This window comes from Trinickia terrae, assembly GCF_005144415.1.
GTDB lineage: Bacteria > Pseudomonadota > Gammaproteobacteria > Burkholderiales > Burkholderiaceae > Trinickia_A > Trinickia_A terrae.
In genome coordinates, this window is the sequence record NZ_SWJE01000008.1 from 398,935 (window position 1) to 456,086 (window position 57,152).

The 57,152-nt window shown below is 65.7% G+C and carries 52 protein-coding genes and 1 pseudogene (2 of these 53 only partly in view); 30 read left to right on the forward strand and 23 right to left on the reverse strand.

Features of this window, described 5'->3' with window-relative positions; all coding sequences use genetic code 11:
• Positions 1-187, forward strand: the 3' portion of a protein-coding gene (locus FAZ69_RS16890) for a DUF3138 family protein (protein ID WP_136896198.1). It extends 1,316 nt beyond the left edge of the window; 187 of the gene's 1,503 nt are visible here — the last part of the coding sequence; its start codon lies beyond the left edge, outside the window; it ends in the stop codon at positions 185-187.
• Positions 188-252: 65 nt separating this feature from the next.
• Entirely contained in the window at positions 253-1,902 is a 1,650-nt protein-coding gene (locus FAZ69_RS16895; protein WP_136896199.1) for an amidohydrolase, read from the forward strand.
• Between the two features lie 39 nt (positions 1,903-1,941).
• Here the strand turns inward: FAZ69_RS16895 and FAZ69_RS16900 are convergent, their stop codons facing one another.
• Positions 1,942-2,763, reverse strand: coding sequence for a helix-turn-helix transcriptional regulator (locus FAZ69_RS16900; RefSeq protein ID WP_169708674.1), 822 nt, complete (start codon positions 2,761-2,763; stop codon positions 1,942-1,944).
• Positions 2,764-3,106: 343 nt separating this feature from the next.
• Here FAZ69_RS16900 and FAZ69_RS16905 point away from each other — a divergent pair, with 343 nt between their 5' ends.
• Complete coding sequence (locus FAZ69_RS16905; protein WP_136896201.1) at positions 3,107-3,775, forward strand: RraA family protein; 669 nt, start codon at positions 3,107-3,109, stop codon at positions 3,773-3,775.
• Between the two features lie 114 nt (positions 3,776-3,889).
• Here FAZ69_RS16905 and FAZ69_RS16910 read toward each other — a convergent pair whose 3' ends face one another.
• The 3 genes from FAZ69_RS16910 to FAZ69_RS16920 form a co-directional block, all read right to left on the reverse strand.
• The gene (locus FAZ69_RS16910; RefSeq protein ID WP_136896202.1) at positions 3,890-4,924 is read right to left on the reverse strand and encodes an L-idonate 5-dehydrogenase; all 1,035 of its coding nucleotides are present in this window, start codon (positions 4,922-4,924) and stop codon (positions 3,890-3,892) included.
• A gap of 283 nt (positions 4,925-5,207) precedes the next feature.
• Positions 5,208-6,278, reverse strand: a complete 1,071-nt coding sequence (locus tag FAZ69_RS16915) for a porin (protein ID WP_136896203.1) — start codon at positions 6,276-6,278, stop codon at positions 5,208-5,210.
• Positions 6,279-6,437: 159 nt separating this feature from the next.
• Positions 6,438-7,646 (reverse strand): aspartate transaminase, encoded by a 1,209-nt coding sequence (locus FAZ69_RS16920; RefSeq protein WP_136896204.1) that lies wholly within the window; start codon positions 7,644-7,646, stop codon positions 6,438-6,440.
• A 268-nt stretch (positions 7,647-7,914) separates the two neighbouring features.
• Here FAZ69_RS16920 and nac point away from each other — a divergent pair, with 268 nt between their 5' ends.
• The 16 genes from nac (at position 7,915) to FAZ69_RS16995 (ending at position 22,350) form a co-directional block, all read left to right on the forward strand.
• Positions 7,915-8,841, forward strand: coding sequence for a nitrogen assimilation transcriptional regulator NAC (nac, locus tag FAZ69_RS16925; protein WP_136896205.1), 927 nt, complete (start codon positions 7,915-7,917; stop codon positions 8,839-8,841).
• Between the two features lie 219 nt (positions 8,842-9,060).
• Positions 9,061-9,561, forward strand: coding sequence for an acetyl-CoA carboxylase biotin carboxyl carrier protein (gene accB, locus FAZ69_RS16930; protein WP_136896206.1), 501 nt, complete (start codon positions 9,061-9,063; stop codon positions 9,559-9,561).
• A 6-nt stretch (positions 9,562-9,567) separates the two neighbouring features.
• Positions 9,568-10,920: an acetyl-CoA carboxylase biotin carboxylase subunit gene (gene accC, locus FAZ69_RS16935; protein ID WP_136896207.1), complete on the forward strand. Its 1,353-nt coding sequence runs from the start codon at positions 9,568-9,570 to the stop codon at positions 10,918-10,920.
• 83 nt (positions 10,921-11,003) lie between these two features.
• Entirely contained in the window at positions 11,004-11,675 is a 672-nt protein-coding gene (gene pxpB, locus FAZ69_RS16940; RefSeq protein WP_240702300.1) for a 5-oxoprolinase subunit PxpB, read from the forward strand.
• A complete protein-coding gene (locus FAZ69_RS16945; protein ID WP_136896209.1) occupies positions 11,672-12,685 on the forward strand; it encodes a 5-oxoprolinase subunit C family protein in 1,014 nt (337 codons plus the stop codon). The genes pxpB and FAZ69_RS16945 overlap by 4 nt, the downstream gene beginning before the upstream one ends.
• Before the next feature lie 3 nt (positions 12,686-12,688).
• On the forward strand, positions 12,689-13,150 hold the full coding sequence (locus FAZ69_RS16950) for an acetyl-CoA carboxylase biotin carboxyl carrier protein (RefSeq protein WP_136896210.1): 462 nt from the start codon (positions 12,689-12,691) through the stop codon (positions 13,148-13,150).
• Positions 13,151-13,234: 84 nt separating this feature from the next.
• Positions 13,235-14,002 carry a LamB/YcsF family protein gene (locus FAZ69_RS16955; RefSeq protein WP_136896211.1) on the forward strand — a complete coding sequence of 256 codons (768 nt, stop codon included), beginning with the start codon at positions 13,235-13,237 and terminating at the stop codon, positions 14,000-14,002.
• 142 nt (positions 14,003-14,144) lie between these two features.
• Positions 14,145-14,903, forward strand: a complete 759-nt coding sequence (locus FAZ69_RS16960) for an SDR family oxidoreductase (protein ID WP_136896212.1) — start codon at positions 14,145-14,147, stop codon at positions 14,901-14,903.
• Between the two features lie 9 nt (positions 14,904-14,912).
• Positions 14,913-16,841, forward strand: coding sequence for a hypothetical protein (locus tag FAZ69_RS16965; RefSeq protein ID WP_136896213.1), 1,929 nt, complete (start codon positions 14,913-14,915; stop codon positions 16,839-16,841).
• 53 nt (positions 16,842-16,894) lie between these two features.
• Complete coding sequence (locus tag FAZ69_RS16970) at positions 16,895-17,923, forward strand: 2-hydroxyacid dehydrogenase (protein WP_136896214.1); 1,029 nt, start codon at positions 16,895-16,897, stop codon at positions 17,921-17,923.
• Between the two features lie 339 nt (positions 17,924-18,262).
• On the forward strand, positions 18,263-18,964 hold the full coding sequence (locus FAZ69_RS16975) for an amino acid ABC transporter permease (protein WP_136896215.1): 702 nt from the start codon (positions 18,263-18,265) through the stop codon (positions 18,962-18,964).
• A 2-nt stretch (positions 18,965-18,966) separates the two neighbouring features.
• The gene (locus FAZ69_RS16980) at positions 18,967-19,716 is read left to right on the forward strand and encodes an amino acid ABC transporter permease (RefSeq protein WP_136896216.1); all 750 of its coding nucleotides are present in this window, start codon (positions 18,967-18,969) and stop codon (positions 19,714-19,716) included.
• A gap of 27 nt (positions 19,717-19,743) precedes the next feature.
• Positions 19,744-20,472: an amino acid ABC transporter ATP-binding protein gene (locus FAZ69_RS16985; RefSeq protein WP_136896217.1), complete on the forward strand. Its 729-nt coding sequence runs from the start codon at positions 19,744-19,746 to the stop codon at positions 20,470-20,472.
• Positions 20,473-20,565: 93 nt separating this feature from the next.
• Positions 20,566-21,414, forward strand: a complete 849-nt coding sequence (locus tag FAZ69_RS16990) for a transporter substrate-binding domain-containing protein (protein WP_136896218.1) — start codon at positions 20,566-20,568, stop codon at positions 21,412-21,414.
• A 23-nt stretch (positions 21,415-21,437) separates the two neighbouring features.
• A complete protein-coding gene (locus tag FAZ69_RS34235; RefSeq protein WP_255451538.1) occupies positions 21,438-21,563 on the forward strand; it encodes a hypothetical protein in 126 nt (41 codons plus the stop codon).
• A gap of 31 nt (positions 21,564-21,594) precedes the next feature.
• Entirely contained in the window at positions 21,595-22,350 is a 756-nt protein-coding gene (locus FAZ69_RS16995) for a glucose 1-dehydrogenase (RefSeq protein ID WP_136896349.1), read from the forward strand.
• 33 nt (positions 22,351-22,383) lie between these two features.
• Here the strand turns inward: FAZ69_RS16995 and FAZ69_RS17000 are convergent, their stop codons facing one another.
• Complete coding sequence (locus FAZ69_RS17000; RefSeq protein ID WP_136896219.1) at positions 22,384-22,728, reverse strand: zinc ribbon domain-containing protein YjdM; 345 nt, start codon at positions 22,726-22,728, stop codon at positions 22,384-22,386.
• A 264-nt stretch (positions 22,729-22,992) separates the two neighbouring features.
• Here FAZ69_RS17000 and FAZ69_RS17005 point away from each other — a divergent pair, with 264 nt between their 5' ends.
• The gene (locus FAZ69_RS17005) at positions 22,993-24,357 is read left to right on the forward strand and encodes a phosphatidylserine decarboxylase family protein (RefSeq protein ID WP_136896220.1); all 1,365 of its coding nucleotides are present in this window, start codon (positions 22,993-22,995) and stop codon (positions 24,355-24,357) included.
• A gap of 72 nt (positions 24,358-24,429) precedes the next feature.
• Here FAZ69_RS17005 and ctlX read toward each other — a convergent pair whose 3' ends face one another.
• Complete coding sequence (gene ctlX, locus FAZ69_RS17010) at positions 24,430-25,371, reverse strand: citrulline utilization hydrolase CtlX (protein WP_136896221.1); 942 nt, start codon at positions 25,369-25,371, stop codon at positions 24,430-24,432.
• 49 nt (positions 25,372-25,420) lie between these two features.
• Positions 25,421-26,506, reverse strand: a complete 1,086-nt coding sequence (ocd, locus tag FAZ69_RS17015; RefSeq protein ID WP_136896222.1) for an ornithine cyclodeaminase — start codon at positions 26,504-26,506, stop codon at positions 25,421-25,423.
• A gap of 226 nt (positions 26,507-26,732) precedes the next feature.
• On the opposite strand from ocd, the gene FAZ69_RS17020 reads away from it, so the two are divergent.
• A complete protein-coding gene (locus tag FAZ69_RS17020; protein ID WP_136896350.1) occupies positions 26,733-27,164 on the forward strand; it encodes an Lrp/AsnC family transcriptional regulator in 432 nt (143 codons plus the stop codon).
• Positions 27,165-27,190: 26 nt separating this feature from the next.
• Here the strand turns inward: FAZ69_RS17020 and FAZ69_RS17025 are convergent, their stop codons facing one another.
• Together FAZ69_RS17025 and FAZ69_RS17030 are read right to left on the reverse strand one after the other, a co-directional pair.
• Positions 27,191-28,495, reverse strand: coding sequence for an MFS transporter (locus FAZ69_RS17025; RefSeq protein WP_136896223.1), 1,305 nt, complete (start codon positions 28,493-28,495; stop codon positions 27,191-27,193).
• A 157-nt stretch (positions 28,496-28,652) separates the two neighbouring features.
• Positions 28,653-29,423, reverse strand: a complete 771-nt coding sequence (locus FAZ69_RS17030) for a putative hydro-lyase (protein ID WP_136896224.1) — start codon at positions 29,421-29,423, stop codon at positions 28,653-28,655.
• 250 nt (positions 29,424-29,673) lie between these two features.
• Between FAZ69_RS17030 and FAZ69_RS17035 the strand changes: the two genes are divergently transcribed.
• From FAZ69_RS17035 to FAZ69_RS17050, 4 genes are all read left to right on the forward strand, one after another.
• Positions 29,674-30,606, forward strand: a complete 933-nt coding sequence (locus FAZ69_RS17035; protein WP_136896225.1) for a LysR family transcriptional regulator — start codon at positions 29,674-29,676, stop codon at positions 30,604-30,606.
• Between the two features lie 258 nt (positions 30,607-30,864).
• Positions 30,865-32,943, forward strand: coding sequence for a tetratricopeptide repeat protein (locus FAZ69_RS17040; protein ID WP_136896226.1), 2,079 nt, complete (start codon positions 30,865-30,867; stop codon positions 32,941-32,943).
• 134 nt (positions 32,944-33,077) lie between these two features.
• Complete coding sequence (locus FAZ69_RS17045; RefSeq protein WP_136896227.1) at positions 33,078-33,872, forward strand: substrate-binding periplasmic protein; 795 nt, start codon at positions 33,078-33,080, stop codon at positions 33,870-33,872.
• A complete protein-coding gene (locus tag FAZ69_RS17050; RefSeq protein ID WP_136896228.1) occupies positions 33,869-36,607 on the forward strand; it encodes a bifunctional diguanylate cyclase/phosphodiesterase in 2,739 nt (912 codons plus the stop codon). Before FAZ69_RS17045 ends, FAZ69_RS17050 begins: the two co-directional genes overlap by 4 nt.
• 169 nt (positions 36,608-36,776) lie before the next feature.
• Here the strand turns inward: FAZ69_RS17050 and FAZ69_RS17055 are convergent, their stop codons facing one another.
• Together FAZ69_RS17055 and FAZ69_RS17060 are read right to left on the reverse strand one after the other, a co-directional pair.
• Entirely contained in the window at positions 36,777-38,156 is a 1,380-nt protein-coding gene (locus FAZ69_RS17055) for a TAXI family TRAP transporter solute-binding subunit (protein ID WP_136896229.1), read from the reverse strand.
• 21 nt (positions 38,157-38,177) lie between these two features.
• On the reverse strand, positions 38,178-38,567 hold the full coding sequence (locus tag FAZ69_RS17060) for a VOC family protein (RefSeq protein ID WP_136896230.1): 390 nt from the start codon (positions 38,565-38,567) through the stop codon (positions 38,178-38,180).
• Between the two features lie 151 nt (positions 38,568-38,718).
• Here FAZ69_RS17060 and FAZ69_RS17065 point away from each other — a divergent pair, with 151 nt between their 5' ends.
• Complete coding sequence (locus FAZ69_RS17065; RefSeq protein ID WP_136896231.1) at positions 38,719-39,777, forward strand: phytoene/squalene synthase family protein; 1,059 nt, start codon at positions 38,719-38,721, stop codon at positions 39,775-39,777.
• Between the two features lie 32 nt (positions 39,778-39,809).
• The gene (locus FAZ69_RS17070; RefSeq protein ID WP_136896232.1) at positions 39,810-40,142 is read left to right on the forward strand and encodes a hypothetical protein; all 333 of its coding nucleotides are present in this window, start codon (positions 39,810-39,812) and stop codon (positions 40,140-40,142) included.
• A 7-nt stretch (positions 40,143-40,149) separates the two neighbouring features.
• On the opposite strand, the gene FAZ69_RS17075 is transcribed toward FAZ69_RS17070, so the two are convergent.
• Entirely contained in the window at positions 40,150-40,893 is a 744-nt protein-coding gene (locus tag FAZ69_RS17075; RefSeq protein ID WP_240702278.1) for an isochorismatase family protein, read from the reverse strand.
• A 40-nt stretch (positions 40,894-40,933) separates the two neighbouring features.
• Between FAZ69_RS17075 and FAZ69_RS17080 the strand changes: the two genes are divergently transcribed.
• The gene (locus FAZ69_RS17080; protein ID WP_136896233.1) at positions 40,934-41,845 is read left to right on the forward strand and encodes a LysR substrate-binding domain-containing protein; all 912 of its coding nucleotides are present in this window, start codon (positions 40,934-40,936) and stop codon (positions 41,843-41,845) included.
• Between the two features lie 27 nt (positions 41,846-41,872).
• Here the strand turns inward: FAZ69_RS17080 and FAZ69_RS17085 are convergent, their stop codons facing one another.
• The 4 genes from FAZ69_RS17085 to FAZ69_RS17100 all read right to left on the reverse strand — a co-directional run bounded on the left by FAZ69_RS17085 (position 41,873) and on the right by FAZ69_RS17100 (position 45,910).
• Positions 41,873-42,643 carry an ATP-binding cassette domain-containing protein gene (locus FAZ69_RS17085; RefSeq protein WP_136896234.1) on the reverse strand — a complete coding sequence of 257 codons (771 nt, stop codon included), beginning with the start codon at positions 42,641-42,643 and terminating at the stop codon, positions 41,873-41,875.
• Complete coding sequence (locus FAZ69_RS17090; protein WP_136896235.1) at positions 42,643-43,647, reverse strand: ABC transporter permease; 1,005 nt, start codon at positions 43,645-43,647, stop codon at positions 42,643-42,645. Before FAZ69_RS17090 ends, FAZ69_RS17085 begins: the two co-directional genes overlap by 1 nt.
• The gene (locus tag FAZ69_RS17095; RefSeq protein WP_136896236.1) at positions 43,648-44,730 is read right to left on the reverse strand and encodes a sugar ABC transporter substrate-binding protein; all 1,083 of its coding nucleotides are present in this window, start codon (positions 44,728-44,730) and stop codon (positions 43,648-43,650) included.
• 451 nt (positions 44,731-45,181) lie between these two features.
• Positions 45,182-45,910 carry a FadR/GntR family transcriptional regulator gene (locus FAZ69_RS17100; RefSeq protein WP_136896237.1) on the reverse strand — a complete coding sequence of 243 codons (729 nt, stop codon included), beginning with the start codon at positions 45,908-45,910 and terminating at the stop codon, positions 45,182-45,184.
• A 448-nt stretch (positions 45,911-46,358) separates the two neighbouring features.
• Between FAZ69_RS17100 and FAZ69_RS17105 the strand changes: the two genes are divergently transcribed.
• Together FAZ69_RS17105 and FAZ69_RS33970 are read left to right on the forward strand one after the other, a co-directional pair.
• The gene (locus FAZ69_RS17105) at positions 46,359-46,949 is read left to right on the forward strand and encodes a BPSL1445 family SYLF domain-containing lipoprotein (RefSeq protein ID WP_136896238.1); all 591 of its coding nucleotides are present in this window, start codon (positions 46,359-46,361) and stop codon (positions 46,947-46,949) included.
• Positions 46,950-47,075: 126 nt separating this feature from the next.
• Positions 47,076-47,234: pseudogene (locus FAZ69_RS33970) on the forward strand (amidase family protein); the annotation flags it as partial.
• A gap of 59 nt (positions 47,235-47,293) precedes the next feature.
• Here FAZ69_RS33970 and FAZ69_RS17115 read toward each other — a convergent pair.
• The 7 genes from FAZ69_RS17115 to FAZ69_RS17145 all read right to left on the reverse strand — a co-directional run.
• A complete protein-coding gene (locus FAZ69_RS17115; RefSeq protein ID WP_136896240.1) occupies positions 47,294-50,350 on the reverse strand; it encodes an efflux RND transporter permease subunit in 3,057 nt (1,018 codons plus the stop codon).
• A 12-nt stretch (positions 50,351-50,362) separates the two neighbouring features.
• On the reverse strand, positions 50,363-51,514 hold the full coding sequence (locus FAZ69_RS17120; RefSeq protein ID WP_136896241.1) for an efflux RND transporter periplasmic adaptor subunit: 1,152 nt from the start codon (positions 51,512-51,514) through the stop codon (positions 50,363-50,365).
• Positions 51,515-51,618: 104 nt separating this feature from the next.
• Positions 51,619-53,121 carry an efflux transporter outer membrane subunit gene (locus tag FAZ69_RS17125; protein ID WP_136896242.1) on the reverse strand — a complete coding sequence of 501 codons (1,503 nt, stop codon included), beginning with the start codon at positions 53,119-53,121 and terminating at the stop codon, positions 51,619-51,621.
• 84 nt (positions 53,122-53,205) lie between these two features.
• A complete protein-coding gene (locus FAZ69_RS33305; RefSeq protein ID WP_169708675.1) occupies positions 53,206-53,445 on the reverse strand; it encodes a hypothetical protein in 240 nt (79 codons plus the stop codon).
• 25 nt (positions 53,446-53,470) lie between these two features.
• Positions 53,471-55,147 carry a YadA family autotransporter adhesin gene (locus FAZ69_RS17135; RefSeq protein ID WP_136896243.1) on the reverse strand — a complete coding sequence of 559 codons (1,677 nt, stop codon included), beginning with the start codon at positions 55,145-55,147 and terminating at the stop codon, positions 53,471-53,473.
• A gap of 67 nt (positions 55,148-55,214) precedes the next feature.
• Positions 55,215-56,894 carry a YadA family autotransporter adhesin gene (locus FAZ69_RS17140; protein WP_136896244.1) on the reverse strand — a complete coding sequence of 560 codons (1,680 nt, stop codon included), beginning with the start codon at positions 56,892-56,894 and terminating at the stop codon, positions 55,215-55,217.
• A gap of 250 nt (positions 56,895-57,144) precedes the next feature.
• A protein-coding gene (locus FAZ69_RS17145; protein WP_136896245.1) for an HAD hydrolase-like protein crosses the window boundary here: on the reverse strand, positions 57,145-57,152 show its final stretch. Its footprint extends 631 nt past the window's final position; only the last 8 of its 639 coding nucleotides appear in the window; its start codon lies beyond the right edge, outside the window; its stop codon occupies positions 57,145-57,147.

The following is a 57,152-nucleotide window of genomic DNA, read 5'->3' on the forward strand; positions in this document are numbered from 1 at the left end:
ACGCGAATGCAAGGGCGCGCGCCGCGCGGACCTGACCGCCGACCTGCTGTTCTACCCGGCGACCAACACCATCGTGAAGTTCGAGTACCGGCACGACTGGGCCAGCAACCACGTGTTCCAGACGAGCGGCGGGACTTACTCGAAGAACAACGACATCTTCGCGACGACGCTCGTCTATTCGTTCTGACGCGCTCTCCCGGCCCGCCGAGGCCGGGCCGCTTTTCTCCGAATTCTCCCGAACCTCCGAGGCCTATGACGACACTCCCTTGCGTGGACGATTGCGTGCTGGTCAACGCATCGCTCTACACCGCCGACGCTCCCGCGCTCAGGCAGACCGCCCTCGTGCTGCGCGAAGGCCGCATCGCTTACGTCGGCGACGACGCGACCGCGCGGGCCGGGTCGCGCCCCGGATCGCGCGTGATCGACCTGGGCGGGCGCACCGTGACTCCCGGTTTCATCGACAGCCATGTCCATCCGATCGACGGGTTCCTGCTGTCAGGCGATTGCGATCTGGCAGGGGTCGATACGCCGGAGGCGATCTTCGCGGGCTTGCGCGCCGCGGCGGCAAACAGCGTGGACGGCGCGAAAGGCGCGGCCAGCGGCTGGCTGCTGGCCGGCAACGCGAACCTGCAGCTGTTCGGCGCTTATCCGACGCGCGAGATGCTCGACGCCGTCGTCCCGCATCGTCCGCTGCTCGTGATTGGCCACGACGTTCATAGCGGCTGGCTGAACACGCTCGGCATGAAAGTCGCGGGGATCACCGCCGCGACGCCCGACCCGGCCGGCGGCAAATACGAACGCGACGGCCTGACCGGCGAGGCGACCGGCATCGTCCACGAGGCGGCGCTCTACAAGCTGTTTTCGCTGCTGCCGCAGCTCGCTTCGGACAACGTGCCGCAAGCGCTCGCAAAGGCCCAGGCGCTCGCGCACGGCTTCGGCATCACGGGCTGGTTCGATGCGCTGGTCGGCGAGCGCCTGCTGCACGGCTACGTGATGGCGCGCGAAGAAGGCGCGCTCGCCGTGCAGGCGAGCCTCGGCCTGCTGGCCTCGCCGCATGCGCCGCTCGGGCCGCAGATCGAGCGCTTTCGCCGCTGGCGCGCCAGCTACGACGGCGGCAACCTGCGGCTGCACACGGTCAAGATCTTCATCGACGGCGTGCTCGAAAGCCGCACCGCGGCGCTGCTCGAACCCTACGCGGACGCGGGCGGCCTCGGCATGCATCACTGGGAGCCCGGCCAATTGAACGAGGTTGCCGAGCTCGCGGACCGCGCCGGCTTCGATCTGCATTTCCACACGCTTGGCGACCGCGCAGTCCGCATGGCGCTCGATGCGATCGAGCACGTCGTCCGCGCGAACGGCGCGCGCGACCGGCGGCCTCAGCTCGCGCACGTGCAACTGATCCACCCGGACGACGTCATCCGCTTCAGGCGGCTCGGCGCGATCGCGAATATTCAGGCGGCCTGGGGCGGCGCGCCGCCTTACCTGCTCGACCTGTACCGGCAGATGCTCGGCGACGCCCGCATGGCGCGCAACTACGTGTTCCGAAGCCTGCGCAATGCGGGCGCGCTGTTGAGCGGCGGATCGGATTGGTCGGTATCGACGATGAATCCGCTCGTCGCGATCCAGACGGCGATGACGCGCATGCCGCCCGGCCAGCCCGGCTGCGCAGCGTGGCTGCCGCACGAAAGCGTGGAGCTGCCGACGATGCTCGAGGCCTACACGCGCAACGCGGCCTGGGGCTTGCGCTTCGATGCGCGCGCCGGTGTGCTGGCCGCCGGCCGCGACGCATCGCTCGCGATCCTGGACCGGGATTTGTTCGCGACGCCGGTTGCGGAAATCGCCTCGGCGCGCGTGCAGACGACGCTGTTTTGCGGGCGCGTCGTGCATGGGGCGCTCGAGTGAGCGGTTCGGCTTGGGGCCTGCTGCCGGCGCGAACAGGCCCTAACGCGGCTCATGCAGCCACGACAGCAGATCGCGCCGCGATGCGATGCCCAGCTTCGCGAAGGCGCGCTTCGTATAGGTCTTGACCGTCGACTCCTTGATCCGCATGGCCGCCGCGATCGACGCCATGGTCTGGCCTTTCACCATCGCCGAGCAGATATCGGTCTCGCGCTCGGAGAGATGCACGCCGCGCCGCGCGGCGGTCGCGGAGAACAGGTCTGCACTCGGGCCGGCCTCTGCCTGCGCGGCGGCATCGACGACCCGCAGCGCGTGCAGGTAGACCACCGGCAACAACACCTCGCCGAGCGCCTTCAGCAGGCTCAGCTCCGTCACGGAGAACGGCGGCAGGCGCTTCGAGCGGCACAGCGAGATCGAGTAGCGCACCTCGCCAATATCGCGCACGACCACGCATTCGTCGTGGATCGCGGCGACGTCGAAGATCAGGCGCCGGCATTCCTCGTCGGAGACCGCGGCGGCGGAGCGCTGCACCAGCTCGATCCCGCGCTCGGGCGGGGCATGCCGCACGATGGCGTCGCGCATCGCGAAGCGGCGAAAGTACAGTGCCATCACGGCCTGCAAATCCTCTTCCGCATGCTGGCTGTAGCTGCCGATCCACTCGACCCGGCATCCCTCGGGCGCGCCGGCGTCGTCCTGCGTGCGCTGCAGGTGCAGCGCGTCGCAATCGGCGAAACCGGTGACGAAGGCATTGAGCGCGCGAAGAAAGCGCGGCGTTCCGACGGTCTCGACGACCGGTCCCAACGCGGACGAGAAGGTATCGACGAAACGCAGCGGAAGGGATGGGGAGATGCCGGGATGGCTCATGGTGACGATCGGGCGTCCTGATTGGCACATCCTAGGTTTGCAAAACTGTCCATGCAGTCGGATCGAGCGGAAAAACCATTAGGGATCGGTCGCCGATTCTATAGGCGAATCCTGACGGCGGCGAGGCCGTTCATGGAGTCATGCTCGCCAACAGAGATCGACCGTGGATTTTCATAAGACTTCCCTATCGCGCCAGAGCAATCGCCTCTTGGCGCTGGTTCAGCGGGGAACGTACTGTTATGCCTGTAATAGCGAATGGCCAGACGCATGACGGAAGCGTTATCCATCGGCGATTGGCAGATCCACGGTATCCCGTCTCTGCGCTGCGAGATTGCAACTCACCATGTACAAAGCCATCAGAAAGAATCCGCCCGCCGCTCAAGCTGCCGAAACACTGCTCGATGCATTGCGCAACCTTCCAGTGTCCGCGCTCAGCGACAGCATGCACCGGAACATCGGCACGGTCGGACTGCAACCCTATCAGCGGCCCGGCAAAAGGACGATGGCGGGTACCGCTGTCACGATGCGCTCGCGCGGCGGCGACAACCTGACCTATCTGCGCGCACTCGATTTTTGCCGCCCCGGAGACGTGCTGGTGGTCGACGCCGGAGGCGATCTCAACAACGCGGTGGTGGGCGGCATCCTGTCGTTCTATGCGGCGAGCGTGGGCGTGGCAGGTCTCGTGATCGACGGCGCCATTCGCGACGTGGCGGAAATTCGCGACCGCGATTTCCCGGTCTACGCACGCGGCGTCACGCATCGCGGGCCGTACAAGGATGGCCCCGGCGAAATCAACGTGCCGGTGTCGGTAGGCGGAATGGTGGTGAATCCCGGCGATATCGTCGTCGGCGATCAGGATGGACTGCTCGCCATTCCTCAGGTCGATGCGGAGGAGGTCATCCAGAAGGCGCGCGCCGTGCTCGAGGCAGAGGCCGAGACCATTCGCGCGATGAAGGAAGGGCGCTGGAGCCGCGCCTTCGTCGACGCGCTCGAAGCGCGCTGCAATAACTGAGCAAGCGGGGCTTCAAAGCAAAAGCCGGCGTCTGGTTCCCAGCGTCGGCTTTTTTTGCACCAGTGTGGCCAGCCGCGCATGGCCGTTGCGCGACTGGTTGCCACGTACGCGATATCAATCGAACGTCATCAACACCTTCATCGACTTCGATCGATCACCCGCGCTCTGAAACGCCTTGACGGACTCCTGATACGGAAACACTCCGGAGATCAGAGGCTTGACGTCGATCAGCCCCTTGTTCAACAGCTCGACCGCCACCGCGAATTCCTCGTGGAAGCGGAACGCGCCGCGCAAGTCGAACTCCTTGGCGACCAGCACGTTCATCGGCAACGCAATGTCGCCGCCCAGTCCGACCTGAACGATGACGCCGCGCGGTTCGAGCACGTCGAAGGCTCCGCGCAGCGCTGCCGCATTGCCGCTTGCCTCGAACAGCACGTCGAAGCTGCCCTTGCCGGCGGCGAACGGCTGCAGCGCATCAGGTGTTTCCGCGACGTTGAACGCGAGGTCGGCGCCGACTTTCCGCGCGCTTTCCAGCGGCAGCGTATTCACGTCCGTCACCGCGATCGTGGCCGCGCCCGCCCGGCGCGCGGCAGCAACGATCAGCGCGCCGATCGGCCCGCAGCCTGTCACGAGCACGCGCTTGCCGAGCATCGGACCGGCACGCCGAACCGCATGCAATGCCACCGAGAGGGGTTCGGCCATCGCCGCTTCGGCGTCGCTCAACGAGTCGGCTACGACATGGGCCTGCGAGCGGTCGATCACGATCTCCTGGCGAAACGCGCCTTGCACATGCGGCATGCGCATCGCGCTGCCGTAGTAGCGCATGTCGAGGCAGTGATTCTGCAGACCTTGCTGGCAATACTGGCACAGCCCGCAAGGCCGGCTCGGGCTGATGGCGATGCGCGTGCCGGCGGGCATGTCGTTCACGGCCGAGCCGATGCGCGACACGACGCCAGAGACTTCATGCCCGAGCACCATCGGCTCGCGAATACGGACGGTGCCGAATCCGCCGTGGTTGAAATAATGAAGGTCGGAGCCGCAGATGCCGCCGGCCCGGACCCGCACGAGCAGCTGACCGGCTTCGGGTTCCGGGGTGGGAACGTCCTCGATGCGCAGATCCAGCGGCGCGTGGATAACAAGTGCGTGCATGGTGATTGCCTGTATGGGTTGAGACGTGAACCGTCCTTCTATACGGTAGCGGCGAATGCGGCCGGCGACAAAGATCGAAGTCGTATGAGCCGATAGCTGCCGCTTATAGGTGACTACTCGAGCGCCTTGCTCATGTTCTCGATGACCCTCTTCGCGTCGGCAAACACCATCATCGTCTTGTCCATGTCAGCACCGTATGGCCTTGCGCGACTAGTTTCTTGACGGTCTCCGGGGTGCCGGCGCCGCGCGCGCGGGGAACGCGCGGCGCCGGCGATGCGGAAGCTTAGAACTTGTGGCGCAGGCCGATGGCGGCCTCGAACAGCGAGTTGAAACCGTAGAACGGCTGGTTCGAGCCCGAAGCGGCCGCGAGCTTCGTCCACGCGCCGGTCAGATGGTTGTAGTCGACGCCGACATAGACGTCGGTACGCTTGCTCAGCAGGTAGTCGAAGGTCGGGCCGCCGGTGATGCGCGTGCCGCTCTGGCCGGCGTGATGCACGAAGTCGACGTAGATCGGCAGGTCGAGGACGAACGCCGGCGTGATGTAGTACTGAACCGCGGTCGAGAACGAGTCGTTGCGGTAGTCCGCCGGATAGACGTGGCTGTAGATGTAGGAGCCGTACACCTTGGCCGCACCGAACTTGTATGTCGCGCCCGCCGTGAAGACCTTTTGCGCGCTGTCGGGGATCGTCACGCCGAAGTACGTGCTGCCATAGACCGAGGAGGACGGAGTCAGGCCGCCGATATCGTTGATGACCTGATAGGCGGCACCGACGTTCAGCGAGCCGTTGTCGTACGAAATGCTCACTGCCGGCGACGAGTTCGCATGGAAGTTGCCCGCCTGCTGTCCGAACGTATATGCGCTCTTCACGGTGAAGCCGGCCAGCGTCGGCGACGTGTAGCGGACCGTATTGTCCAGGCGGCCGCCGCCTGTTTCGCCCGCGCCCTGGAAGCCGACAGTGCCGGTGTAGTTCGCGAACGCGTAGATGTCGTGGGTCCAGCCGGTTTCGTGCACCAGCGTGTACTGGCGGCCGAGCGTGACGGTGCCGTACGGGCTGCTCAAGCCGACGAGGGCGGTGCGGCCGAACAGGCGTGCGGTGCCCGATGGCGTCGACTGTTGCGTTACGCCCGTGTTCGGCGTGAAGCCGCCCTCCAGCTGGAACAGCGCCCCGTAGCCGCCGCCCAGATCCTCGTTGCCCTGCATGCCCCAGCGGCTGCCCGAAAGCTGCCCGCCGCTGCCCATCGTGAAGAGCTTGCCGCCGGACGCGTTCTGATGCGTATCGAAGCGCACGGCTTCATCGATGATGCCGTAGAGCGTGACGCTCGATTGCGCGTGGGCGAAACCGGAAGCCGCCATAGCCGATGCAGTTAGTATGCCTAATGTTGATTTCTTCACGAATAGATCCCCTTGTCGGTTTACTGGAAACGGGTGAGCCAAGCCGACTGCCGCGTCCCGACGGCGCGGCATGTCTTTTTACGACGCGGCGGCCTCGCAGGCGGGGCCGCCGTTCTACTCTCAGTCGAGTGCGGCGACGGCTGCGGCGATCTTGCGGCAGCCGTCATCGATGATGTCGATGCTCGTCGCAATCGACATGCGGAAGAATGGCGAAACGCCGTACGCGGATCCGGCAACCAGGGCGACGCCGGCTTGCTCGAGCAGATACAGCACGACATCGTTGTCGCCTTCGAGACGCTTGCCTTGCGGCGTCACGCGTCCGATCAGCCCGCTGCAGTTGACGTACAGATAGAAAGCGCCGCCAGGCGTCTTGCAGCTGATGCCGGGAATGGCGTTGAGCGCTTCGAGCGCGTGATCGCGCCGCGTCTTGTAGGTGCGCACCGACTCCTGCACGAAGCTCTGGTCGCCGGTCAACGCGGCGAGCGCCGCGGCCTGGCTGATCGTGCATGCATTGCTGGTGGATTGGGACTGAAGCGTGTCGAGCGCGGCGATCAGGTCGGCGGGACCGGCCACGTAGCCGATGCGCCAGCCCGTCATCGCATAGGTCTTGGATACGCCGTTCACCACGAGGGTGCGCGGCGCGAGCTGCGGTTCGATCACGAGCAGATGCTCTGCTGCATCGGCCTCGAAGCGGATGTGCTCGTAGATGTCGTCCATCATCACGAGCACCTGCGGATGACGCAGCAGGACGTCGGCGAGCGCGCGCAGTTCACGCGCCGTGTAGGTGGCGCCCGTCGGATTGGTCGGCGAATTGATGATCAGCCAGCGCGTGCGCGGCGTGATCGCGGCCTCGAGGGCGGCGGGCGTGAGCTTGAAGCCGTCCGCTTCGCTGCACGGCACGACGACGGGCACGCCGTCGCACGCGAGCGTCATGTCGGGATAGGACACCCAGTACGGCGCGGGAATCAACACCTCGTCACCGGCTTCGACCGTGACGGCGAGCGCATTGAAGATCGCGTGCTTGGCGCCGCACGTCACGATGATGTGCTTGGGGTCGTAGGTGAGCCCGTTCTCGCGTTGCAGTTTCGCCGCGATCGCCGCGCGCAGCGCGGGCGTGCCGGCCGTCGCCGTGTAGCGTGTTTCGCCGCGCTCCATTGCCTCGAACGCGGCCCGGCGGATGTGGGCGGGCGTGTCGAAGTCCGGCTCGCCCACGACGAGATTGACGATCTGCTTGCCCTGCCGCCGCAGTTCCGCGGCCCGCTCGGCCGCTGCGCTGCTCGGTGATGGTTTGATTCGCTGGACACGGGCGGCGATGCGCGCTGCACTCACACTTGGCTCCTCGACGGCATTTGACGAGGCTTCACATTAAGCGCGCGAAAAAGTTCAAGCCAAGATGACTTTCCGCTGATGCAATAACATCCGCTTATGACGCGGCGATGTGCGTGGTCCTGCGCACCGGCGGCTCAAGGTCCTCGCGGGTCCGGCAAGCACGGCGGGCGCTGTTGCGCGAGGGCGGGGTATGGATTTTGCCGACTGTGCGCCGGCGGGCGCTTGACCTATCATAGGCGTTACTCGTCAGCCCTTAGGTGTGGATATCGTGAATCTTCGGCGTCTGAAGTATTTCGTGAAGATCGTCGACATCGGCAGTCTGACCCAGGCCGCCGAAGTGCTTCATATTGCGCAACCGGCATTGAGTCAGCAACTGATCACGCTCGAGGACGAGTTCCAGCAGCAGTTGCTCGTGCGCACGAAGCGAGGCGTGACGGCCACGGAGGCTGGCGCGACCTTGTACCGCCACGCGCAGCTGATTCTGCGCCAGTACGAGCAGGCGCAGGCGGACGTCAAGAGCGCCGGGCAGACCCTGTCGGGGCAGGTTTCGGTGGGGCTCGCGCCGGGCACCGGCGCATCGGCGCTGTCGTTGCCGCTGCTGCGCACGGTCCGCGCCCGGCACCCGAACATCCTGCTCTATATCAACGAGAACTTCGGCACGACGTTAAGCGAGCTGATCATGAACGGCCGCATGGACATGGCCGTGCTGTACGGCGACAAGTCGGTTCACGGTCTCTCGTTCCAGTTGCTGATGAACGAGGAGATGTTTCTCGTCGCGCCGCGCAGCATGGGCATCACGCAGGACCAGATCCCCGTCTCGGGCCTGCGCGACGTGCCGCTGCTGCTGCCGCGCCCGTACAACTATCTGCGCAAGTATGTCGACGAAGGATTCGCGCGGGTGCAGATGATCCCGAACGTGGTGGCCGAAATCGAGTCGGCGTCCACGTTGTCGGCCGCCGTCGGCGCCGGGATCGGCGCGACCATTCTTCCCGAGTCCACCGCGCGGGTGGTGGCCGCGGCCGGCGACATCGTGCAGTCGCGGATCGTGTCGCCGGTCATCAAGATCCCGCTATCGGTCTGTCTGTCGGACCATCTGCCGCTTTCCGAGCCGGCCGCGGCCGTCAAGGACATCCTGCTGGAGCTGGCGGGCGACCTCGCGCTGGGCGTGCGCGTCGAGCCCGGCGGCGATGCATAAGCGCACCTTATCGCGACAAAGCCAAACCGTCTTGGCGCAATTTTTCTGTGCCGGATACATTGAGTCCATCGCCAATCGCCCGGCGCGCTGAGCCTGGGCGACGAGGCTTGCCATCGAGCTGGCGAGACGGACCGGGCCTCGGCCGCGGTCGTCGCGCAGCCGCGGTGCTTCGCGCGTGCCGGCGTGACGGCGCGTGCCCAACCGGCTACGGACTCAAGGATGGATCTTCAGAAGATAAAGGCGCTGATCGACCTGCTGGCGGAATCGCCGCTGGCGAGTCTGGAAGTGATCGAGGGCGACGAGCGGGTCAAGCTCGTGAAGTCGAAGCGGCGCGGCGGGCGCAGCGAGGCTCGGCAGGCGGGTGATGACGCCGCTACGCCGCTTGCGGCGGCAAGGCAGACGCTGGAGCAGCCACAGCCGGCCGGCGACGCGGCGCCGGTTGCCGGATCGACACGCGCCGCAGCCGCAAACGGCGCGGGCGGGACGTCCCGGCTCATCTGCGCGCCGATGTTCGGCATCGTCCATCTCACGCCGTCTCCCGGCGAAGCGCCGTTCGTTCGTGCGGGCGACACTGTCGGCGAAGGGCAGGTGCTGTGCACGATCGAAGCGATGAAGATGTTCAACGCGATCGAGTGCGAACGCGGCGGCACGGTCCTCGAGATTCTCGTCGAGTCCGGCAGCGAAGTGGAATCCGGGCAACCGCTCTTTCGCATCGGCTGATCGACCATGTTCAACAAGGTACTGATTGCCAATCGCGGCGAGATTGCGCTTCGCGTGCTGCGGGCGTGCCGCGAGCTGGGTCTGCGGACGGTCGCGATCCATTCCGAGGCGGACGCGAATGCGCGCTACGTGCGCCTCGCCGACGAAGCACTGTGCATCGGTCCCGCTGCGCCAGGGCGCAGCTATCTGAATCAGGCGGCGATCCTGTTTGCCGCGCACGTGAGCGGCGCCGAAGCGATTCATCCGGGTTACGGCTTCCTGTCCGAGAACGCCGAGTTTGCCGAGGCAGTCGAGCGTGCCGGGCTGACCTTCATCGGTCCGGCGCCGCATTCGATCCGCACGATGGGCGACAAGGTCGCGGCCAAGCGCGCGATGCGCGCGGCGGGCGTGCCGTGCGTGCCGGGCCCCGACGGCGGCCTGCCCGACGATCCCGATGCGATCCTGCGGATCGCCGCGGAGATTGGCTTTCCGGTGATCGTGAAGGCCGCGGGCGGCGGCGGCGGACGCGGCATGCGCGTCGTGCATGCCGCCGGTCAGCTGCTCGAAGCGGTCAGCGTGACGCGTGAAGAAGCGCGCCGGGCGTTCGGCAAGCCTGAGCTTTACGTCGAGAAGTTTCTCGAGCATCCGCGTCATGTCGAGATTCAAGTGCTGTGCGACACGCACGGCAACGCCCTGTGGCTCGGTTCGCGCGACTGCTCGCTGCAGCGGCGGCATCAGAAGGTGCTCGAGGAAGCGCCCGCGCCGGGCATCGATCCGGAACTGATCCGCCACGTCGGCGAGCGCTGCGTCGAAGCGTGCCGGCAGATCGGCTATCGGGGCGCAGGCACCTTCGAATTCCTCTTCGAGGACGGCCGCTTCTACTTCATCGAAATGAATACGCGGCTGCAGGTCGAGCATCCGGTGACCGAGATGACGTCCGGCATCGACATCGTGCGGGAGCAGATCCGCATCGCGCAGGGACACGCGCTGAGCGTGACGCAACGCGAGATCCACACGCTCGGCCATGCGCTCGAATGCCGGATCAACGCGGAAGACCCGTTTTCCTTCCTGCCTTGCCCCGGAACGATCGCCGTGTGGGAATTGCCCGGCGGCAATGGCGTGAGAGTGGATTCGCACGTGAGCAGCGGGTCGGTCGTGCCGCCTTATTACGACTCGCTGATCGCCAAGGTGATCACCCACGGCGCCACGCGCGGCGAGGCGCTGACGCGCATGCGCGTCGCGCTTGCCGAGCTGCGCGTCGAAGGCATTCGCACCAACGTGCCGCTGCACCTGTCGATGCTCGACGAGGAAGGCTTTCGGGCGGGCGGGGTGGACATTCATCATCTGGAGCGTTGGCTCGCAGAAAGGGAACAAGCATGACGCTGACCATCGAGCATGCGTCGATCAGCGACGCGGCCGTCCTGGGCGGCCGGCGACAGAACTACGGGCAGGCCGCGACCGCGATGAACCACGACGAGGCGGAACAACCGCTGAGCATCAGCATGCTGGGCACGACGGCGATGCTGTTCGAAGCGCCGGGCGCGCTCGATCTGCCTGCGCAACAGCGCATCTGGTCGCTCGCGCGCGAGGTCGCTTCATGGCCGGGCGTGCGCGAAGCGGTGCCCGGCGTCACCAACCTGATGCTGACGTTCGTCCGTCCGCCCGCCGACCCGGACGCGCTCGCCGACGCGTTGCGCGACGCGTGGGCGGCGGCCGGCGAGCTGCGGATCGAAGGGAAGGTGATCGAGCTGCCGGTCGTGTATGGCGGCGAGTTCGGGCCGCATCTGCAGGACGTCGTCGATCACACGGGGCTGTCCGTCGACGAGGTCGTAGAGCGGCACTGCGCGCCGCTCTACACCGTGTATGCGCTCGGCAGCCACCCGGGGTACTGCTATCTGGGCGGGATGGATTTGCGCATCGCCACGCCGCGCCGCAAGGTGCCGGTGCTCGGCCTGCCGGGCGGAGCGGTGTCGATCGGCGGCGTGCAGACGGGCGTGTCGGCTTCCGCGGGCCCGAGCGGCTGGAACACGATCGGCCATACGTCGATGGTGTTCTTCGATCCGTCGCGCGACGAGCCCGCAACGCTCGCGCCGGGCGACATGATCCGCTTCTGCGTCGAGAGGGTGATGCGATGATCGAAGTGCTGTCCTCGGCTGCGCTGGCCACGGTGCAGGATCACGGCCGCGAAGGGTATCTGCGCTATGGCGTGGGTACGGCGGGCGCGATGGACCGGCTTGCGCTCGCGGTCGGCAACCTGCTGCTCGGCAATCCCGACGACGCCGCCGGCATCGAGATCCCGATGTTCCCGTTCCGCATCCGCTTTCTCGAGGATCTCGACTTCGCGCTCACGGGCGCCGACTGCGCCGCGCGGCTCGGCGACAAGCCCGTGCTGCCGTGGTGGACGACGCGCGCGAAGAAGGGCGACGTGCTGACCGTCGGCGTGCCGGCCAACGGCATGCGCTGCTATCTGTCGCTCGCGGGGGGCGTGGACGTGCCCGTCGTGCTCGGCTCGCGCAGCACGCAGTTGCGCGGTCAGTTCGGCGGTTTCGAAGGGCGTCAGCTGCAGAAGGGCGATGTAGTGAAGGCGGCCGGTCTTGCCGGCCGGCATGGGCACGATGCGGCGGAGCAAGGGCAGGGCGCCGGTTTCGGCGCGGTGCCGCCCGAGCATGCGCTGCCGGCTCCGCAGTGCACGCCGTCCGCGCAACCGGGCGATACCGTGGTGCGTGTGCTGCCCGCCGCTGAATACGACTGCTATCGGGCGGAATCGATCGACGCGTTCTGGCGCGAAGGATGGAAGGTCACGCCGCAAAGCGACCGGTATGGCTACCGTCTCGCCGGTCCCGCGCTGGAACCCGTGCGCCCCATCGAAAAGCGCTCGCACGGCATCGTGCCCGGCGTGATCCAGGTGCCGCACAGCGGCCAGCCGATCATCCAGTTGCGCGACGCGCAGCCGTCCGGCGGCTATCCGAAGATCGGCACGGTAATCGAGGCGGACCTCTGGCGGCTCGCGCAGGCCCGCATCGGGACGAGGATCCGCTTCGTGCAGACGACGTATCGGGAAGCGGTCGCGGCGCTCGAAGAGCTCGATGCGTATCTGCTGCGGGTGCGCAATCTGATTGGGCTGGTTCGTTCCTCTAGACACTGACACATGACACAAAAACCGGAAGTGGACCTCGGGGAGCTTCGGCAGATCACATCCTGGCTGGCGGCCGGGGAAATCGGCTTCATCGAGATCAGCAAACCGGGCGCGACCGTGCGTCTGAAGGTCGACGCCGGTCGAGGCAGCGACGACGACGCGCCGCTCCCGCCGCCAACGCCGCGGACACCCGGGCGCCGACCGGGCAGTGCGCAATCCGCACATACGGCCGTCGTCAACGTGGTGGCCGGCACCGTGGGGAGGTTCCTCGCGGCGCATCCGGCGCGCGAGGCGCCGCTCGTCGAAATCGGCGCACACGTCGCGCGGGGCGAGGTGATCGGGCTGCTGCAGATTGCGCAGCTTTGCCTGCCGGTGGCCGCGTCGACGGCGGGCGTGGTGAGACAGCGGCTCGTCGCGCATGGCGCGACCGTCGGCTACGGCACGCCGCTGTTCGAGATTGCGCCGGCGCCCTGAGCATGTCGATCAATTGCATCCTGACGGCAAAGGCCCGCGTCTCGTTGCGCGGCGCCGGACGGATCGAAGAACGGAGAATGGACTGTGGAAATCGATCTCAACGCTGACCTGGGCGAAGGCTTCGGACCGTACCGGATGGGCGAGGACGAAGCGATGCTCGATGTCGTGTCGTCCGCGAACGTCGCGTGCGGCTTTCATGCTGGCGATCCGGTCATCATGAACAAGACGGTGCGTCTCGCGCTCGCGCGCGGGATCGACGTGGGCGCGCATGTCGGCTTCCCCGATCTGCTCGGCTTCGGGCGGCGGCCGATCGAGGCCGATCCGCTCGAGCTGGCGAACTACGTGGTGTATCAGATGGGTGCGCTCGCGGGCATCGCGAAGGCAGCGGGGCATCGCGTCACGCACATGAGCTTTCACGGCGCGCTCGGCAACATGGCGGCGGCTTCGTACGCGCTGGCCGAGCCGCTGGTGCGAGCCGTGGCGGAATTCGACCGCGATCTGATCATCAGCGTGTCCACCAACACCGAGATCGAACGCGCGGCGGAGCGCATCGGCATACGCACGGCCAACACGTTCCTCGCCGACCGCGCCTACGACGATCGGGGCGCGCTCGTGTCGCGCAAGCTTGAGGGTGCGGTGATCAAGGACCGCGCGGGCGTGCTGGCGCGTGTCCAGGCGCTGCTCCAGGACGGCACGATCACGACCATCACCGGCAACCGGCTCAAGGTGCAGGTGCAGTCGATTCTGCTGCACGGCGACACGCCCGGCGCCGTCGAACTCGCGCGCGCGGTGCGCGGCGCGATCGAAGCGGCGGGCGGCCGCGTGGTGCCGGTCTCGAAGCTCGCGCGCTAGCGGACGTCGACCAGCCAGAAGCGATCCTTATCGCGACAAAGCCATTCCGTCTTTGCCGAGGGTTTTCACGTCGTCTACATTTCCAACAGGCGTATCGCAGTGGTCGTCACGCGATACGCAGCGTTCCAGACAGAGGTCATCGATGCCGTTTTCAGACTACAAGACCGCGCTCGTGACGGGCGCTTCCACCGGGATGGGTGCCGCGATCGTCGAGCGGTTCTGCCGCGAAGGGCTCGAGGTGCATGCGCTCGCGCGCAACGCGGAGCGCCTGAATGAACTGGCCAAGCGCACCGGTTGCACCCCGCACGCGATCGACGTGAGCGACCTGCCGGCCGTGACGAAGCTCACCGAGGCCGTGCCGTTCGACATCGTCGTCAACAATGCCGGCGTATCGCGCAAGGGCTCCATCCTCGACGCGGGCGTCGAGGACATCGACGTGCAGGTGGAAGTGAACCTGCAGGCGGTCCTGCATATCGTCCGGCTCACGATGCCGGGCATGGTCGCGCGCGATCGCGGCCACATCGTCAACATCAGCTCGATTGCCGCGATCTACAACTTCAACGGCAATTCGATCTATCACGCCACCAAGGCCGCGATTCATGCGTTGTCGCGCCAGCTGCGCGTCGATGCGACCGGCAGGCGCGTGCGGGTGACGGAGATCTGCCCGGGCCGCGTAGCGACAGACATTTTCGGCCACGTGCACGGCAATATCGAAGAGGCGCGCAAAAAGTTCATCGATGGCTTCGAGCTGCCCACGCCCGAGGACATCGCGGACGCGATCGCGTTTGCCATCGCCGCGCCGCTCGCGGTGAACATCAGCAACATGGAAATCCTGCCCACGCTGCAGGTGCCGGGCGGCCTGACGACGATCAAACGCGAGCCGGACGATCACGAAGCGTAGGCGCAAAGCATGCGTGCGAATCCTGCCATGCTCGCGGACCGGCTCTTGACCCTGGTGGATCGTACCCGCGCGAAAGCGCACGGCGATCCGTTCGGCAATCCGGTCCTCTCGATCGCCTTCGACCTGATGCGGCAGATGGAAACAGGCGAGCTGGACGATGACGGCACGCTCGCGTTGATTCGCCATCTGCGTGATCAGGCGTTCTCGGATCGCGCGGCGCGGCTCGCCCGTTATGTCGGCGGTGTCGATATGGAGGCGAACGGCCTGGCGTTCACCGAGGTTGCACGGAATGTGCTGTTCGCGGCCGGTGCGCAGCAGGAGCCTCGCTGGGACGATTTCCGTGCGCTGGTGGAACGGACCCGCTACGCCGCGGTGTTCACGGGGCATCCGACCTTCGCGTTGTCGCGCGAGGCCGGGCTGCATCTGGCGGAGCACGCGTGCGGCGCCGAGCGCGCGGCGTTCGCATCGCATCGGCCCGGGCCGGTCACGCTCGCCGATGAGTTCGAGCAGGCCGCGGCCGCAATCGGCCATGGCCGCGACGCGCTCGATCGCTTCAACGCCGCGCTGCTTTCGATCGCGCGCGACACGTGGCCCGAGCGCTGGACGGCGCTCGTACCCAAGCCGCTGGTGCTGTCGACATGGGTCGGCTACGACACCGACGGGCGCACCGATATCGGCTGGTGGGATACATTGCGGCTGCGTCTGCGCATGAAGCGCCTGCAACTGGCGCGGATTCGCGGCCAGGTCGAAGGAATCGCTTGCGCGCGGCCGCTGGCGGAACGCGTTGAGACCGCGCTCGCGGCGGTCGACGAGCAGATCGGCGTCTGTCCCGCCGACGCGGACCCGCTCGCCGTATCCCGTTTCGCGCAGGCGCTCGTCGGCGGGCGCGCAGCGGCCTGCGTGTCTTCGGCGCCGCTGCTGACGCTCTTCGGCGACGCCATCGCGCACGCGGCCGGAAGCGATCGGCTCGCCCTTTGCGTTGCCCGTGCGGGTCTCGCCGCGCACGGTCTTTCGCTCGCCCATACCCACGTGCGCCTCAATGCGAGCCAGTTGCACAACGCGGCGCGTCACCGCCTGAACATCGTCGATCCAGTCGATGCGCCTGCTCGCCGCCGCGCGATGCTCGCCGCGATCAACGCAGCGCTCGCCGAGGTTGCCGCCGTCCCCGTGGACTTCGGCGCGCTGCTGGCCGAGCAGGCCACGGCGGCGCGCATGATGATGACCGTCGCGCAGCTCGTCAAGCATATCGACAGCTCGACGCCGGTGCGCTTCCTCATCGCCGAAACGGAAAGCGGCTACACGCTGCTTGCTGCGTTATGGCTTGCGCGGTTGTTCGGCGTCGAGCGGCACATCGAAATCAGCCCGCTGTTCGAAACGGAGGCCGCGCTCGAACACGGCGCGCACGTCCCGGGCATGTGGCTCGATCGCGCACTGCACACCGGCGATGAAACAGTCCGCGACGCGCTGCTCGCGGTGTCGGCGACGCTCGATCGTCTCGGCGCGTCGGCCGCCTTGCAGGCGATGTTCCGCCGCGCGCTGGCGGACGATCTCGCGCTGCGCTCGGCATGGCCCGGCCGCGCGCGGATGCGTGCCCGCGAGACCTTGCTGCACGCGTTGCGGCTCGCGCTGATCCAGCGCATCTGGCTTCGCGCGACGCGGATTCCGGCGTTCGCGCCGCGTCCCGGCGTCACGGCCGATGGCCTGCAGAGCGCGATCGTCGCGCTCGATCTGCCCGCTGTGATGCAGTGGCTGGGCGAGATCTTTCCGGAGCATGCGGACGAGTCGGCGTCGCTCGACTACGCGGAGCCGGCCGGCCCACGCATGCCGCAGGCGTATGCACGCGAGCACGCCGGAATCTTCGCGCCGATGGCGCGCATGTACGACTGTGTGCGCGAGATTTCGACCGCGATCACACACGAGGCGGGCGCATTCGGCTAGCCCGTGCGCAGCCGCATTTCGATCCACACCCGAGCTTGACAAGGAGATTTTTCATGCGTGTACCGGTACTGGTTACCCGGGCGTCGTTTCCGGACATCGTCGATCGTCTGCGTGCGGACTTCGACGTCACCGGCAATCCGGACGACACGATCTGGACGCAGCCCGAGCTGATCGCCCGGTTGCAAGGCAAGACCGGCGCGATGACGACGGGCAGCGAACGGATCGATGCGACGCTGCTCGATGCCTGTCCGCAGCTGAAGGCCGTATGCAACATCGGCGTGGGTTACAACAACATCGACGTGGACGCATGCACGGCGCGCGGCGTCATCGTGACCAATACGCCGGACGTGCTCACCGACACCACCGCCGATTTCGGCTTCGCGCTGATGATGGCGGCGGCGCGGCGGATCAGCGAGTCCGAGCACTATCTGCGCGGCGGCTCGTGGACGAAGACGGGGCGCTACGACATGTTCGTCGGCGGCGACGTGCATGGCTCGACGCTCGGCATTCTCGGCATGGGACGCATCGGGCGCGCGATCGCGCGGCGCGGCGCATTCGGCTTCGACATGCGCGTGATCTATCACAACCGGTCGCAACTGGCGCCGGATCTCGAGGAGAGCTGCGGCGCGCGGTACGTCGACAAGGAGACGCTGCTGCGCGAGTCCGACCATCTGATCGTGGTGGTGCCGTATTCGGCCAGCTCGCATCATGCGATCGGCGCAACCGAGCTCAAGCAGATGAAGTCGTCGGCCACGCTCACGAATATCGCGCGCGGCGGCGTGGTGGACGATGCGGCGCTGGCGGTCGCGCTCGGCGAAGGCAGCATCGCGGCGGCCGGCCTCGACGTGTTCGAGGGCGAGCCGCAGGTATGTCCGGCGTTGCTTGCGCAGAAGAACGTGGTGCTGACGCCGCATATCGGCAGCGCGTCGGTGGCGACGCGGCGCGCGATGGCCTCGCTCTGCGCGGAGAACCTGATTGCCGCCCTCGGCTGCGGCCCGACGCCAGGCCAGCCGCCCACGCCTGTGAATCCTCAAGTGCTGGGATTGCACGCCACGGCGGCAAGCGCGACCGGCGCTGCGTGACGCAACCACATCGAACGACGAACCGCGCTTCGCAAGGGGCGCGTGCATCGAGGCGCCCGTAGAGGCGCCATGGGACCGGAGTCAGCGCTAAAGCGCCAACTCCGGCCGACATAGGAGACGACATCATGCGCGAGCGCGCCAAAGCCCCTGCGGCAAACCGCTTTCCCCATCATTCTCGAAACTTATTGCACCAGACAAAAGGCGTCTGCAACGGCGTTTTTTCGCGGGCTAGTATCAATTCAACCCTGTAGCCGATACGGGCGCAGGATGAAGCGAGGCGTTACCACACGCCGACCGGACCAAGGCATCGTCTGGGCCTGAATCACTGGGACATGCAACATGAAACTTCACTTCGACCTGGCCACCGTGCTGCAAGGCGACAATGGAGCGCTGTTCCTCCATGGCGTGGAGCTCACGCTCGCGATGGCCGCGTCAGCCTGGGTGCTTTCGCTGGTGGTGGGCATTCTTCTGACCTTGATCCGCATGACCAACGCGCGCCCGGCGACGGCCTTCGTCGCGACGTTCGTCGCGTATCACCGCAACGTGCCGATGCTGGTGCAAATCCTGTTCTGGTACTTCGGCATCTCGAACATCCTGCCCGAAGAGATGCAGGCGATCCTGAACCACTACAACGGCCAGTTCATCTTCGCGGTGATCGCGATCGCTCTGTGTAGCGGCGCGTATCTGTCCGAAGATATCCGCAGCGGCCTGCGGGCCATCCCGTACGGCCAGTACGAAGCGTCGCGCGCGCTGGGCCTGAATTTTCTGAGCGGCATGCGTCATGTGGTGTTGCCGCAGGCGCTGCGCAACGCGATTCCGCCGATGGTCAACCATGCCGTGCTGCTCTTCAAGAACACCAGTCTCGCGATGGCGATCGGCGCGGCGGAACTGACCTACGTCACGCGGCAGATCGAGAACGAGACCTTCCTGTCGTTCGAATCGTATTTCGTCGCGACGGCCGTGTACCTCGGCCTTTCGCTCGTCATCATGTTCTGCGGGGCGAGGATCGCAGCGCACTTCCGGATTCCAGGAGCCAGGTGACCATGTTCGAAATCCTGCGAGACAACTGGACGCTGCTGCTGATCGGGCAGTACCCGCACGGGCCGCTGGGCGGCATCGTGCTGACGATCCTGCTGTCGCTGTCCGCGCTCGTGATCGCGTTTCCTCTGGGCATCCTGGTGGCGCTCGCCCGGATCAGTCCGTTCAAGGCGCTGCGCGCGCCTGCCACGGGACTCGTCTATCTGGTGCGCGGGGTGCCGCTTTTGATGGTGATCTTCTGGGTGTACTTTCTCGTGCCCGTGCTGACCGGCTACCCCGTCACGGGCTTCGTGACGATGCTGTGCGCGCTGGTGGTGTACGACTCCGCGTACCTCGGCGAAATCATCCGTGCCGGGATCGAAGGACTGCCGCGCGGCCAGACGGAAGCATCGCGCGCGCTCGGCCTGAGCTACATGAAAACGATGCGCGCCGTGATCTTGCCGCAGGCGCTCTACAACGTGGTGCCGAGCATGGTCACGCAGTTCGTCTCGACGATCAAGGAGACCTCGCTCGGCTACATCATCAACGTTCAGGAGATCTCGTTCGCGGCGGATCAAATCAACAACCGCCTGCTGACGAAGCCGTTCCCCGTCTACCTGATCCTTGCACTGAGCTATTTCGCGCTGTGCTATGCGTTGACGCAGTTCGCACGGCATCTGGAGCGGCGTGTGACCCGAAAGCGGGCCGGCGCGTCCGTCGCGAACGCGAAGGCGAGCGCCGTCGCGCTGGCCGAACCGCTGCCTGGCAAGAACTAGGCGCTCACTCATGTCGAGGTATGCCGCATGATCGAATTTTCCAGCGTCAACAAATGGTATGGCGAGTATCACGCTCTCGTGGACGTGAATGCCGAAGTGCGCAAAGGCGAAGTCGTCGTCGTATGCGGTCCTTCCGGGTCCGGCAAGTCGACATTGATCCGCACGGTCAACCGGCTCGAGGAAATCAACCGTGGCCGGATCTTTTTCGACGGGCAGGACATTCACGACAGAAAACTGTGTCTGAACGTGTATCGCAGCCGCATCGGCTTCGTTTTCCAGCAGTTCAACCTGTTTCCGCATCTGTCGGTGCTCGACAACATCACGCTCTCGCCGATGCGCGTGAACGGTCTCAAGCGTGCCGAAGCGGAGCGCAAGGCGCTGGAGCTGCTGTCTCGTGTCGGCCTTGCGAGCAAAGCGAAGTCGTATCCCGCCCAACTGTCGGGCGGCCAGCAGCAGCGTGTCGCGATCGCACGGGCGCTGGCGATGGATCCGCCCGCGATGCTGTTCGACGAGCCTACCAGCGCGCTCGACCCCGAAATGGTCGGGGAAGTGCTGAACGTGATGAAAAGCCTCGCGCAGGAAGGGATGACGATGATGTGCGTCACGCACGAAATGGGTTTTGCGCGCGAGGTGGCCGACCGCGTGTGGTTCATGGATGCGGGCCAGATTCTCGAAGTCGCGGAGCCTGGCGAGTTTTTCTCGCGTCCGAAGCATGCGCGGGCGCAACGCTTCTTGTCGGATCTTCGCACGCATTAGGCGCGGTTGACGCCGCTCCGATGAAGAAAGCCGGCACCGTTCTGTCAGGATCAGCAGGTTGAATTGCTCTACATAAACATGAGGAGTTTGGCAATGCAGGTAACGAAGATTTGCGCCGTGATGTCGTTAATGTGCGGGGCTGCCGCGGCGATCGCTCCCGCCTACGCCGATCAGTTGGCCGACGTCAAGAGCCACGGGGAACTGACCTGCGGCGTGTACTCGAACGTCGAACCGTTTTCATATCCGAATGCGCAGACACGGCAACTGGAAGGCATGGATGTGGATCTTTGCAATGCGATTGCGAAACAGCTCGGCGCCAAGGCGAAGCTCGAGCCGCTCGCCGTCGAAGCGCGGATTCCGCAGCTGAAGCTGGGGCGCGTCGATATCGTGGTGGCGAACCTCGCGTACACGAAAACGCGGGCGACGCAGATCGATTTCAGCGACGCTTACTACACGACAAAGGAAGTGCTGGTGGTGAAGAAAGCCGACGCGACCAAGAAGCTGGCTGATTTCACGGGACAGAAGATCAGCGCCGCGGACGGTTCGACCTCCGCGCAGTCCATCCCGATTTCGATCAAGGACGGCCAGGCGGTCACGTTCCATGACACGAGCTCGGCGTTCCTCGCGCTGGAGCAGAACAAGGTGAAGGGCTTCGTCACGAACCAGATGACGGCCACGAAGATTGCCAAGCAGGTCGAGGGCACCGACGGCGCCGTCGCGATCGCGTCCGAGCCGATGCTGATCGAACCCATCGCGGTCGGCCTGCGGCAGAACGAGCCCGCCATGCTCGGCGCGGTCAACAAGGCGCTTGCGGCGATGGAGCAGAGCGGCGAGATGGGCGGCATCTTCGACAAGTGGCTCGGACCGAAGACGCCTTACGGCCTCACGCGGACCGACAAGGTCATGCCGATCAACCAGCTCAAGTTCACGCCGGTGTCCTGATCGGGTGAAGGATAGCGTGGCAGATGCGTCAAGGCATCGGGTTGAGCCACGACGGCCGCGAACCCTGGCTGGACCGGTTGTCCGCGCTGATGGACGAGCGCGGCGGCGCGTCCGCTGGCGATGAATGGGTGTCGAAGGTCGAAAAATGAACAAGGAGTCGAGGTGAAAAGCAATCTGCAGATGTTCAGTCTCGCCGGCCGCCGCGCGCTCGTCACCGGGTCGAGCACGGGAATCGGCTTTGCGCTCGCGCGAGGCCTGGCAGGGGCGGGGGCCGAAGTCGTCTTGAACGGACGCGACGGGGGGCGGCTCGCCGCCGCCGTCGAGCGTTTGCGCAGCGAAGGCGCGACGGTGCACGCGGCAAGTTTCGATGTGACATCGCCGGATGAAGTCGATGCCGCTATCGAGGGCATGGAACGGGACATCGGCCCCATCGACATTCTCGTCAACAATGCCGGCATGCAGCGCCGTGCGCCGCTGGAACAGTTTTCCCACGGTCAATGGGACGAACTGATGAAGACCAACGTCGATAGCGTGTTCCTCGTTGGTCGGGCAGTCGCGCGGCACATGATCGAGCGCAAGCGCGGCAAGATCATCAATATCTGCTCGGTACAGAGTGAGCTGGGCCGTCCCAGCATAGCTGCCTATACCGCAAGCAAAGGGGCAGTGAAGATGTTGACCAAAGGCATGGCGATCGACTGGGGGCAGTACGGCATCCAGGTGAACGGACTGGGCCCGGGCTACTTCAAGACCGAATTGACGGAAGCGCTGGTGAAGGACGAGAACTTCAGCAACTGGTTGATCGGCCGGACGCCCTCGCGCCGTTGGGGGGATGTCGAGGATCTGGCCGGTGCTGCGGTATTCCTCGCGAGTGATGCGTCGAGCTTCGTGAACGGCCACATTCTGTATGTGGATGGAGGCGTTACCGCGACGCTCTAGGTGCGATTGCATGCCGGCGATTGAAGCCCCCGCTCAAACCTTCTTGACGAACTCCGATTTCAAGCTCATCGCACCAAACCCATCGATCTTGCAATCGATATCGTGATCGCTGTCCACCAGCCGGATACTCTTGACCTTGGTTCCCATCTTGATCACGCCGCTCGAGCCCTTCAGCTTCAAGTCCTTGATGACCGTGACGGTATCCCCATCCTGCAGGACGTTGCCGGCCGAATCGCGATAAACGCGGCCAACGGTTTCGGCCGAAACGGCCGCTTGCGCCGCCGACCATTCGTGCGCGCACTCCGGACAGACGTAAACGTTCCCATCTTCGTAAGTGAATTCCGAATTGCATTTCGGGCAAGGGGGCATTGCGCTCATTTGTACTCCTTTTCTGCCTGACGAAGGCGATAAAAACGCGGAAGTATAACGCTACCGGCAAGCGCTTCATGTCACCGAGATCAAGGCATCGCCAAGTCGAGCGAAACAGCGCCCCGGCCACGTATGCCGCACTGTCAAACCTGACAGCTTTGCAACGCGTACACCCGGGGCCGAGTATGTATCGCTCGGGGTTTTTCGCCCGCGCTCGTTCGCGCAGTTCGTGGCACTCGTCGTTATCACCAACACGATCGCAAGGAGAACACCATGACGCACCCGAAATTGCCGCAAGGCGGCATGCTGACGCTTGGTAACGCGGGTCCCATCCAGATGGGTTTCTGGGTTCCGAACCGGGTCTGGGCGACCGCGAAATTCCTCGCGCCGCTGCGCGAGGAGATCGCGAGAAAGAAAAAAGCCAACCAGTTGACGCCGATGCATGCGGCAGTGCTGGAGCTGAAGGACTGGGTGACGCACACCAGCGTGTACCGGATGTGGGTCAACTCGATGATCGAGCAGGCGAACGCGTTCGTGGCGGGCCTCGACGGGCAAACCCGCAAGGAAATCAGCGCGGACGGCGACGCGCTCTGGATCGAAGGCTACGACAGCCTGTTCGAAATCCTGAACGAGATCATTTCGACGTCGCCGTCTTTCAACACGACGGTCATGGTCGGCACGCCGATGAACGGCCTGCTTGCCGTTTCGATGGCGACCGAGGCCGGGCTCGCCCTGTTCCATGACGCCACGTTCAACGCGCATTTCCGCAACGTGCTCAATGCGTGGAATGCGTTCCTCAAGAGCCCCGCGTCGCTCGACAAGCTCGACATCAACGACCCGGAAAAGCCGGGCTCGTGGATCTCCAAAGCGGCATGGGAAGCCGGCGTCTGGACTCAGATGGAGTGCGATCCGAAAGCCCCGGGCTACGGGTTCGATTCCTGGAATGCGTTCTTCATCCGCAAGTTCGTCCCTGGCGCACGGCCGTTCCATGGCGATCCGCTGACGACGGTCTGCATCGGCTGCGAGACCACGCCGTGGGAGTACGAGAACAACCTCGCACGCGAAGCGGACTTCTGGATCAAGGACGTCAATTACTCGCTTCTCGACATCTTCGGCGGCCAGGACAAGTGGGCGAAGCTCTTCGAGGGCGGCCAGGCGTATCAGGGCTTTCTATCCGCGACGCACTATCACCGCTGGAACGCGCCCCTGACGGGCGAGCTGGTCCGCTCGTGGGTGCAGCCCGGCACCTACTTCGCTCAGCGGCCGGCGCAAGGCGAAGACCAGGGAACCTGGGAGGGTACAGAATCGCAACCCTATCTCGGCCAGGTCGCGGCGCGGGCGATCTTCATCTTCAAGCATGAAACGTGCGGCTATGTGGCCTTGGTGTGCATCGGCATGGTGGAAGTCTCGACCTGCGTGATCAACCCCGATGCTCTCGTCAACGAGGGCCAGCCGCCGATCGCCATCGAGCGCGGCACCGAGATCGGCCATTTCGAGTTCGGCGGCTCGACGCACATGATGATTTTCCAGAAGGACAAGGTGCGCCTTGCCGAGTGGGCAGTGGAGGCGGTCGAGCATCAGAACGATCCGAATCCGACGCCGATGGGCAGCGTGATCGCCTGGGCGTTGCACAGGTGATGAGCCGATAGCGCGAAGCAAAACCCCGCTGCGGCGGGGTTTTGCTTTTGTGCCGCGCCGCGCCGCGCCGGCTCAGTGGCCGCGCCGCGCGAGATGGATACCCGCCAGCATGCAGCGCACCGAGCCGCCCGCCTGCTCGATGGTCGGCACGTCGAGCGGCAGCAGTCGAGCCGAGCGCTCGATCAGCTCGCGCTGACGCTGCGTGAGGCAATCGAAGGCGCGCCGCGAGAGCGCGAGCACGCGCCCGTCGCGGCCTGAAAGCTCCAGCGCGTTGGCCGCAAAGTTAGCGACCTGCGCATTCGCGAGCGCGATTACGCTGCGCCTAGTCTCCGCAAGACGCCGGCGAATCTCGTCGCGCCGCGTGGCGTCCTTGATCAGCTCGAAGCCGACCAGGGCGAACTCGGTCGCGACGCTCATCATCACGTTGGTGTGATAGATCGGGAGGCCGTCGGCGTCGGCGGTGTCGAAGCAGATCGGCTCGAAATTGAAATGCGTGCAAAAGCGCTCGAGCGCCAACGGGTCGGCGCGGCGCGAGCGCGCCGTATAGGCGATCCGCGCAAGGTGATCGAGCACCATCGCGCCCGTGCCTTCGAGAAAGACGTCGTCGTATTCCAGGCCCGAGTAGTCGATGACGTCCTGCACGCGGTATTCGGCCTTCAGCATCTCGACGATATCGGCGCGGCGTTCGCGGCGGCGATTGGGGCTGTGCATCGGATACAGCGCGACATGGCCGCCGGGGTGCGTCGAGAACCAGTTGTTCGGGAACACGGAGTCCGGCGTGTCGTTCTCGCCGGGATCGTCGAACACGTGGACGCGCACGCCTGCCGCCGACAGCGCCTGCGCAGCCGCGCTGACTTCGTCGCGCGCGGCGGCGGCGAGCGATGCGGCGTCGATGCCTGTCGCCGGGGACGTGCGTTGAAACGCGTTGTCGGAGGCCGTTTCGGGGTTGGGGAGGAAACGGTGTGGCCGGATCATCACGACGGCGGCAGGCGCTTGAATCGAAAGCAGGCTCATGTGCGGCAAGGGGTAAGAGGCAGAGGTTGCGGAGCGCGCCCTGAGGCGTTCAGCGGTCGAATGCGAAGGCTTCGGCGGGCTCGCTCGCAGGCGTTGCGGCCGGCGCCGCGTGGCTGCCCGATGCGCCGATGAGCGCAAACAGGTTCTTCGGCTCTGCGGCGGGCGGGATCAGCGCGATCTCGATGCCGGCCTCGTGTTCGAGCGCGAGCGCATAGAGGTAGCGCAGCGCCGAGTAATCCTCGAGCGCGAAGCCGACCGAATCGAAGGTGGTGACTTGCGCAGCGTGCTCGCGGCCGGCGGCTTCGCCCTGCAGCACACGCCACAGCTCGACGACCGGAAAATCCGCCGGCAATTGCTGGATGTCGCCTTCGATGCGCGTTTGCGGCTCGTACTCGACGAACACGCGGCTCATGCGCAGCACGTCCGCGTGCAGCTCGGTCTTGCCCGGACAATCGCCGCCGACGGCGTTCAAGTGCATGCCGGGCTCGATCATGTCCGGCGTGAGGATCGTGGCGTAGGCCTTGTCGGCGGTGACGGTGGTGACGATGTCGGCGTCGCGCACGGCGTCGGCGGTCGAGGCGGCGCGGACCACCTCGAGCGCCGGATACGCCGACAGGTTGCGCACGAGCTTGCCGGTTGCGCGCGCATCGACGTCGAACACGCGGATCTCGTCGATGCCGAGCAGCGTGTGAAATGCGATCGCCTGGAACTCGCTTTGCGCGCCGTTGCCGATCAGCGCCATTTTGCGCGAGCCGGGGCGGGCCAGCGCCTTCGCCGCGAGCACCGACGTGGCGGCGGTGCGCAGCGCGGTGGTCAGCGTGAGCTCGGCGAGCAGCAGCGGGTAGCCCGTGCCGACTTCGGCGAGCGCGCCGAACGCCATCACGGTATGGATGCCGCGCTCGGCGTTGACCGGGTGCCCGTTGACGTACTTGAAGGCGAACAATTGCGCGTCGGCGACCGGCATCAGCTCGATGACGCCGTCGCGCGAATGGCAGGCGACGCGCGGGGATTTGTCGAAATCGCCCCATCGAAGATAGTCGGCGCGCAGGGTGTCGACGAGTTCGCCGAGAAAGCGCGCAACGCCGATGCGGGCGACGAGGCGGCTGGTGGCCGGGACGTCTAGGAAGCGGGTCATGGGATGTCTCCTGGAAGTGAGCGGCTTCGAACGCCGCGTGATGGAGGCATTATTCCCAGAGGCTCGGCCAACAAAAAGCCAGCAAAGCCGGCAATTTCATCGATAAACTAGGCAAACTGCCACACTAAAATGGCAATTTGCCTGATCAGCCCTGGCTTTGCTGACCCATCGCCTTCAAGCTCCGGGCTTTCGTGAATTCCGCCGAAGATCAAAGATGGCTTCGCACATGATCAGTCTCGACGACGTCGACCGTCAGCTCATCGCCTTGCTGCGCGACAACGCACGCATGTCCGTCGTGGAACTCGCCCGGCGCCTGAAGGTTGCGCGCGCAACGGTGCAGAACCGGCTGACGCGCCTGGAAACGGGCGGCGTGATCGTCGGCTATACGGTGCGCTTGAAGCCGGCGGCGGAAGCGCATCGTATTCGCGCGCTGATGTCGATCGCGGTGCAGGGCAACCGCGGGCCCGAAGTCGTCAAGGTGCTGCGCGGCCATCCGAACGTCACGACGATTCACAGCACCAACGGGCGATGGGATCTCATTGCGGAGTTGCAGTCGGATTCGCTCGAGAGCTTCGATCGCGTGCTTGGTGCGATTCGCCTGATCGACGGCATCGCCAATACCGAAACCAGCATCCTGCTTTCGACGCACAAGGCGTGAGCCTGCCGCGCGGCCTGCGCGAAAGCCTACGTTTCGAGCTCCGCCCCGCGCGTCTCGGGCAACGTCAGCGCTGCAAGAATCACAATGCCGTATGCCGCCGCCGCAAACGTGCCGATCGCGATGCCGAGCGACATTTTCTGCGCGACAAAGCCGATCAGGAACGGAAAAGTCGCCCCTGCCGCGCGCCCGAAGTTGTAGCAGAAGCCTTGCCCTGAGCCGCGGATGCGTGTCGGGAACAGCTCGGTCATGAACGCGCCCATGCCGGCGAAGATCCCCGAGGCGAAGAACCCGAGCGGAAAGCCGAGCACGAGCAGCATGCCGTTGCTCATCGGCATGCGGGTGTAGACGAGCGCGATCACCGTCGAGCCGAGCGAGTACGCGATGAAGTTGAACTTGCGGCCGATGCGGTCGCTCAGATACGCCCCGCATAGATAGCCCGCGTAGGAGCCCGCGATGACGACGGCAAGATAGCCGCCGGTGCCGACCACACTCAGGTGACGCTCGGTCTTCAGATAGGTCGGCAGCCACGTCGTGATCGCGTAGTAGCCGCCTTGCGCGCCGATGGCGAGGATGGCGGTGCGCAGCGTCGTGAACCAGACGCCGGGGCCGAAGATCTCGAGGAACGAGCCCGATGCGCCGGCTTCGGTTTCGCGCGCTTTTTGCTGACGGTGAACCTCCGGTTCCTCGACGAAGCGCCGGATGAAGATCACGAACGGCGCGGGCAGCACGCCGAGCGCGAAGAGCGCGCGCCAGGCGGTCTCGGGCGGCAGCAGCGAGAACACCAGCGTATAGAGTCCGGCCGATACGGCCCAGCCGATCGCCCAGCCCGCCTGCACCATGCCTACCGCCTTGCCGCGGTCGCGCGGCCGGATCACCTCGCCGATCAGCACCGCGCCCGCCGTCCACTCGCCGCCGAAGCCGAAGCCCATCAGGCCGCGCGCGATCAGCAACTGGCCGTAGTTCTGCGCGAACGCGCAGGCGAGCGTGAAGAACGCGAACCACAGGATCGTGATCTGCAGCGTCTTCACGCGGCCGATGCGGTCCGACAGGATGCCGGCAAGCCAGCCGCCCACTGCCGAGGTCAGCAGCGTGACCGTGCCGATCAGGCCGGCTTCTCCTTTGGTCAGGCTCCAGGCGGCCATCAGCGCGGGGATCGTGAAGCTCAGGAACTGCGTGTCCATGGCGTCGAGCGCGTAGCCGATCTTGCAGCTCCAGAAGGCGCGCCGCTCGCTGGCATTGGTGTGCCGGTACCAGTCGAACATGCCGCCGCGCGCCGTGCCGGCGCTGCCGTCGTCGAGCGTCTTGTCTGCGAATTGCGTTTCCGTGTTCATGATGCCTCCCGCTGGGCCGCCCCGAGGGAGGCATCGGCCCCCTTGGGGGGCGCTTTGCATGGGACCGGAGTAACCGCTAAAGCGGTAACTCCGGTCGACAGCGAACAAGAGTGAGCGTGGGGGTGGTTCATTTGTTTCTCCGGGAAGTGATGGCCGTTCACAGCACGGCGAGCGTGGCGTTGGGGATGTCGGTGACGAGCATGTGGCCGGGCCGGTGCGCGATCGCGAACGGCAGCCGCGCACTCTCGATCGCGCTCTGGGGCGTCACGCCGCAGGCCCAAAACACCGGCAGCTCGTGCTCGTGGATCGATACCGCGTCGCCGTAGTCGGGGCTCGACAGGTCCTCGATGCCGATCGCCGCCGGACTGCCGAGATGCACGGGCGCGCCGTGCACCGACGGAAACCGGCTCGTGACCTGCACGGCGCGAATCGCATGGGCGCCGCTCATTGGCCGCATCGACACGACCAGCTGCCCGCCGAACGGCCCTGCCGCGTGATTGGGAATCGCGGTGCGGTACATCGGCACGGTGACGCCTTCGTCGACGTGGCGCAGCGGAACGCGTTCGCGCGCGAGCATCTGCTCGAACGAGAACGAGCAGCCGATCGCGAACACGACGAGATCGTCGCGCCACAGCTCGCGGATGTCATCGGGCTGGTCGCTCAGCTCGCCGTCGCGATAGACGTTGTAGCCGGGCACATCGGTGCGGATGTCGAGGTCGCGGCCGAGCTGGGGAATCTCGAACTGCCCCGGCTCGCCGACGGCTAGCAGCGGGCACGCCTTCGGGTTGCGCACGCAAAAGCGCAGGAAGTCTTCGGCGTAGGCGCTTGGCAGGATCGCGAGATTGGCCTGCGCGTACTCGCCGCATTGGCCCGCGGTCGAGCCGGTGAAGCGCTTGCTGCGGACCTGCTCGCGAAAGGTGCTTGGCATGGCTGGGGTTCCCGTCGTGATGTCGATGGAGGGCAGGTTAGGATCGACAAAATTGCGGCGCCAGCGAGTAATTCATGCTGCCGGTGTCAAGGTTTTCTTAACGCTCGGATCAGGGTTATCACGTAACGCAAGGGGGATTTTTCGGCGCGCGGATACGCGTTGCGCCATGCGTCGTTCATGCACCCGCAGGTTTTTTTAACGCTCATAATCGCGGCATGCGCGGTAGCCGCCGCACGCCTCAGACGCCCGCATGAACACACGCTTCCTCGAAACCTTCATCACGCTCGCCCAGCTCGAAAGTTTCCGGGCGACCGCGCGCGTCCTGCACGCCACGCCCGCGGCGGTGTCGCTGCGTATCCGCTCGCTCGAAGATGAACTGAAGACCGAGCTCGTCGACCGCTCTTCGGCGAAGTTCAGGCTGACGCCGTCGGGGCAGAGCCTGCTCGGGCTCGCGAAGAACGTCGTCGATGCGGCGCGGGCGCTGCGCGAAGCGGCAGGGCGGGAGGTCGTGGTGGGCGGCAAGCTCCGGCTGGGCGTCATCGAGACGGTCGTGCACAGCTGGCTTGCGCACTACATCACCGAGCTCAATGCGAGCTTTCCGAAACTCGAGGTGGACCTGACGGTCGATTCGAGCGCGGTGCTGCAACGCAGGCTGCTCGCCGGCGAACTGGATCTCGCGATACGGGTCGAGGGGATCGACAGCACGAAGATCGTATCGAGCGCCGTCGCGAGCTATCCGGTCCGCTGGATCGCGAAGCGCGGCCTGCTCGCGAAGCGCGCGCAAGGGCTCGCCCAGCGCGTGCTGGCGCGCCCGGTGCTGACCTTCGGACGCGGCACCGCGCCGCAAGTCGCGCTCGACAGCCTCGTCCAGACGCTCGCGCGGCAGGCGGGCGTGCCCATCGAGCAGACGCGCATCACGTGCTCGCCGTCGGTGGCCGCGATCGTGCAGCTGGTGCGCGACGGCTACGGCGTGGCGGCCATTCCGGGCCTGTTCGTCGCCGATGCGCTCGCGAGCGGCGAGTTCGTCGCGCTGCCGCTCAAGCCGTTGCCGCCGCCGATCGTCGTGTCGCTGTGCATGCCGATCGACGCGAACCCGACGATCCACGCCGCCGCCAATGCCGCAAAGGTGGCCTGCTCGGCGTATTGCCAGGCGTGGCGCAAGGACATGGTCGAGGCGCTGTGAGCCGCCCGCCGTCAACCCCCGTCAGCCACCCGTCGCCGATCCGCGGAACAGCAGGGCGCATGGGGCTCATTTCCGGCCGCTGGCGCGCTGCGGGCTGTCGTAAGCTGGGTGTCCGCTCATGCCGTCCGTCCACCAACCAGTCGATCCCCGCCCAGCCAATCCGTGACCTCTTTATCGACAGAAGCCTCTTCCAGCCAACACCGGCTCCAATCGGCGGCCACCCTCTGCTCGACCGGCGGGTTCGCGGACGCCTTGGCGATGCTGCAGCCCTTGCTGGGGTCGCCCGCTCAGAACGCGGCGGACGACTTCGCCGAGGCGTCCAACATCGCCGCCGTCTGCGCGCTCGGACTGGATCGCGTGGCAGATGCGGAACACCATTGGCGCGGCGCTATCGCGGCCAGGCCCGATTTCGTCGAAGCCTTCAACAACCTTGGCATCCTGCTCATGCGCCTCGGGCGCTTGTCCGAAGCCGAGGCGATCTATCGCCGGTTGCTGGCCATCCGCCCCGATCAGGCTGAGGCTCACAACAACCTCGGCGCGGTGCTCGCCGGCCTGCGTCGCCTTGACGAGGCGTTGACCGCCTACCGGCAGGCGATCGCCCTCAATCCCGGTTACGCCCAAGCCCACTACAACCTTGGCCTCGCCCTCTACGGCGCCCGGCGCCTGGCCAAAGCCGAAGAGGCGTTTCGGCAAGCGCTGGCGGCGCAGCCCGATTGCGCCGAGGCCTGCAACAATCTCGGCAACGTGCTCGAGGCGCAAGGCCGCCTGCCCGAAGCGGAGGCCGCATACAGTCAGGCGATCGAGATTCGCCCGCGCTATCCCGAGGCTCTCAACAATCTCGGCAACCTGCTCGTCGCGCTCGACCGTCATGCCGAGGCGGAGCTGGCCTGCCGCCTCGCGATCGCGGTGCGAGCCGACTGCGCGGAAGCGCACAACAGCCTCGGCGTCGTTCTCGCCAAGCTCAAGCGCTTGCCCGAAGCCGAAGCGGCCTATCGCCAGGCGCTCGCGATCCGTCCGGACTACGCCGAGGCGCACTACAACCTCGGCATTGCGCTGCGCACGCTCGACCGGCTATCCGAGGCCGAGGCGGCCTACCGCCAGGCGCTCGCGATTCGCCCTGACAGCGTCGAAGCGCTCAACAACCTCGGCAGCGTGCTGCAGGCGTTCGATCGCCTGCCCGAAGCCGCCGACGTGTATCGCCAGGCGATCGCCATCCGCGAGGATCTGGCCGAGGCTCATCAGAATCTCGGCAACGTGCTCAAGGAGCTCGGTCAACATTCCGGCGCAGAGGCCGCGTACCGGCGCGCCATCGCCATCCGCGCCAATTATGGCGACGCCAACTTCGGCCTCGCGACGCTGCTGCTCGGCACGGGGCGCTTCGAGGAAGGCTGGCGGCTCTACGAGTGCCGCTACGAACAGCCTGGCTTCGTGCATCACCAGACCCGGGAGATGCTGAACTGTCCGCAGTGGCAAGGCGAAGCGCTGGCGGGCAAGTCGCTGCTGGTCTGGCAGGAGGACGGCCTCGGCGACATGATCCAGTTCGGCCGCTACCTGGCGCCGCTCAAGGCGCAAGGCGCGGCGCACGTCGCGCTGGCGTGCGCGCCCTCGCTGCGCAGGCTGTTCGGCTCGCTCGATTGCGTCGATGCCGTGCTCGACCACAACACGGCGCTGGTCCGCTCGCCGCAATACGACTGCTGGACGAGCCTGCTGAGCGCGCCGCACCGCCTGGGCACGACCATCGACACCATCCCCGACGCCGTCTACCTGAAGCCCGAGCCGTCGCTCGCCGAAAGCTGGCGCGCACGGCTCGCGGCGCTTCCGGCCGGACTTCGCATCGGGCTCGTCTGGAAGGGCAACCCCAAGCACCACAACGACGCGAACCGCTCGCTTCCGTCGCTCGCCGTGCTCGCGCCGCTGTGGAGCGTGCCGGGCGTGAGCTTCGTCAGCCTGCAGAAAGGGCAGGGCGAAGACGAAGCGCACGATCCGCCGCCGGGCCAACCGCTGCTCCATCTCGGCTCGGACGCGACGGACTTCGCCGACACCGCTGCGATCGTCGGCGAGCTCGATCTCGTGATCAGCGTCGACACCTCGACCGCGCACATGGCCGCATCGCTCGGCAAGCCCTGCTGGGTGCTGCTGCCTGGGCAGGACGTCGACTGGCGCTGGATGCGCGGCCGCGCGGACTCCCCCTGGTACCCGGGCACGCTGCGCCTGTTTTGGCAGGCGGCGCACGAAACGTGGCCCGCGGTCGTCGAGCGCGTGCGCGAATCCCTACAAAGTTTTCAGGCGAACGACAGCGCCGACGCCCTCGCGTCAAAAAAAATTCATATAACGTAGAGCAAATCCCCGCTCAAGAAGCGCAGCGCTTTGCCGATAATGCGTGAGCGGTTTTTTGCCGACGAAAAGGCCTATTCACCGCACGCAGTACCCATTCGCCGTGCCGTTTTTCACTTTTTCCACGAGGGAACACTGTGATTCGATACGGTATTGCCGGCTTGCTGCTGGCGCTCGGCCTCGCCGGCAACGCGGCGGCGGGCGGCCCCGACTGCTCGCGCCCCTACACCCTGGCGCTGCACGATCACGGCCTGCTCTATTCGGTCGACACCGATACCGGCATCGACAAGGATTTCGCGGACGAGCTCATTCGCCGCAGTGGCTGCAAGGTCAACGTGAGCCTGATGTCGCGCGCGCGGATCTGGAAGCTGATCGAATCGGGCGCGCTCGATTTCAGCCTATCGGGCATCGCCAACGACGAGCGCAACCGGTACGCCTCCTTCGCCTGGTATTTCAGCGACAAATACTATTTGCTCGTGCGCAAGGATTCCGGCATCCGCAAGATGTCCGATTTCGAGCACAACGACCAGTTCGCGCTCGGCGTGATCCGCAGCTTCCGCTATAGCGACTCGGCCAACCAGCTCGTCGACAAGCTCGCGGCCGAGAACCGCGTGAGTCAGGCGGGCGGCCTCGAGCCGCTCTACAAGGCGCTGATCGCGGGCAGCATCCAGGGCATGATCATCGAGCCGTTCGACTACCCGGCGATCGACGAGAAGCGCATCAGCGACGTCACCAACATCGTCGAATTGAACGACCCGGCGATTCCGCACGGGCTCATCATGTCGAAGAAGGCGCTCTCGCCCGAAGAGCAGCAGAAGTGGCGCGACCTCGTGAACGCGATGCGCGCCGACGGCACCGTGCGCCGGATCTTCCGGAAATACTTCAAACCCGACCTGGCCGATTCCATGGTCGACGTCCAGCTGCCGCCGTGAACTGGGCGCGCCAATTCCTGATTCCCGTGCTGGTCCTGTCGGCGGGGCTCGGCTTGACCTGGATCGTCTGGGATCACGAGCGGCGGGCTGCCCAGCAAGAATTGCTGACCCAGTTCGATTTCGCGCTGGGCGACGCAGTGAGCCGGGTCGACCAGCGCATGGCGACCTATCAGATGATGCTGCGAGGCGCGCAGAGCCTGTTCGCCACCACGACCGGCACGGTGGATCGCGAGCGCTTTCGCGACTACGTGAACACGTTGAGCCAGGACCCGACCTTCGCGGGTGTGCAGGCGATCGGCATCGTCAAGTGGGTGCCGGCCGCGCAGAAGGCGGCCCATATCGCCGCGATGCACAGCGAGGGGCTCACGGAGTACACGATCCATCCTGACGGCGAGCGCGAAGACTATGCGCCGATCATTCAGCGCGAGGCGTACGTCGGCCGCAACCGGCCGCGCCTCGGCTTCGACGCCTGGGCCGACCCGGTGCGGCGGCATGCGTTGGAGAAATCGCGCGATTCGGGCATGCCGACGATCACCGGCAAGCTGCGCCTCGCCGTGGACACGGAGGCCGAAGCGCATCCCGGCTTCGTCATGTACTTGCCGATCTACGCGCGCGGCCAGTCGCAGAACGACATCGCCGCGCGGCGGGCGCACTTGGTCGGCTGGGTCTACGCGTCGTTCCACATGCGCGACATCATCGCGAGCCTCTACGGAGACGAGCCGCCGGGCCTGACGCTGGCGATGTATGACGGCGTCGAGCCGTCCGAGGCGACGCTGATGCACCGCTCCTCGGGCTCGGCGGGACATCATCAGCTTCCCGCGCTGTCGGCCAACGAGTATCTCTACGTCGCCGGACACGACTGGACCCTCTCGCTCGTCGCGCAGGACGACTTCAAGGCCCGCTTCGGCCGCCACGCCCAGATGGTGATCGCCACCGCCGGCGCGGGCCTGAGCCTGCTCCTCGCGCTGCTCGCCTGGCTGATCGTGACGGGCCGCAGCCGCGCGATGCGGCTTGCCTCGGCGATGACCCGCGAGCTGCGCGAGCACGAGGCGGAGCTGCGGATCGCCGCGGTCGCCTTCAACTCGCTCGAAGCGATGATGATCACCGACGCCTGCGGCAAGATCCTGCGCGTGAACTCGGCCTTCACCGAATGCACGGGCTACACGCCTGCCGAGATCGTCGGCGAGACGCCGCGCATCCTGAACTCGGGCCGCCACGACGCCGCGTTCTTCCGCGAGATGTGGGACACGATTCATCGCGTCGGCGGCTGGCAGGGCGAGATCTGGGACCGCCGCAAGAACGGCGACATCTATCCGAAGTGGCTCACGATCGCGGCGGTGACGGGCGAGGACGGTGTCGTGAGCCACTACGTCGGCACCCACCACGACATCACCGAGAGCAAGATCGCCGAAGAGCGCATCAAGGAGCTGGCGTTCTTCGATGCGCTGACGCGCCTGCCCAACCGCACGCTGCTGATGGACCGCCTGAAGCAGGCGATCACGGCAAGCGCGCGCAACGACGCGTGCGGCGCGCTGCTCTTCATCGACCTCGACCACTTCAAGACGCTCAACGATACGCTCGGCCACGACAAGGGCGATCTGCTGCTGCGGCAGGTGGCGCAGCGGCTCGCCGCGAGCGTGCAGGAGAACGACACCGTCGCGCGCGTGGGCGGCGACGAGTTCGTCGTGGTGCTCGGCAGCCTCAGCGAGAACCGGCCGGAAGCGGCGAGCCAGACGGAGGCGCTCGGCGAGCGGATCATCGCCGTGCTCGGCGAGCCGTACCAGCTCGCCGAGCTCGAATACCGGGCCACGGCCAGCATCGGCGCGACCGTGTTCAAGGGGCATCAGGCGTCGATCGACGAACTGCTCAAGCAGGCCGACCTCGCCATGTACAAGTCGAAGGAGCGCGGGCGCAACGCGATGTGCTTCTTCGATCCGAACATGCAGATCGCCGTTCTCGAGCGGGCGGTGCTCGAGGCGGGATTGCGCCACGCGATCGCGGAGGACCAGTTCCTGCTGCACTACCAGGCGCAGATCGACGGCGACCGCGTGACGGGCGTCGAGGCGCTCGTGCGCTGGCAGCATCCGCAGCGCGGGATCGTGCCGCCGTCCGATTTCATCCCGCTCGCCGAAGAGACCGGGCTGATCCTCGAACTCGGCTACCGAGTGCTGGAAACGGCCTGCGCGCAACTGGCGCGCTGGGCGGCGCGTCCCGGCATGGCGCACCTCACGATCGCGGTCAACGTGAGCGCGCAGCAGTTGCGCGAGCCCGGTTTCGTCGACAAGGTGCTGAACGTCATCGGCCAGACCGGCGCGCGGCCCGACCGGCTGAAGCTGGAGCTGACCGAAAGCGTGCTGGTGGACAACGTGCAGGACATCATCGGGAAGATGTCCGCCCTGAAGGAGCGGGGCGTCGTGTTCTCGCTCGACGACTTCGGCATCGGCTATTCGTCGCTGTCGTACTTGAAGCTGTTGCCGCTCGATCAGTTGAAGATCGACCGCTCGTTCGTGCGCGATGTGCTCGTCGATCCCAACGACGCGGCCATCGCCAGGACCATCGTCACGCTGGCGAGGAGCCTCGGCTTGGGCGTCATCGCCGAAGGCGTGGAGACGGAGGCGCAGCGCGATTTTCTCGCGATGGCCGGATGCCACGCCTACCAGGGCTACTATTTCTGCCGGCCGCTGCCGATCGACGGATTCGAGGCGTTTGCGAACCGTTACCTTGAATCGGCTTAGTTACTTACGCAAGTTTGAGGCGTTCGCTCTTTCATGCCGCGGCGTGCCGTACGCTTTGCCCCTTCCCGGTCCCGGGGAGGGACGGACTAAACGGACCGCCGCGAAAACAAGTTTTCACGCAAACCTCAAACTAGCGATCCACCGAACAACCGGCATCATCAAGCGACTCTCAGCTACGCGGATGCGCTAATTCTTCAAACGAGCCCGCTTTCACCGAATGCGGATCGTTCAAGTGCGCGCGCACGAAGTTGACGTGCTCGCGCAGCACGTAGAACCCGTCCGCATAGGCGAGCGGCATGCGCAGGTGATTGAGCGACTCTTCGATCTTGTCGAGCTCGGCGATGAGCTTCTGCCGCTCGTCGGCGGTCGTATCGCTCATCACGCTGCGCTCGATCGCGATCAGCGCGCCGTAGTAGCGGTAGATGCGCGAGCGCACGCGCCAGCGGAACAGGGCCGGGATGAGCCGCAGGCCCGGGATCAGCAGCACCGCCACCGGCAGCAGCAGGAACAGCATGCGGTCGGTCACCGTCGCGAGCCAGAACGGCAAGTTGCGGTAGAGAAAGCTCTTGCCCGACTTGTAGTAGCGCGTCGCATCTTCGCTGATCGGATATTCGTGCGCGACGGGGCTCGGGAATTGGCCGGCGCGCTGCAGCAGTCCCGCCGTGCCGTGGACTTCCTGCGCGGCCTCGACGATGAGGTCCGAGATCGCGGGGTGCAGGCTCGGGCGGGCGACGATCTCGACCGTCGGGCTGATCAAGTGGACCGTTTCGGGCGGCATCGTGCGGCGCAGGTCGAGCACGCCTGGCGGCAAATCGATCTCGTCGAGATAGGGAAAGAGCCGCGTATAGGCGTCGGCCTCGCTGAAATTCATCACGGCGATGCCGGGTATCGTGAGCAGCCTCGTCATCAGCGCGCGCGTGGCCGAGTCGCCGCTCAAGAGCGCGGCGTCGACATTGCCCTTGACCAGTTCCGTCGCGGCCTGCAGGCCGTCGTACGGCAGCAGGGCCGTATCGCCGCCAGGCACGATGCCGTTGGCCGCGAGCAGCTTGAGCGACAGCATGCGCGTGCCGCTGCCCTCGCGGCCGATCGCGATCCGCTTGCCGTCGAACTCCGAGAGCTGCGTCATGCCATGCCCGCGATAGAACACCACGATCGGCACGTAGAACACGCTGCCGAGCGACATCAGCGACGACGTGTCCACGCCGTCCGCCACGCCGCCCTGCACGAGCGCGAGATCGACGTGCTGCTTCGGATCGAGGAGCCGATGCAGGTTCTGCACCGAGCCGTCCGATTCCAGCAGCTTCAAATGCACGCCGTTGCGCGCGAGGATCTTCCTGTACTCCTCGGCCGCCTGCATGAACCCGCTGTCGCGCGGCCCGACGCTCATCGTGATGGTGCGCGGCGGCGCGGGATCGACGAGCCAGACGATCGCCGCGACCGCAAGCACGAAGAGGAAGAGGATCGGCAGCGAGGTCAGCGCGAGGTCGCGCCATACGGGATGGGCGTGGTCGCGCAGAAAGTGCGGCGTGTGCGGGCGATAGCGTTTCATGAGGTCGATCGCGGCCCGGGCTCAGCGGTCGGCCGTCTCGAAGTTGAGTTCGACGCCGTTGCCGGCCGGGTCGGCGAAGAAGATCTGATGCTGGCCCGTGGCCGGCACCTCGCCGGTCGTGTAGGGGATGTCGAAGGCGCGCAGGCGGGCCTCGTGCTCGGCCACGCCGGTGCACGAGAAGGCGACGTGGTCGAAGGTATTGGCGACGTTCGCGGGGCGGTGCTCGCCGGGCCCGGCTTCGGAGAGGTGCAGCACGGCTTGCTCGCCGGCATAGAGCCAGAAGCCGTAGTGCTGGAAGGGCGGACGATGGCCGAGTTCGAGGCCGACCACGTCGATGTAGAAGTCTTTCAGCGCGTCGAGCACGTCGCGCGCGGCCCGCAGGTTGTAATGGCTGAATCCTTGGATGGACATAGGGATGCTCGATGACGGCGACAGGAGGGAGACGGGTTCATTCTACTGCGCTAAAAGCGGTCCACGGCAAGGGCATTGACGAGCCTGTGCGCGAATGCCGGATACAATTCGGCTGCGCTCGGCCAGCGCCTCTACCAACCTGATTCCGTTCATGAGCAACCAAACTCGGGCCTTCCTGCTTGGCCCTCTGCTGAAAGGCGTTTCGCGTTCGTTCTACCTCACGCTGCGGGTGCTGCCCGCGGGGATGCGCGATCCCGTAGGGCTTGCCTATCTGCTCGCGCGCGCCGCCGATACCATCGCGGATACTTCGCTGATTCCGCCCGGGCAGCGGCTGGCGCTGCTGCTGGCGCTGCGCGGCGAGGTCAACGGCACGTCGCGCGACGCGGCGCTGACGCAGCGTCTGGCAGGGGAGGTCGCGGGTCAGCAGGCGCAGTCCGACGAAAAGGTTTTGCTCGAATCGATCGGCCCGGCGCTGGAGGTGCTGACGCAGTTGAGCGAAGCCGATCGCCGTGCGGTCCGCGATATCGTGACGACGCTCACGCAGGGCATGGAATTCGATCTGCGCACGTTCCCCGACGAACGCAGCGGACAGCTTGCCGCGTTGCGCGAATTCGCGGAGCTCGATCGATATACGTATCTGGTCGCGGGATGCGTCGGCGAGTTCTGGACCCGGATGACCGATGCGCACGCGCCCGGCGCGCTCAAGGCCGATCTCGGCGCGATGCTGGAGCGCGGTGTTCGCTTCGGCAAAGCGCTGCAGATGGTGAACGTGCTGCGCGATTGCGGGAAGGACTTGCGCATCGGCCGCTGCTACTTGCCGTCCGCGATGCTGGAGCGGTTCGGCCTGAGTGCGCAGGACCTCATGCAGCCGGACGCATCGCTGCGCGCGCGGCCGTTGATGTTCGAGCTCGTGCGCACGGCGCTCGATCACTTCCGCGCCGCGCTCGACTACATGCTGGCGCTGTCCGCATGCTCCGTGCGCTTGCGCCTCGCTTGCCTGTGGCCGATCGTGATCGGCCTGGAGACGCTGCTGCTCCTCGTGCAGAACGAGCATTGGCTCGACCCGTCGAAGGTGTCGAAGGTGAAGCGCAGCGACGTCTACCGCATCCTCGCGCGCTCGCTGCCGGCCGTGCCGTCGAATGCGTTGCTGAGGTCGTGGGTCGAGCGGCTGACCAGGCAAATCGAAGCCCGCCTGAGCGCTGCTACCTGACGACGAAGCCCGCCCCCGCGGAGAATGCAGCGATGGACAAACTCGCCACCTACGTTGGCGCAATCCACGGCCAGCCGAGCGCCGTGAAGATCGTGGGCGTTGAGACGAAGCGGGAAAGCTGGAGCGACCAAGGGTTCGACGTCGACCGTCAGGAAACCGTGTACTCGTTCGATAACGGCGTCGTGATCCGGCGCGTGGTGGAGCTCGACGATTTCCCGGCGGACCTGGCCTGCGCCGAATGCTGGATCAACTACGACGTGATCGAGCATGGCCGCGGGCGGACGGTCAGCCCGTCGAGCAAGAGTTTCGATAACGCCTGCCGCGAGACGTTCTGGCTGAAGTTCCATTCGGAGCCGCGCGTCTAGCGCCGGCTCAGCTCTGGGAAAAGTATTGCTTCAGACCGTAGACCAGACCGGCAAAGGGAATACCCAACGCGGCATAGACAGCCTCGGCCTCCGGCGCCGCGTTATCGGCAAGAATCTCGACGGCCACGTTCGAGTAGCCGACAGGAATCACCCCCGCCTGCTGCATGCGAAGGACGCCCATGTCGACTTGCGTTTGACTGAACCCGCCCGATGCGTCGATGACCGCAAAGCTCGAATAGCCGTCCGCGATGGCAGAAATGGCGGGAAACGCGAGGCATACGTCGGTGGAAATGCCGGTGACGATCAACTTGTTGCGGCCCGTGGCTTTCACCGCCTCGACCACACGGCGGTCGTCCCAGGCATTCACGGTCGTGCGCTCGATACGCTCGATTCCAGGAAGCGCGTCCGTCAACTCCGGAATCATCGGCCCCCACATTCTTTCCGTCGTGGTCGTGACGATCACCGGCACTTTGAGCGCAAGGGCTGCCTTGGCGAGTCCGACAACGTTGTGCTTGAGCTGAAGTGTGTCGATATCGCGTACTCCGCTGTACAGCCCGACTTGATGATCGACGAGCAGCAAAACGGCGTTGTCACGGGTCAGGCGTTCGAGGAACCGGGAAGAATTCGAGTTCATGGTCTTGCCTCCTTTCGATGGGTTGGTTGCCGCCGGTGCAGCGGTTAATTTATGCACCGGGCTTGGAATCACTATATTCGTGAGACAACCATGGAACAATCCGCGAAAATTGGACATATCGTCCCACCCATGGGACTTTGAACCAAGGGGAGCCGCCGTGCTGGATCTGAACGACGTCTACTACTATGCGCAGGTCGTGGAGCACAAGGGCATCACTGCGGCAGCGCGCGTGCTTGACCTGCCGAAGTCGAGCTTGAGCCGACGTATCCTTGCCCTCGAGGCGAAACTTGGCGCACGGTTGATCCAGCGTACGTCGCGACGCTTTGTCGTGACCGAGATCGGTGAGGCGTTCTACAAGCATGCTGTCGCGATGCTTGTGGAAGCGGAGGCGGCGGAGAGCGTGGTTCGTCAACGCACGGCGGAGCCAAGTGGAACGATTCGTTTCTCGTGCTCGGTAGCTTTTGCCCAAGTTGCGATGGCGGAGCTGGTTCCGACATTCATGGCCCAGTATCCGCGGGTGCGCATCGTTGAGCACGCAACCAACCGGCAAGTCGATCCGGTCCATGAGGGTTTCGACCTGTGTCTGCGCGCCCATTCGACACCGCTGCCGGACTCCACGCTCGTCCAGCGGCCGCTCGCTCAGGTGCCGTGGCATCTCTTCGCTGGCCCGGCCTATCTGCAGCGAAAGGGGGTTCCAGACACACCGGCGGCACTTGCGGCCCATGACGGCATCGCGATCAGCGGGATGCGCGACGCGCACGCATGGCGGTTGTGCGACGCGCGGCATCCGGATCGGATGGAAGTCATTCCCTTTGAGCCGTGCCTGCAAAGCGACGACATGGCGACCCTGAAGGTCGCGGCGTGCCGCGGCATCGGCATTGTTGCGCTGCCTGGTTACGTGGGACAGGCCGAGGTCAGGAAAGGACAACTGGTACGCGTGCTACCGCAATGGACTGCGGGAGTCGCGACGATCAGCCTGCTGATGCCGTCCCGACGCGGTCTGCTTCCCTCCATTCGAGCGTTCGTCGATTTCCTCGCGGAACACGTGCCGGCCGCCGTGCAGGTGTGATCGTACTTGCAGGAAGCGTGGGACCGCTCAATACGAATTCGACCGCATCGCGCGATATTCGCGCCGCACGATATCCATCAGCTCGGCCACCGAGGTGCTCGCCGAGTCCCGCTGATACGTCACATGCCCGCGCTGCATCAGCATCACGCGATCCGCGATGTCGAGCGTCTGCGCGTAGTTGTGCATGATCATCACGATCGAGATGTTCCCCTTCTGCTTGAGCCGCATGATGAGGTCGATGATGAGGCCGGCCTCGCGTGCGCCCATCGCGGCGAGCGGCTCGTCGAGCAGCAGGATGCGCGCATCGGAGTTGACCGCGCGCGCGACCGCGATCGCCTGGCGCTGGCCGCCCGACAGCTTCTCGACCGGCAGGTCCACCGACGGCACGTTGACGCCGATATCTTCGAGACATTCGGCGGCGCGGCGGCGCATCGCGCGGTTGTTCAGCAAGCGGACCGGCCCCGGATAGACGATCTCGCGATTCAGGAACATGTTGTGATAGATGGAGAGCGAGTTCGCGAGCGCGAGGTCCTGATAGACGCATTCGATGCCGAGCGAGCGCGCATGGTCGACCGAGCGCAGCAGGGTCTCCGCGCCGCGCACGAACACCTTGCCGCTCGTCTGCTGATGAAAGCCGGTGAGGATCTTCATCAGCGTCGACTTGCCCGCGCCGTTGTCGCCGAGTATGCCGAGGATCTCGCCTTCGGCGAGCGTCAGCGACACGCCGTCGAGCGCGGTCACTGGGCCGAAGCGCTTGACGATGTCCTCGACGCGCAACGCTTCCCTTGCGTCCGGCATCACGAGTCTCCCTTGTTGCGCGCGAGACGCGTCACGTGGATGTTGAAGATCATGGCGACGAGGATCGCCGCGCCGAGAATCATGTTGAACGTGAAGGCGTTGATGCCGATCAGCGTGAAGCCGTCGTTGAGGATGCCGAGCACGGCTGCGCCGATGAGCCCGCCGATGATGGTCCCCGAGCCGCCCGCGAGCGGCGTGCCGCCGATCACGGCCGCGGCGACCGCGAGGAACATGATCTGGTTGCCGCCCGCCTGCGGATCGATCGAGGTGATGCGAAAGCCTTCGAGGATGCCCGTGAAGCCCGCGAATACGGCGGCGATGATGAAGTTGCCGAGCTTCAGGCGATTGATCTGAATACCCGCCTCGCTCGCGCCGAGCGGATTGGCGCCGGCCGCCACCGTATGCAGGCCCCAGCGCGTATGGCGCAACAGCACGTGCATGAATGCCGCGATCACCACGGCCCAAATGATTTCGCTGTAGCCCCACGCGCCCATGACGGCCGCGAAGCCCGCGTCCTCGGGCGGCGAGACGGGCGTGCCGCGCGAGATCGTCAGCGTGAAGCCGTTGACGAAGAAGAGCGTGCCGAGCGTGGTCACGAATGACGGAATGCGCAGGTACACCGTCAGCGCGCCGTTGACGAAGCCGACCGCCGCCGCGGCCAGCACGCCGAGGAGCAGCGACGCCGATGCCGGCAAGCCCGCGTCGTTGGCGAAGTGCATGACGAACGGCGCAAACGCGAAGACCATCCCCGCGGACAGATCGATCTCGCCGCCGATCATCAGCATGATCTCGCCGCACGCGATGATCGCGGCCGGCGCGATGAACTGCGACAGGTTCTGCAGGCTCGCGTTGGTGAGCAGGAAGTCGTGATTGACTGCCTCGAAATACGCGCTGAGGATCACCGCGACCAGCAGGATGCGGGCCTCGCTCGATCGTGTGAGCGCACCCGCCCAGTGCTTCTTCGGGCGGGCGCTTCTTTTACCGCTGCCGGTCACGGATGCCATTTACGATTTGATTGCGCCGCTGTGCGGCACGATTTGCGGCTTCGTGCTCTTGCCTTCATAGCGCGTCGAGGTGTTCAGATACGGATCGACGGTGCCCTTGGTGACGAACTTCAAGCCGGTGTTGATGTTGGCCGGCCCGACGAGCCCGCCCGAGGCCAGGAACACGAACGCTTCCATCATCGTGTAGAAGCCTTGCACGTAGGGCTGCTGGTCGATCGTGAAATCGAGCACGCCTTCGTGGATCAGCTGGACGGTGCGCGGCAAGAGATCGAAGCCGCCGCCGTGCACGCCCTTCGATTGCAGGCCCGACTCCTTCATCACTTCGGCGACGCCCTGCGTGCTGCCCGCATCGACGGCGAACATGCCCTTCAGATCCTGATGCCCCAGGTAGAACGACTTGATCTTCGAGAGCTCTTCGTTGACCGTCGCGCCGGTGGCGATCATCTGCGCGTCGATGTTCTTGCCGGACTTCTTGATCGCGGCCATCGCGCCGTCCAGACGCGGCTGGATGTTGAGCTGGCCCGGCGTCGCGATGAACAGCGCGACGAGGCCGCTGTCGACCAGGCTCACGATGCGCTCGCCCATCTGGTAGCCCGACAGATACAGGTCCTGGCCGATATAGGCGAGCCGCGGATTGGTCGTGCCGGCCGGCGCATCGGCGTTGTAGGCGAACACGGGAATGCCGGCGTCGAGCGCGTTCTGGATGGGTTTGTCGAAGGCCTTGGGATCGACGATCGGCACGGCGATCGCATCGGCCTTGGCGGCGATCGCGGCGTTCAGCGCGTTGACCATCTCGGCGACGTCGGCGTTGGCCGAGCCGGTCCACTGATAGTCCATGCCGAACATGGCCGCCGCATCCTGAATGCCGTACTGCGTCGGCACGAAGAAGGGGTTGGTTGTGACGTGATTGACGAAAACGACTTTCCAGCGCTTGTGCCCGGGGAAGGGATTCGCTTCGGCCGCCTGCGCCGGCGAAATCGCGCCTCCCATCAGCGCTAGTGCCGTCGCGAGGCCCGCACCCTGCAGCAGCCCCCGACGCATGCCCTGGACTTCTTCTTCCTTGTCTCCGCGCTCCTGCGCCATGGCATCCTCCTAGTCTCCGTTCGTTGTTGAACACCACCTTCATCGAGGATGGAGCGGGCCGCTCATGGCATGAGCGAGGCCTGCTCCCGGTATGACAACTCCAGCGAAACCTGCGGATTCATCAAGTGTATGCGCGCGCATAACGACTGTCTCGAAAAATGCTATATCAGGCATTTTTCGCGAATAATCGATGTATACCCTTATATAGTCCGACTATTTTGCGCTTGGGCTGACAACGTTCAGGGATGCCGAATAGTCGGCAAATGGTGCTTTGCAATAGCCTTTCGAGCATGGCGCACGAGTGGGGCCCGTGGTCATCGGCTGGCGGCGCCTTTGTCCTAAATAGTAAAACTATATAGGCGCCTGAATAAGAAAATTGCTGGGCAGAAAATTAAGCGAAAACTACATCCGCTGGTCTTGCAACAGGCGGGCAATGCCGCGCCCGCGTTCGTCAAAGGACGTTGCGGCTGCCGACTTCGAGAATCGAATCGGCATCCACGCGGGCGTTCTCGAGCTGCACGAGGCTCGCATGGCGAGCGGCGAGCGGATCGCGGTTCTGGATCGCGACGAGAATCGCCTTGTGACGCGGCAGTGACAGCGCATGCGTATCCGGATGGCGGCTCGTCAGCTTGATCGATTCCGACAGTGCAAGCGACATCATGTTGCCGATGAACGCAAGCATGTCATTGTGAGTGGCGGCCATGATCGCGCGATGAAACTCGAGATCGGGCTCGAGCAGCGCGGCCGCCGTTTCGGCGCGCTCCATGCGCTCGTAGGCGGCGGCGATGCGCGTGAGATCTTCGTCGGTCGATTCGGTGGCGGCGAGCGCGGTCGCCGCCGGCTCGATGATGCGGCGCACCGTCAGCAGCGAGCGGAAGAACTCGCCTTCGGGAATGCTGTTGAGCGTCCAGAAGAGCACATCGGGATCGAGCATGTGCCAGTCCTCGCGCCGGCGCACGACGCTGCCCACGCGCGGCTTCGACACCACCAGGCCCTTGGCCACCAGCACGCGGGTGGCTTCGCGCAGCACCGGACGGCTCACGCCGTACATCTCGCACAGGCTGGGCTCGGGCGGCAGCCGCTCGCCGGGTGCGAGCTTGCCGCTGACGATCTGGATGCCGAGTTCCTGCACGATGCGCCCGTGCATGCTCTTGCGGTTCTGAAGGTGCCGGTAGTCCATAGTGATTGAGTTGCTGCGGGGCTGTCCTCATCGGAACGGAGGACGTTGGACGCACAGCCGGTGAGATGGCACGAGCATAGCATGCCACGTGCTGGAAAATGCCGAGTTGTGGCGGTTTGTGGCGATGGGCCGACTGCTGTTGTTGGCGAGCGACGGTGGAAATATCACTACGTTTCGTAGGGGATATGCGTTGCCCGCACATTTCGTGGAACCGGTACCGCATTCGGAGTCGTTTGCCTTGGCTAGATGTTTCGCAAGCCTGATCAATATGCGCCCGATACCTTGGAAATCGGGCGCCGCCGTCGCCTGAGTTTGTAAAGAAGCGTAAGCCGTGTTACGAACACGCTTGCGGGTTGGCGAGGCGCTGAACTCACCCTTGCCGTGCTGGTCTCACGCGCCTAAGGGCAATCTTTTGTGGGCATAAAATCTTTCCTTGGAGGAAACGGCCATGCATCGACGTCAATTCATCTTGAGCACCGGCGCGGTTGTCGCGGCGGGCGGACTTTCGCTTGCCGGCTGCACGACGACGCCTCTCGGCTCGGGAAACACCGACGCCGAGAACACGCAAAAGCGCAATGAGATCAACGCCGGTGTCGACGCCACGCTCGCTCGCCTTTACAACGCCGTGAGCGGCTCGCGCGAACTGCTCGAGAAGGCGCGCGGGGTGCTGGTGTTTCCGTCCGTGATCGCGGCGGGGTTCTGGTTCGGCGCGCAGTATGGCCAGGGCGCGCTGCGCGTGAACGGGCAGACGACGGGCTACTACAGCACGCTCGGCGGCTCGTTCGGCCTTCAGATCGGCGCGCAATCGAAGGCGATCATCTTTGCCTTCATGACGCAGGAAGCGCTCGACCGCTTCCTGCAGAGCCAAGGGTGGGCGGCCGGAGCGGATGCGACCGTCGCGCTCGTCAAGGTTGGCGCGAACGGGAACGTGGACACGTCGACGGCGACCGCGCCCGTCGAAGCCTTCGTGCTGACCAACGCCGGGCTGATGGTGGGGGTGTCGCTCGAAGGGACCAAGATTTCGCGGCTGCTCATCTGAGCAGAAGGCTGAAGCGCGTTGCACAAAACGTCTAAGGAATTGTGGGGTAATGCGGTGCGTGGAGTCCGCGCTCGATATCGCCGATTTTTGATGCGGTAGTCTCGCGCGACCGCAATGGACCGCAACGGCTTGAAGCCGACCGTCGGCAGGATCAGCCGCGACGACATCATCCCGATCTCGCACACGCAGGACACGCCCGGACCGATCACGCGCACGGTTGGCGATGCGGCGATCCTGCTGACCGCGATGGCGGGATCCGGTGACTGTGCCGGCGGGGTTCGTGCGGGGCTTGCCGGTGGGCGCGTCGTTCGTCGGGCCGCCGAGGAAGGGGTGACGAAAAGGGGCTAGGCGCGGGCGTCTTCGATATGAGCGCCCCGCTGGTGATCCGCCCCGATGAACATGTACATCGCCGGCACGACGAACAACGTGAACAGCGTCCCGATCGACAACCCCGTAAAGATCACGAGCCCCATCGCATTGCGGCCCGCCGCCCCCGCGCCCGACGCGATCACGAGCGGCACCACGCCCAGCACCATCGACGCCGTCGTCATCAGGATCGGCCGCAGCCGCACGCCCGCGGCTTCCTCCAGCGCCTCGCGCTTCGATCGCCCCGCGCGCTGCAATTCATTGGCGAACTGCACGATCAGGATGCCGTGCTTGCTGACGAGCCCCATCAGCGTGACGAGCCCGACCTGCGTGTAGATGTTCAAGGTGCTCAAGCCGATGTTGATGAAGATGAGCGCGCCGAACAGCGCCATCGGCACCGAGATCAGGATCACGACCGGGTCGCGGAAGCTCTCGAACTGCGCGGCGAGCGCGAGAAACACGATGATCGTCGCGAACAGCAGCGTGATGACGAAGCCGCCCGATTCCTGCACGAACTGCCGCGAGAGCCCCGAGTAGTCGACCGAATACCCGGTGGGCGCCACCTGCTTCGTCGCCTTGCTCAGGAAATCGAGCACTTCGCTTTGCGATATGCCCGGCACGCTCACGCCCGAGATCGTCGCGGAGTTGAGCTGCTGGAAGTGGTTGATCGATTCCGGCACGACCTTGTGCTCGATGTGCGTGATGGTCGAAGCGGGAATCACGCTGCCGTCGGGCGTGTGCAGGTAGTAGTCGAGCACTTGCGAGGGATTGAGGCGATCGACCTGTACCACCTGCGGAATCACCTTGTACGAGCGCCCGGAAATCGAGAAGTAATTGACGTAGTTGCCGCCGAGCCCCGCGCCGAGCGTCTGCCCGATGTCGCTTTGCGAGAGTCCGAGCGAGGCGACCTTGTCGCGGTCGACGACGAGCCTGGCCTCCGGCTTGTCGATCTTGAGATCGCTGTCGACAAAGAAGAACATCCCGCTTTCGCGCGCCTTTTGCAGCACTTGCGCGGAGATGTCGTTGAGATTCTCGAACGGCTCGGTCGTGCTGATGACGAACTGCACCGGCAGCCCGCGCGCGCCCGGCAGCGGCGGAAACTGGAATGCCGCGATGCGCGCGCCGGCGATCTGATTCCATTTCTGCTGCAGCTCCTCCTGCAATTCGGTCGCGCCTTTCTTGCGCTTGTCCCAGGTCTTGAAGAGCACGCCGCCGATGCCCTGGTTGATGGTGGGCGAGCCGGTCAGCTGGAACATCTGCGAGTATTCGGGCAGCGCCTTCGAGATCTCGAACACCTGGTCCGAGTAGGTCTGCATCTGCTGGATCGTCGCGTTCGGCGGCCCCTGGATCTGCGATAGCACGATGCCCCGGTCCTCCTGCGGCGCGAGCTCCGATTTGCTCGTCATGAACAGATAGACGGTGCCCGCGAGCAGCAGCGCGCCCATGATCGTGAAGACGGACCACGTATCGAGCATCCCGTGCAGCAGGCGGCCATAGCCGCGATGGACGCGGTCGAACTGGCGGTCGATGAATTGCACGAAGCGTCCGCCTTCCTGCTCGGCGCGGAAGAAGCGCGAGCACATCATCGGCGAGAGCGTCAGCGCGATCACGCCCGACACCGCCACCGCCCCCGCCAGCGAAAACGCGAACTCGGTGAAGAGCGCGCCGGTGAGCCCGCCCTGAAAGCCGATCGGCACGTACACCGCGACGAGCACCACGGTCATCGCGAGAATCGGCCCGCCGAGCTCGCGCGCGGCGATCAGCGCGGCCTCCATAGGCGGTTTGCCTTCGCGCTTCATGTGCCGGTCGACGTTCTCGACGACGATGATCGCGTCGTCGACGACGAGCCCGATCGCCAGCACCAGCGCGAGCAGCGTCAGCAGGTTGATCGAGTAGCCGAGCATCAGCATCACGAAGAAGGTGCCGATCAGCGAGAGCGGCATCGCGATCACCGGGATGATGACTGCGCGCAGCGTGCCGAGAAACAGATAGATCACGGCGGTCACGATCAGCAGCGCCTCGACGAGCGTCTTCACGACCTCGCTGATCGCGGTGTTCACGAAGTCGGTGGCGTCGTAGACGATTTCGCCGGTCATGCCGGTCGGAAACTGCTGCTGCAGCGCCGGAAACGCGGCCCGCACGCGCTTGGCGACGTCGAGGATGTTCGCATCCGGCGCAACCTTGATGCCGATGAACACCGAGCGCTTGCCGCTGAACGCGACGTTGAAGTCGTAATTGTCGGCGCCGAGCACGACGTTCGCGACATCCTCCAGGCGCACGATCGCGCCGTTCTTCTGCTTGACGACGAGCTGCTTGAAGTCGTCGACGGTATGCAGGTCCGTGCCCGCGTTCAGGTCGACGCTGACCATCTGCCCCTTGGTCGTGCCGAGCGTCGCGAGATAGTTGTTGTTGCCGAGCGCGGTGTAGACATCCTGGGCCGTCACGCCGTGCGCGGCCATGCGCGTCGAATCGAGCCAGGCGCGCAGCGCGAACTGGCGGCCGCCGAGCACTTCGGCGGTCTGCACGCCCTCGATCGAATCGAGCTTCGGCTTCACGACGCGCAGCAGATAGTCGGTGACGTTGTTGCTCGGCAGCACGCCGCTGTAGAAGCCCATGTACATCGCATCGGTGGTCTGCCCGATCTCGATGGTCAGCACCGGCTGCTGCGCCTGCGGCGGCAGCTGGTTGCGCACGGAGGCGATCTGCGTGTTGATCTCGGTGAGCGCGCGGTTGGCGTCGTAATTCAGGCGCAGCGTGGCCGTGATGACCGACGCCCCCGTGATGCTCGACGACGACAGGTAGTCGATCCCCTGCGCCTGCGCGATCGCGGCCTCGAGCGGCTGCGTGATGAAGCCGGCGACCGTATCGGCGCTCGCGCCGTAGTAGGCGGTGGTGATCGTCACCACCGCGTTCTCGGTCTGCGGATATTCGCTGACCTTCAGCGAGGCGAGCGAACGCAGGCCGAGCACGAGGATCAGAAGGCTCACGACGGCGGCGAGCACGGGGCGGCGGATGAAGATGTCGGTGAAGTTCATCGCGCGCGCCCCTTATTGCTCTTGAGGCGTGGGGTTGGGACTATCGGCCGGCTGCACGCGGTTGTCGATGATGAGCGGCGTGCCGTTCTTGAGCTTCAACTGGCCGCTCGTCACGACCTGCGTGCCTTCGGTCACGCCTTTCATGATCGCGACCTGATCGCCGCGCGTCGGCCCCGGCGTCACGAACACCTGCTGCGCGATGGGCAGGACCTTGCCCTGCGCGTTCGGCTGCGTGCCGGGCTTGACGACGAACACCGTCGCGCCGTACGGGTTGTAGGTGATGGCCGTCTGCGGCAGCGTCAGATAGCGCTCGACCGCGCCCGCATCGATCTTCACGTTCGCATACATGCCCGGCAGCAGCTTGCGCTCGTGATTGTCGACGGCCGCTTCGATCTGTACGTTGCGCGTGTTGGTGTCCACCTTCGGGTTGATCGAGAGGATCTTGCCGGTGAACATGCGGCCGCTATAGGCGCTGGTGTCGACGAGCACGGTCTGACCGACGGAGAGCTGTCCGAGCTGCTGCTGCGGCAGGAAGAAATCGGCGTAGATCGGATCGACGGCTTGCAGCGTCACGATCGCATCGCCGGGGTTGAGGTACTGCCCCGGGTTGACCGTCGTGATGCCGAGCCGTCCCGCGAACGGCGCGCGGATCGTTTTCTTGTCGACGAGCGCGGCCTGTTGCGCGACCTGCGCGTGCTTGCTGCGCAGGTCGGCTTCGTCCGAATCGAGCTGCGCCTTGGCGATCGCCTTGATCTCGTATTGCGCCTTGTCGCGCTGATAGACGGTCTGCGCGAGGTCCGCCTGCGCCTTGAGCGATTGGAGCAGCGCGACGTCGGTGTCGTCGTTGAGCCTGACGAGGATTTGTCCGGCCTTGACGTCCTGGCCCGAATTGAAGGCGATTTCGCGCACGAGGCCCGCGACTTCCGTCGTCACGTCGACGCCGCGCACCGCGCGCAGGCTGCCCACCGCCGTGAGCTGCGGTTGCCACGATTGATAGCCCGCCGTGATCGCGGTGACGGTGGCGGGCGGCGCCGAATTGGCCGCCATGAACTTCGCGAACATGTGCGCTCGGAACAGGTTGAAGCCGACCAGTGCGGCCAGCAGCAAGCCGACGCAGATCAGCATGATCGTCATGCGCTTGGCCATCGGTCGCTTCTCGTTCATCGTCATGTCCTTGCTCGGGTGGGGCGAGGTCCCTGCTCGTTGTAACGGTGCGTGCGGCTGTGTATTCCTGCGTGTGTTCGTTTCGGTCGGTTGCCAAGCCGAAATCAGTGGGACGTCGGTTCGGTTGCCGGCGCCGGCGCATTCCACCAGCCGCCGCCGAGCGCCTGGAACAGCGCGGCGGTATCGGCATAGCGCGACGCCTGCGCCTGCGCGAGGCTCACCACGGTCTGCTGGTATTGGCGCTGCGCGTCGAGCAGCGCCAGATAGCTCACGCCGCCCACGCGGTACTGGCCGCGCGTGAGCGTGAGCGAATCGCTGGCGGCGCGCCAGGCGTCGGTCTGTGCCTTCAGGCCGGTCGCGTCGTGATCGAGCGCGCGCAGCGAATCCGCGACGTTCTGGAACGCGAGCAGCACCGTCTCGCGATACTGCGCGCCCGCTTGCTCGTAGGCCGCCACGGCGGCGCGCTTCTGCGCGCGCAGCTGTCCGCCCCGGAAGATGGGCTGCAAGAGATTGGCGCCGATGTTCCAGACCGTATTCGCGGACTGGAACAAGCCGGCGGGCGTCAACGCCTCGGTGCCGTAGCTCGCGGACAGCGTGATCTGCGGATACATCGCGGCGGTGGCCACGCCGACCTGCGCGCTGGCCTGATGCAGCAGAGCCTCGGAGGCGAGGATGTCGGGCCGCTGCTTGACGAGCGACGACGGCAGGCTCACGGGCAGCGTCTGCGGCAGCGAGAACATCTCGAGCCGGAATTCGGGCAGACCGGGATCGCTCGGCAGCATGCCGGCGAGCACGGCGAGCTGGTCCCGCACTTGATCGAGCGATTGCAGCAGCGGCGGGAGCGTCGCGCGCGTTTGCGCGACCAGGGTTTGCTGTGCCAGCACGGCGGTGCGGGCGACGCCCCCCAGCTCGAACTGCTGGTTCAGGACTTGCAGTTGCTGCTCTTCGTCCGTCGCGATGCGCTTGGTGGCGTCGATCTGCGCACGCAGCGACGCCTCCTTGACGGCCGCCGTGACGAGGTTCGCCGTCAGCGCCAGATAGGCGGCCTGCAGCTGGAAGCGCTGGTAATCGATCTGCGCGGTGAGCCCTTCGAGCTGGCGGCGCGCGCCGCCGAACACGTCGAGCTTGTATGACACGTTCACCGACGTGTTGTAGAGCGTGAGTTCGTCGACGACGCCTGGCTGGCCGAACGTGACGCCATTGAGCTTCTCGCGCTGCGCGCCGAGTTGCGCATCGACGCTCGGCAGCAGCGAGCCGCCGAATTGCGCGCGGTAGTTCTCGTGCGCCTCGCGCAAGGCGGCTTGCGCCGCGGTGATGTTCGGGCTGTTGGCGAGCGCCTGGCGCATCAGCGCATCGAGCGGTTCGCAGTGAAAGAGCGTCCACCACTCGGCGGGGATGTCTTCGCCCGGAGCGAAGCGTTGCGGCGCGCCCGCGGCGCCCGGTGCGGACGCCGTTTGTTCGGGCAGCGGCGCGGCGGTGTAGCGATCGGTTTGCGGCGCTGGCGGCGCTCGATAGTCCGGGCCGACCATGCAGCCGGAGAGCAGGGCGCAGCCGCACGTCGCGGCGCACCAGCGCGGAAACCCGCGAGTACGCGGAATAGGAGCCATCGTCGATCCAACCTTGTGGGGATGATCGGGGCCAGCAGCGCTAAATCATATCTCCGCACGGGATGAAACGGAAACACCAAGCACTTAATTAATGCGCGGCGCCGCAATCAAAACGGCGCAACGAAGTCCTTGAAATATGACCATATGGTCACCTGTCACGCTCGCATGGACGACGACGTATTCAAGGCGCTGGCCGATCCGACGCGCCTGCTCGATGCGCTCTTCGAGCAGGAAGGCCAGACGTTGAGCGCGCTGGAGGCCCGCCTGCCGATGACGTGGGCGGGGGAGGCGTGCCACATCCCATCGTTTTTCGGCGCGAGACACGTGAATGGCTTGGGCGAAGTCGCTTCTACCAGCGGTAGCCCAGGCCGGCGCCGATCGTTTTTTCGCCGCCCGAGATGGCGGCGCCGATGTTGAGCACGGCGCGCGAGCTCCACAGGACGCGTTGAAAGTTCAGCGCCAGCGCGAGTTGCCCGCCCATCGCACCCATCCCGGCCGCCAGCCGGTTCGCCTGGGTCAACGCGCCGCCGATCGACGCCGCTTGTGTGAGCGCTGTGCTCATCGCCGCCATGCGGGCGATGCGCACATCCTGCTCGGCAAAGCGCTGGTTCATGTCGGCGCGCAGCTGGTCGGTGTAGGCGTTGGCTTCGTTCAGCAGTGCCTTGTCGTTGAGGTTGGCGTTGAGGATTTGCGCGGCCTGCGTGGCGAAGGTGTCGAGCTGGCTGACATTGACTGCGTCGGTGCCCGATACGCCGTCGGCCACGTTGACGATCTGACGTTCCGCGCTTGGGCTGCCTATCGACACGGTGTTCGCGCGCGTATTGGTGCTGTTCGCGCCGAGCGAGATGCTGTTGTCCGCTTCTGCGCTGGCGTTGTTGCCGAGTGCCGTGGAGTCGACCCCGAGTGCCTGCGCGCCCACGCCCAGCGCGGAGCTGCCCTCCGCGGCGGCATACGAGCCGGTGCCGTGAGCCATGGCGTTTTCGCCCGAGGCGATGGCATTCGCCCCGAGTGAGATGCCGTTGAGGGCGTTGGCGTTGCTGCTGGTGCCGATCGCCATGGCGTTTTCGCCCGAAGCCTGTGCCAGTGACCCTAGTGCGACGGCTCCTGAGCCCGATGCCACCGCCCGCGTGCCCATCGCCATTCCGAATGCGCCGCTCACGCGTGCGGCGGTGCCGATGGCCACGGCGTTGTCCGCGCCGGCACTGACCAGGGCGCTGGTGCCGAGCGCCGTGGCGTTGATGGCGGCGGCTGCTGCATCGGCCCCGAGCGCGAGGGCATTGGCCGCCTGCGCCGCCGCCTGGAAGCCGATCGCCATGGCGCTCGTGCCGTTCGCCGCGGCCGCCACGCCCATCGCTACCGTGCTGGTCTGGCTCGCCGCCGCTTCGGTGCCCAGCGCGGTAGCCTGTGCCGCGGTGGCTTGACTGCCGGTGCCGAGCGTCGTGCTGTTGAGCGCGCTCGCCAGGCTGTTGGTACCCACCGCCAATGCGGACTGCGCGGAGGCCGTGGCAAACGTGCCGAGGGCCCCGCTGTTCACGCCGCCTACGTTTGCCGATGCGCCCACCGCGACGGCGGCTTCGGCCGTGCTCTGTGCGTTGGCCCCGAACGCAAAACTGTAATGATCCAGCCCGACCGTGCCGACGCCGAACGTGGCGGCATCCCGGCCCGGCGACTGGCTGTTCGCGCCCACGGCCAACCCGCCCTGTCCCGTCGATCCCTGAGCCTGAAAGCCGACGGCGTTGCTTAGGAGCGTCGGAGCAGTGGCGTTGACGCCCAGCGTCACCGATTGGAAATTGCTCCTAGTGCCTGAGTTCGTGACGGTGCCGACGGCGACGCCCCCTTGCAGATTGGTATTCGCCCCAGCGCCCAGCGCGACAGAGTTGGCGTTGTTGGTCGTGGCATTGGCGCCGCAGGCCAGGCTCCCGGTGCCATTGGCATTCATGCCGGCGGGGCCGACACAGGTATCGCCTGCATAGGCCGAGCTGGGGAATCCGAGCGTGCTGCTGGCCATGCAGGCCAGCAGGCTCAATCGGATCAAATCTGTTGTGCGGGCTGTTCGGAGTGGGTGAGCGGTCAATCGCACGGAGGCTCCGCCGTTACCAACCGATGCCGGCGCCGGCGCCAAATGTCCGCTCACTGCCCGCGATGGCGCCGCCCACGCTTACTGCCGAGCGGCCGCCGCCGAACACATGCTGATAGTTCAGCGCCAGCGCCGTCTGCCCGCCCATGGCGCCGGTCCCTACGCTCAGGTGGTTCGCGCCGCTCAGCGCGCCGCCGACCCCGGCTGCCTGCGTGAGCGCCGTGTTCATGGCGCCTACACGCGAGATCCGCACATCCTGCTGGGCAAATCGGCTGTTCATGTCGCTGCGCAATTGGTCGGTGTAGCTATTGGCCTCCGACTCCACCGTTGCGCCTGCTTGGTTGATGATGTTGGCCGTCACGTAGTTGAGCTGGTTCACGTTGATGGCGTCGGTGGGGGCCGTTCCATCGGCCACGTTGACGATCTGCCGTTCATTGCCGACGGAGCCGACCGACACCGTGTTGGTACGCGTAGTGGTGCTGTTGGCGCCGATCGCCACGCTGTTTGCCGCGTTGGCCGACGCATTGTTGCCGAGCGCCGTGGCCGGGCTGGCCGTCGCCTGCGCGCCCACGCCAAATGCCGTGCTGCCGTTGGCCGATGCAATGGCGTTCGTGCCGTGAGCCATGGCGTTGACGCCGATCGCCTGCGATTGCGTGCCCATCGCCATGGCATTGGCGCCTTGCGCGACCGCTTGTGTGCCGATCGCGATGGCGCTGGCGCCGCTGGCGCTTGCGTTGGTGCCTAAAGCCATGGATCGCGAGCCGGTGGCGGACGCGTTGTAGCCCACGCTGACGGACGAGGCGCTGGAGGCGACCGCATTGCTGCCGATGGCGATCGCGCCGGTGGCGCCCGTATTGATCTGCGCGTTCGTACCGATCGCGATGGAATTGAGCCCGCCCGCGGCGGTGTCGGCGCCCATCGCAACGGCCCCCGAACCGCTGGCCGCAGACTGGAAGCCGAGTGCGACGGCGCCCACGCCGCCCGTGTTGGCGCCCACGCCGGCCGCAACCGAGTTGGCCGTTGCGGCGACGCTGTTCGTGCCCAGCGCCAGCGCACTCGGCGCGCTCGCCTGACTGGCCGTGCCGAGCGCAACGCTGTCGGCGCCGCTCGCCACCGTGCCGTTGCCCAGAGCCACGGCGGCGCTGGCGCTGGCGGCGGCCCCGGTTCCCATGGCGACGCTTTGGTTGCCCGTGGCCTGAGCCGTGGCGCCGACGGCCAAGGCCGCCTCGCCGCTGGCCGTGGAATCGCTGCCGAGCGCGGCGCTGTTGTCCTGACTTGCATTGGCGCGGATGCCGAGGGCGATGGCGCCGCTGCCGCTGGCCTGCGCGTTGCCGCCGATGACGGTGGCGCCGGCGCCGGAACTGGTGGCGCCATATCCGACCGCCACACTCCCTATCCCGCTGGCGTTTGCGTTGGTACCGGTGGCCGTGGCGGTGCTGGCTGCCTGCGTGTTGTAGCCGACCGCCACCGCGTTGTCCGCTGCGGAGGCCGACGAGCCGACGGCCGTGGCGTTGGTGGCATTGGCCGTGGCGCCGCTGCCGCACGCGAGGGCATTGGCGCCGTTGGCGGAGGCGGCTCCGGCCGGGCCCGCGCAGGTATCGCCCGCCCATGCCGACCCCGAGCCACAGACCAGCAGGCTGACTGCGCCAACGGTTGCGATAAAGCGGAAAGAGGAAGGCGGAACAGGTCGTCTCATGAGCGATCTCCGGACGTGCTGATGTGCGCGATTAAGCGGGCGGGCTGCTGCCGGGTTTCTTATGACGCGTTGCGTGGGGTGCAAGGGTGTGAAGAAATGTATTCGATGACGAGTCGTATACGCAATGCAGATAATGGCGTGCGGGTCATTTTTTTAATTTTCGTTATCCTGATCGATATATACGAACAGGTCGGTCTTATTGCACTTTTCAGACCTTAGCGCTTGGCATGAACGTGTTCATTCTTCCAAGTTAAGCGT

Bases quoted from the DNA above. Each gene is read 5' to 3' on its own strand.
- FAZ69_RS16905 (WP_136896201.1), top strand. From the start codon at position 3,107: ATGTACAAAGCCATCAGAAAGAATCCGCCCGCCGCTCAAGCTGCCGAA.
- FAZ69_RS17035 (WP_136896225.1), top strand. From the start codon at position 29,674: ATGAACACACGCTTCCTCGAAACCTTCATCACGCTCGCCCAGCTCGAA.
- FAZ69_RS17125 (WP_136896242.1), bottom strand. From the start codon at position 53,121: ATGGCTCCTATTCCGCGTACTCGCGGGTTTCCGCGCTGGTGCGCCGCG.
- FAZ69_RS17060 (WP_136896230.1), bottom strand. From the start codon at position 38,567: ATGTCCATCCAAGGATTCAGCCATTACAACCTGCGGGCCGCGCGCGAC.
- FAZ69_RS17070 (WP_136896232.1), top strand. From the start codon at position 39,810: ATGGACAAACTCGCCACCTACGTTGGCGCAATCCACGGCCAGCCGAGC.
- FAZ69_RS17020 (WP_136896350.1), top strand. From the start codon at position 26,733: ATGATCAGTCTCGACGACGTCGACCGTCAGCTCATCGCCTTGCTGCGC.
- ctlX (WP_136896221.1), bottom strand. From the start codon at position 25,371: ATGAGCCTGCTTTCGATTCAAGCGCCTGCCGCCGTCGTGATGATCCGG.
- accC (WP_136896207.1), top strand. From the start codon at position 9,568: ATGTTCAACAAGGTACTGATTGCCAATCGCGGCGAGATTGCGCTTCGC.
- pxpB (WP_240702300.1), top strand. From the start codon at position 11,004: ATGAACCACGACGAGGCGGAACAACCGCTGAGCATCAGCATGCTGGGC.
- FAZ69_RS17000 (WP_136896219.1), bottom strand. From the start codon at position 22,728: ATGAGCGCAATGCCCCCTTGCCCGAAATGCAATTCGGAATTCACTTAC.
- FAZ69_RS16980 (WP_136896216.1), top strand. From the start codon at position 18,967: ATGTTCGAAATCCTGCGAGACAACTGGACGCTGCTGCTGATCGGGCAG.
- FAZ69_RS17095 (WP_136896236.1), bottom strand. From the start codon at position 44,730: ATGGCGCAGGAGCGCGGAGACAAGGAAGAAGAAGTCCAGGGCATGCGT.
- FAZ69_RS16900 (WP_169708674.1), bottom strand. From the start codon at position 2,763: ATGAGCCATCCCGGCATCTCCCCATCCCTTCCGCTGCGTTTCGTCGAT.
- ocd (WP_136896222.1), bottom strand. From the start codon at position 26,506: ATGACCCGCTTCCTAGACGTCCCGGCCACCAGCCGCCTCGTCGCCCGC.
- FAZ69_RS17005 (WP_136896220.1), top strand. From the start codon at position 22,993: ATGACGCACCCGAAATTGCCGCAAGGCGGCATGCTGACGCTTGGTAAC.
- FAZ69_RS16895 (WP_136896199.1), top strand. From the start codon at position 253: ATGACGACACTCCCTTGCGTGGACGATTGCGTGCTGGTCAACGCATCG.
- FAZ69_RS17105 (WP_136896238.1), top strand. From the start codon at position 46,359: ATGCATCGACGTCAATTCATCTTGAGCACCGGCGCGGTTGTCGCGGCG.
- FAZ69_RS16950 (WP_136896210.1), top strand. From the start codon at position 12,689: ATGACACAAAAACCGGAAGTGGACCTCGGGGAGCTTCGGCAGATCACA.
- FAZ69_RS17025 (WP_136896223.1), bottom strand. From the start codon at position 28,495: ATGAACACGGAAACGCAATTCGCAGACAAGACGCTCGACGACGGCAGC.
- FAZ69_RS16960 (WP_136896212.1), top strand. From the start codon at position 14,145: ATGCCGTTTTCAGACTACAAGACCGCGCTCGTGACGGGCGCTTCCACC.
- FAZ69_RS17055 (WP_136896229.1), bottom strand. From the start codon at position 38,156: ATGAAACGCTATCGCCCGCACACGCCGCACTTTCTGCGCGACCACGCC.
- FAZ69_RS16910 (WP_136896202.1), bottom strand. From the start codon at position 4,924: ATGCACGCACTTGTTATCCACGCGCCGCTGGATCTGCGCATCGAGGAC.
- FAZ69_RS17040 (WP_136896226.1), top strand. From the start codon at position 30,865: ATGCTGCAGCCCTTGCTGGGGTCGCCCGCTCAGAACGCGGCGGACGAC.
- FAZ69_RS17100 (WP_136896237.1), bottom strand. From the start codon at position 45,910: ATGGACTACCGGCACCTTCAGAACCGCAAGAGCATGCACGGGCGCATC.
- FAZ69_RS17030 (WP_136896224.1), bottom strand. From the start codon at position 29,423: ATGCCAAGCACCTTTCGCGAGCAGGTCCGCAGCAAGCGCTTCACCGGC.
- FAZ69_RS34235 (WP_255451538.1), top strand. From the start codon at position 21,438: ATGCGTCAAGGCATCGGGTTGAGCCACGACGGCCGCGAACCCTGGCTG.
- FAZ69_RS16990 (WP_136896218.1), top strand. From the start codon at position 20,566: ATGCAGGTAACGAAGATTTGCGCCGTGATGTCGTTAATGTGCGGGGCT.
- FAZ69_RS17065 (WP_136896231.1), top strand. From the start codon at position 38,719: ATGAGCAACCAAACTCGGGCCTTCCTGCTTGGCCCTCTGCTGAAAGGC.
- FAZ69_RS16985 (WP_136896217.1), top strand. From the start codon at position 19,744: ATGATCGAATTTTCCAGCGTCAACAAATGGTATGGCGAGTATCACGCT.
- FAZ69_RS16975 (WP_136896215.1), top strand. From the start codon at position 18,263: ATGAAACTTCACTTCGACCTGGCCACCGTGCTGCAAGGCGACAATGGA.
- FAZ69_RS16995 (WP_136896349.1), top strand. From the start codon at position 21,595: ATGTTCAGTCTCGCCGGCCGCCGCGCGCTCGTCACCGGGTCGAGCACG.
- FAZ69_RS17140 (WP_136896244.1), bottom strand. From the start codon at position 56,894: ATGAGACGACCTGTTCCGCCTTCCTCTTTCCGCTTTATCGCAACCGTT.
- FAZ69_RS17120 (WP_136896241.1), bottom strand. From the start codon at position 51,514: ATGAACGAGAAGCGACCGATGGCCAAGCGCATGACGATCATGCTGATC.
- FAZ69_RS17075 (WP_240702278.1), bottom strand. From the start codon at position 40,893: ATGTCCAATTTTCGCGGATTGTTCCATGGTTGTCTCACGAATATAGTG.
- FAZ69_RS16915 (WP_136896203.1), bottom strand. From the start codon at position 6,278: ATGGCGGCTTCCGGTTTCGCCCACGCGCAATCGAGCGTCACGCTCTAC.
- FAZ69_RS17085 (WP_136896234.1), bottom strand. From the start codon at position 42,643: ATGCCGGACGCAAGGGAAGCGTTGCGCGTCGAGGACATCGTCAAGCGC.
- FAZ69_RS16970 (WP_136896214.1), top strand. From the start codon at position 16,895: ATGCGTGTACCGGTACTGGTTACCCGGGCGTCGTTTCCGGACATCGTC.
- FAZ69_RS17090 (WP_136896235.1), bottom strand. From the start codon at position 43,647: ATGGCATCCGTGACCGGCAGCGGTAAAAGAAGCGCCCGCCCGAAGAAG.
- FAZ69_RS17115 (WP_136896240.1), bottom strand. From the start codon at position 50,350: ATGAACTTCACCGACATCTTCATCCGCCGCCCCGTGCTCGCCGCCGTC.
- FAZ69_RS16945 (WP_136896209.1), top strand. From the start codon at position 11,672: ATGATCGAAGTGCTGTCCTCGGCTGCGCTGGCCACGGTGCAGGATCAC.
- accB (WP_136896206.1), top strand. From the start codon at position 9,061: ATGGATCTTCAGAAGATAAAGGCGCTGATCGACCTGCTGGCGGAATCG.
- FAZ69_RS16965 (WP_136896213.1), top strand. From the start codon at position 14,913: ATGCGTGCGAATCCTGCCATGCTCGCGGACCGGCTCTTGACCCTGGTG.